The organism is Mesorhizobium sp. 43Arga (assembly GCF_053714255.1).
In genome coordinates this window covers 284,660-327,439 of sequence record NZ_JBSKBO010000009.1, presented here as the reverse complement: position 1 = coordinate 327,439, position 42,780 = coordinate 284,660, and the positions used below count along the sequence as shown (strand labels likewise).

The following is a 42,780-nucleotide window of genomic DNA, read 5'->3' as shown; positions in this document are numbered from 1 at the left end:
TTATTTCGGCCTCTCCGGCTCGGACGCCAACGAAACCAACATCAAGCTGATCTGGTATTACAACAATGTGCTGGGCCGGCCGGAGAAGAAGAAGATCATCTCGCGCTGGCGTGGCTATCACGGTTCGGGCGTGATGACTGGATCGCTGACCGGGCTCGACCTGTTCCACAACGCCTTCGACCTGCCGCGCGCGCCGGTGCTGCACACCGAGGCGCCGTACCATTTCCGCCGCGCCGACCGCTCGATGAGCGAGGAACAGTTCTCGCGGCACTGCGCCGACAAGCTCGAGGAGATGATCCTGGCCGAAGGGCCCGAAACCGTCGCCGCCTTCATCGGCGAGCCGATCCTCGGCACAGGCGGCATCGTGCCGCCGCCGGCCGGTTACTGGGAGAAGATCCAGGCGGTGCTGAAGAAGTATGATGTGCTGCTGGTCGCCGACGAAGTGGTTACCGGCTTTGGCCGGCTAGGCACCATGTTCGGGTCCGACCATTACGGCATCAAACCGGATCTCATCACCATCGCCAAGGGTCTGACCTCGGCCTATGCGCCATTGTCGGGCGTCATCGTCGCCGACAGAGTGTGGAAGGTGCTGGTCGACGGGTCCGACAAGCTCGGTTCGCTTGGCCATGGCTGGACCTATTCGGCGCATCCGATCTGCGTTGCCGCCGGTGTGGCCAATCTCGAACTGATCGACGAGATGGATCTGGTGACGAATGCCGGCGAGACCGGCGGCTATTTCCGTGCCGAGCTCACCAAGGCCGTCGGCGGCCACAAAAATGTCGGCGAGGTACGCGGCGACGGCATGCTGGCGGCAGTCGAGTTCGTCGCTGACAAGGACGACCGGGTGTTCTTCGACGCCTCACAGAAGATCGGGCCGCAAGTGGCGACAGCGCTGGCCGCAAGCGGCGTCATCGGCCGCGCTATGCCGCAGGGCGATATTCTCGGCTTCGCGCCGCCGCTCTGCCTGACCCGCAGGGAAGCCGACATCGTCGTCTCGAAGACGGCGGATGCGGTGAAGAGCGTGTTTGCCAATCTCTGAGATCGACGATGAATGCCATGACCACAACCGTCCCCGCCACCATGGCCGCCGTCCTGCTCACCGGGCACGGTGGACCGGAAAAGCTCGTCTACCGCACCGATGTGAAGGTGCCCTCGCCCGCACCGGGTGAGGTGCTGGTGAAGGTCAGCGCCTGCGGGATGAACAACACCGACGTCTGGGTGCGCCAGGGCGCCTATGGCACGGAAGAGGACGCGGCCGCCGTGTCGACCTGGCGGCGCCAGGGCAACACGCTTGTTTTCCCGCGCATCCAGGGCACCGACACGGTTGGCACCATCGTTGCCGTTGGCGGTGGCGTTTCGCCGGATCGGATCGGCGAAAGGGTCATGGTCGATTTCTCCATCTACAACCGCGATGACGATTCACTCGCCGACATCGACTATATGGGCCATGGCCGCGACGGCGGGTACGCCGAGTACCAGGCAGTGTCGGCGCAGAATGCGCATGTCGTCGACACGGAGATGAGCGATGTTGAGCTCGCCACCTTCTGCTGCGCCTACCTCACCGGCGAACAGATGCTGGAACGCGCTGGCTTGAAGGCTGGTGAGCGTGTTCTGGTCACCGGCGCTTCGGGCGGCGTTGGCTCTGGCATCGTGCAACTGGCGCGGGCACGGGGCGCCATTCCCTATGCCGTCGTCGGCAAGGGCAAGGAACAGGCGGTGCTCGACATCGGCGCCGAAGCGGTGATCACCCGTGGCGCCGCCGACCTGCCGCGAGCCGTCAACGAAGCGACCGGCGGCCAGCCTGTCGACGTGGTCGCCGATCTCGTCGGCGGCGCGATCTTCAACGACCTGCTGCGCATCCTGCGGCCCGAAGGCCGCTACACCACCGCGGGTGCGATCGCCGGGCCGGTGGTGCAACTCGATCTCAGGACCATGTATCTCAAGCAGCTGCAACTGCATGGCTCGAGCCAGGGCACGCGGGCGGATTTCCGCCGCATCGTCGGCTACATCGAGGCGAAAAAGATCCGGCCGCTCGTCGGCGGCGTCTACAGGCTCTCCGATTTCCACCGCGCACAAGCGGATTTCGTCGCCAAGGATTTTGTCGGCAAGCTGGTGGTCGTGCCCGACGCCGTCGCGGAGGGGCCGGCATAGTTTCCTGATCCTCGCTCTGGTCACCTTCGCGCCGCTGTCCCAATGGGAATGGCTTGCAGTCGCGTCTGCGAGCCGTCACAAACGGCGACGCCCGTTGTAATGCTGGTCCGGGCATCTGGTCACAGGATACAGGCGAGACATGACAGCCCGGATAGTACTGCTCGATGCCAAGCCGCTCGGCGTGGCTGACGTCGCCGAGATCGCGCGCCGCAATGCCCGGCTTATGCTGGGCGAAGAGGCGATGCGCCGCATCCGGGCAAGCCGCGCCCTGATCGAGCATCTGACCGGGCTTGGCAAACCGATGTATGGCGTCACCACGGGCCTCGGCGCCTGCGTCGACACGCCGCTCGCGCAGGCCGACCTGATCGCCTTCCAGCACAGCGTGCCGCTCAGCCACAGCATGGGCATAGGACCGGCGCTGCCGACGGAGGCGGTGCGGGCGCTGATGACCGCGCGCATCTCAGGCATGGCCGCCGGCGGCACCGGCACCTCCGAACGCGTGGTCATGGGCCTTGTCGCCGCGCTCAATGCCGGCGTGCATCCGGTGATCCCGACCTGGGGCTCGATCGGCGCTGCCGACCTTGCCCATCTCGGCCATATGGCAAGGTCATTGTGCGGCGACGGCGAGGCGGAGTTCCAGGGCAGGATCATGCCGTCCGCCGAGGCACTTGCCTTGGCCGGACTCGAGCCGCTCGACCTGCGCGAAAAGGACGGTCACGCCATCATCGTCGCCAACAGCCTGTCGACCGGAACGGCGTGCCTGTGCCTCGAAGACGTCGCCCATCTCATCGACTGGGCGCTGGCAGCGGTCGCGCTCAACTATGAGGCGTTTCGCTCTTCCCTCACGGCGATCGATGAGCAAGCGCTGGCCGCGCGGCCGGCTTTCGGCCAGCGCGAGATCGGCGCCCGGCTGCGCGCGGAGCTGGCGGGAAGCGGCCTGTGGCAGGACAAGGCAGCGCGGCGCCTCCAGGATCCGCTCAGCTATCGCTGTGTGCCGCAGGTCTGGGGCGGCCTGCTCAATGCGTTCGAACAGGCGCGGCTCGCTACCGAGATCGAACTCACCCATTCCGGCGACAATCCCGTGATCCTGGCCGAGGGTGAGCGGGTGATCTCCAATGGCAATTTCGACCTCACGGCAATGACGCTCGCCTGGGAACAGCTCGGCCAGGCGCTGGCGCATTGCGCCGTCGGCACCGCCAACCGCTGCATGAAGCTGATGTCGCCGACAACAGCCGAACTGCCGCGCTTCCTGTCGGCGAGAGGCGGCAGCCGCCAGGGCTATGCGGAACTGCAAAAACCCTTGTCGGCGCTGGAAGCCGAAATCCGGCATCTGGCCAACCCGATGTCGCTCAGCCCGCTGGCCGTTTCGGATGGCATTGAGGACCAGTCGTCGATGGCGCCGCGAGTGGTGGCCAAGACAGCCGAGATCATCGAGCGCATGCGCTACCTCGTGGCGATGGAGCTGATCTTCGCGGCGACCGGCGTGGAGCTGCGCGGTGTTGTCGACAGCATGGGCGAAGGGCCGCAGCGCACCTTCGCCGCCGTGCGCGCGCTGGTCAGCCCGCTCGACGACGACCGCGAGATGAGCACCGACATGACGCGGGTGGCGCGAATGGTGGCCGGTCCCCGGTACTGAGCCGACGGCTGATCCGCCACCATCGGTATCTGGATCTTCCGGCGCGAAGCCAGGCGTCAAGCAACAACGCGTGCGGTCCCTACCAGGGCCATCGGTGTGATCGGTCGCTGCAAAAACTCACGTTCGGCGCCATGCGTGGCGCATGCAATGCATCAAGACATGAAAGAAGAGATGCCGCAAAATTGCTTGCCGATGCGGCGTGGGCATATTAGAAACAACAAATACGTTCTTTCATGGGTAAGATAACGGAACCTACGCTTTAGCCATCGCAAGCACTGCGAAAGTATCCGAGGAGAGCCAAGGCCCGGGTATGCGGTTCGCAGACAAGAATGTGCCGCCCTGGAGTGAATTGCCGAACGTTTGCCTGACCTGACACCCCTGTCCGGAGGAACCCGTGGCCAACACCTACAAGGTCCATTTCGTCAGCAATCGAAACCCTATCGTGAACAGTCAGGGGCGGATCACCGGTTTCGGCCCCAATCTCAGCCAGGCCCAAGGCGTCGATCTTCGATATAGAGAGGTCCAGGTGACGGTCACCGGAGCTCCCAAGCAGGGCAAGATCGTGCCCGGCACCCTGCTTGTGTATGACGAGAAGATACTTGTCGAAAAGGGCAAGGCTCAAATTCGCGGAAGCGACCAGATGTTTGCTGCGCTTCACCCGGCATTCAGTGCGGCAAAGACGATCATTCTGTTCGCGCATGGCTTCTTCAACACCTTTTCCGACAGCGTCGAACGTGCGGCGACAATCCTCAGCTTCTACGGAATAGATGCCGAGATCATCGTCTTCAGTTGGCCCTCTGCCGGCACATTGATCGGCTACCAGCATGACCGGGCAGCGTCACGACAGAGTGGTCCCGCGTTTGCCCGAGTGATCCGCAGGTTGGCGACGGAGCTTGCCGGCCTTGCCCCGACGGCGCCGCGTCCGACCGTTCACCTGCTCTGTCACAGTATGGGAAACTATGTGCTGCGTTTTGGCGTTCAGGCATTGCTGGCGCAACCGCAAGATACAAAACCTGGCGAGACCCAACCGGCCGTACCGGCGACGCATCTTCCGACCATCTTCAATCAAATCATTCTCGCCGCCGCCGACGAGGACTCCGACGCGTTCGACCGGCAGGACAAACTGAAGGCGCTGCCCGACCTCGGGCGCGGGGTTACCGTCTACTACACCCATGAGGATTGGGTGCTGACCTTCTTGAGTGCTGGAATTGAATTCAACGGCCCCCGGCTTGGCGCCGGAGGCCCTGACAACATGGCAACCATCAGCGACAAGGTGAGTGCGGTGGACGTGAGCGACGTTGTTCCAGCCGAACTCAACATGAATAGCCATCAATATTATCGGCTCTACACGCCGGTGCGCGACGATGAAGTCGCGGTGCTGGCAGGTCAAGCGCCCGATAAAATCCGCAACCGGGCAGCGACAGGCGTTCCACACCGATATCGGATCGAGCCTGCGGTGGGTTGAATGATCGAGCCTGCGGTAGGTTAAATATTGAAGATTGCGCCGGAGTGTCTCGTTCGGACCTGCTGCGGTGATAGCCCGCGGCGGCAGCGCGACGTTATTGATAAGGGCCTCTGAGGTTGAGTTTCTCAGCCAGAAGGCAGAAGCGGTCGATCAGCCGGACAAGTTCCTCGCCCTGCTCAGCGACCATCTTGCCGCGCTCTGCGGGCGGCGTGTCCGACAGGGCCTTCCACAGCCGGTTTTGCCGATCACAAACATCCGCCAGTTCGGAGCAGTCGCTGGCAGTCAATTTCAAAAAATGATCCGCCGTCACCGGTCCGATGCCTGGCGGCGTCGTCGCCCCGAGGGAAAGATAACCCGGAGGTACGGTGCCTTTGGCATTGGTCACGGATTTGCGGCAGATGACATCGAACAGCTGGTCGATGGCCTGTTTGGCACCGGCGACGCGCGAGGGATGATCCGTATCGGCAGCCGCATGCGGCAGAAGTTCAAGTTTTTCGCCGTGCCTCTCGACGAGGTCGAGATAAGGCAGCATCGGACCGGAAAGACGCCCGGTCGAGGCATCCCTGAACAGGTCGGCATCGATGGCGGCGTGGCGCACCCGCCCTGCATCCAGCGCGTCGCCAAGCGCTGCCACGTCGACAAGCTCGCCGCGATCGTAGTTGACCAGCACCGCACCCTTGCTCATGCGCGACAGGACGTCCTTGCCGATGATACCGGCATTGGCGTAGCGGCCGGTCTGCGCGTCCTGCTTGCCCAGGCCGACATGGACGCTGAGCACATCGGCCCCTTCAGCCGCGTCGGCGAGGTCCGCCGCGAAGGCAAAGCCCTCAGCTTCTACCCAGTCGCGATGCCGTGACCTTGCATGGATCACCACGCGCATGCCGAAGGCACGGGCGAGCTTGGCGACCTCGCGGCCGATATTGCCGTAGCCGATGATCGCGATCGTCTTGCCTTCGAGCTTTTCGGTCGGGAAATCACGCAGCTCCCTGCCGGTGTCGAAGGCGCCGCGCGCCACCCGGTCGTGAAGCAAGCCGACCGGGAGATCCGGCAGCACTTTCAGGATAGCCTTCATCACCATCTGTGCGGTGGCGCGGCTATTGATGCCGGGCGTGTTCATCAGCACTGCGCTGCCGCCCTCACCGCTGCCGCCGCCCCAGGAGCGCGAGCCCATATTGCCGGTGCCGGCACCGATCCGCACGCCGGCGAGCCCAAAGACGGTGTCGGCGGGCAGGAAGGTCGCAGCGGCGATGACGGCGTCATAGCGGCCGTCGCCGGCAGCTTCGATCAGTTCCTCGCGGGTGCTGAGATCCGGCTGGTAGAAGAAATGCACCCGGCCCCGCTCGAGGCCCGCTTTGTCGCCAAGCGCGGACAGGTGGAAGCGGCCGCCCTTGGCTTCGATATAGGCGCGCACTTCGCTGGGATCAGGCTTGCCGTCAGGCCCGAAGCGCAGGCCGACCAGATCGCAGATCAGCACGGCGTAGGCGCTTTGCGTATCGATTGGCTCCACGGCCTGGGAATTGGTGTTTGCGGTCACGTCGTTTCCCCATGCAAGAACGGAAAGGCCTGCCGGTACGGCAGCGCGCTCTGAGTAATCAGAACCTATCCGCCCGAAAGGGCGTCAGATCGATCGCCGGCGGCAAACCAGCGGCGAGTTGCGACACGATCTTGCCGGTGACGGCGCCGCCGATGAGGCCTTGGTGGCCATGGCCGAAGGCATAGATGACGTTCTTGGCCCGCAACGACCGGCGGCCCGATCTAAAGACTGGGTCCCAGCTTGATCGGGCTGCCGTCGCTGAAGCGGGATTGACGGAACCTGTGAAGATCATGTCCGATTTCGTTTCCCTGGACGAGGTCGGATACGATGCGTCCCATCCCAGGTCCGATGCCGAAGCCGTGACCACTCATGCCGGTGGCGATGACGAGACCCGGAATTTCGGCGGCGCGATCAACGACCGGCACCACATCCGGCATCGCATCGATCATGCCCGCCCAGCTTGCCTTGATCGGCACAGTTTTGAACTGCGGGAAAAGTGCCATGAATTCGCGCTCGATATCGCGCAGCGCCGAGGCTTTGGGGGTGGGATTGAGGATGCGCATCCGTTCGAACGGACTTTCCTCGTCCGCGTTCCACCTGCGCGGGGTTGACCAGCCATCCGGATAGCCGCGCGGCGCCGCCGGCAGGTAGGAGGTGCCAAAAGGATTCGCCATCAGGGCGGGAACGTATTTGGTCGCATGACGAAAGGCATCAGGCCCGACATACAGCTGACTGGTGCCTCCCGATGCCAGCGTGTAGCCGCCATCCTGCCGGCGCCGGAATGCGATATGTTCGTCGGCCACGGCGCCCGAATGGATTTCGGGCATGGGTCCGGTCGCGGCGACGGTTGCCCTGACGCTGAGCTGCGGGATGGAGACGCCGTGGGCGCGCAGGAAGAGCGACGTCCACGCACCACTCGCGACGACCGCGTTCGAGGTGGCGATACGGCCCTGCTCGGTCCAGACCCCGCCAACGCGTCCAGCCGAGATGTCGAGCATGCGCGCAGCACAATTCTCGATGATGGTGACGCCTTGCCGGACGGCCAGGCGGGCAAGCGCGGGAACCGCGACCCAGGGCTCGGCGCGCATGTCGGACGGGGTGGTCATGGCACCCTTGAAAGAGCGCGACATGGCCGGGATCAGCCTGGCCGTCTCACCCTGGTCGAGGAGACGGGTGTCGACGCCGTGTGTCTCTGCGATCTTCAGGAACTTCGCGAAGCCGGCCATCTCCTTGTCGGTTCGCGCAAGATAGGTGACGCCCGTCTGCTTCAACCCGATGTCTTCGCCGCATTCCTCGGCCAGTTGGCGCCAGAGGCGCTGCGCTTCGATGACAACAGGCAGTTCGTCGGCATCGCGGCCCTGCTGCCGGATCCAGCCCCAGTTGCGCGACGATTGCTCGCCGGCGATGTGGCCTTTTTCCAGCAATGTGACCGAAATGTTGCGTCGCGCCAGGAACAAAGCCGTGGTCACGCCGATGACGCCACCGCCGATGACGACAACCTCCGAAGCCTTCGGCAACGGCGCTTGAAACTGGATCGGCATGACTTCGGTGAAGGGAAAACTTGTCAAGGAAGATTGCCCTCTTGCTATTCACGGCTGCGTCGACCTTGGCTGCTGGACCTGGCTGCTTCCGTGTCGGCGACGCGTTACAGAACTGATAGTCCGTCAAAGCTGGATCGAGCTGGAGAATCTGCGCGTCAATGCGGTGAATTGTTTATGCCAGCTAATGTCGCCTCGACACCCCCACAGGAACTTTGGCGACAAGGCCGCAAGCGCCCGTCGACGACCGATAGCGGCACCGCCTGTCAGGCACAGTGCGATGCCGCCATTGGCCCCTTGAAGGGTCAAGTCGGACACGCGTAACATCACACCATCAGAACTGAGTCTGCTTCATGCGTCCGGGCTAATGTCCGGATTGGACTGGATATTTTCCTTGCCTACGGATGCAACCAGCGGCGCGGCGAAGCGCGGCAAATCGTTTGCCCATGTGGCGGAAGCTTCCTGGGGCAAGGGCCTCAGCACCTTGCTGCGCATCGTGCGCATGACGCTGCGCCACCCCTGGCAGGTCGCCATCACCCTCGTCTCGACCTTCATCGCCGCGACGTTGCAGCTTTTCATCCCACGCCTGCTGGGACGCGCCATCGACCAGGCGCAAGGCGTAATGGCTGCGAGTGGAGGCACTGTGGCGGAACAGGCGTTGTGGCATACGGCGCTGACACTGCTCGTCGTCAGCATCCTGCGCGGTCTCTTCACCATGGCGCAGAACTATTATGGCGAGGCTGTCGGCCACCAGACCGGCTATGAATTGCGCCTCGCCTTCTACGAGAAGATCCAGCGGCTGAGCTTCTCCTTCCACGACAAAGTCCATACCGGCGATCTCATCACGCTCGGGCTGCTCGATCTCGACGGCGTGCGCATGTTCTTTTCCACCGGCGTACTGCGCGTGGTGCTGCTCGGCGTGCTGATCGGCGTCGGCGCCTATCTCCTCATCAGCACCGACCTCATGCTCGGGCTGCTCAGCCTCAGCTTTGTGCCTTTCGTCGCCTGGCGCTCCTCGGTGACACAGCTCAGATTGCGCAGCACCTGGCTGACGCTGCAGGAGCGGCTGTCGGTGCTGAGCCGGGTGATGGATGAGAACCTTGGCGGCATCCGCGTCGTGCGCGCCTTCGCGGCGCAGCGACATGAGCTCGCAAAATTCGACCGCGCCAAGCAGGACGCGCTGGAGCTGGCCAATGAGCGCGTCGACATCCGCGTCTCCAACACCAGCGCCATGAACTTTTCCTTCCTGGCGGCGATGGGGCTGGTGCTGTGGTTCGGCGGCCAGAGGGTGATCGCGGGCCAGATCAGCGTCGGCACGCTGGCGCAGTTCCTCACCTTCATGACCATCCTGCAGATGCCGGTGCGCCAGCTCGGCCTGATGGTGAATTCCTTCGCCCGCGCCTCGACCTGCGGCACGCGGCTGTTCGAGCTGCTCGACACCGAACTCGACATCAAGGATGTGCCCGACGCCAGGGCGCTCGTCATCACCGAGGGGGTGCTGCGCTTCGATGATGTCGGCTTCCGCTATGAGGGCGCGGGCGGCCGGCCGACATTGTCCGGCATCTCCTTCGAGGCGAGATCCGGCGAGACGATCGGGATTGTCGGCCCGCCCGGCAGCGGCAAGTCGACGATCGCGCATCTGATCCCGCGCTTCTACGATGTGACCTCGGGCGCGATCACCATCGACGGCCAGGACATAAGCAAGGTCACGCTGCAATCGCTGCGCAAGGCGGTCGGTGTGGTGCAGCAGGACGCGTTCCTGTTCACGACCTCGATCGAGAACAACATCGCCTATGGCAACCCCTGGGCGCTGGAAACCCGCATCGGACAGGCCGCCGAATATGCGCAGTTGCATAACTACATCATCGCACTTCCGGCCGGTTACACCACGGTCGTCGGCGAGCGCGGCGCCTCGCTTTCCGGCGGCCAGCGCCAACGCCTGACCATTGCGCGCAGCCTGATGCTGCGGCCATCGGTTCTGGTCTTCGACGATTCCACCGCGGCCATCGACGCCGGTACCGAGCAGCGTATCCGCGCGGCGATGAAGCGCTTCGCCAAGGATCGCGTGACGCTGATCATCTCGCACCGGCTGAGTTCGCTGATGCATGCCGACCAGATCCTGTTCGTCGAGGGCGGCCGCATCGTCGAGCGCGGCACGCATGAGGAACTGCTGGCGCTGGGCGGACGCTACCGCGCGCTTTACGACCTGCAGCTGCGGCCGGACGACGATCGGCTCGAGGGAGCCGCATGATGTCGGCGCAGGACGACGACGAGAAGGACGACAAAAGCGGGCGGCCGACCAAGGCCGTCGTCGGCTCGCATCGCGACGAGGAAGAGGTCTTCGGCAAGGCCTACGATCCGCGCATCATCAGGCGCATCTGGAGCTTCGTCAGACCCTATCAGGGCCGGATCTTCATCTCGGTGGCCGCGGTGCTGGTGTTCACGCTGACGCAGCTGGCGATCCCGCTGGTCATCCGCTACGCCATCGACAACGGCATGGCTCCGGGCAGGCTCGACCGCTCGGTGATGATCTCCGCGATTATCACTTTCACCGTGATCATCCTGATCAACTATGCAGCCAGTTATGTGCAGGAAAGCGTCGTCGGCAAGGTGGCGGAGAACGTGCTGTCCGACCTGCGCCGCGCCATGTTCAGCCATCTGCAGCGTGTGTCGCTCAGCTTCATGGACAAGACCGAGGTCGGCCGGCTGATGTCGCGCCTGCAGGGCGACGTCAATTCGATGCAGGAATTCCTCGAAACATCCGTCATGTCGGTGGGCGACATCGTGCTGCTGTTCGGCATCGTCACCGTTCTGCTCTGGCTCGACTTCCGGCTCGGACTGCTGACGCTGTCGACCATGCCGATGCTGTTCATCGTGCGGCTGTTCTGGCTGCCGCGCGCCAAGGTAGCCTTCATGGCCGCGCATGAAACCAATTCCATCGCCAACGGGGCGCTCGCCGAAGGCATCCATGGCGTGCGCACCGTGCAGAGCCTGGAACGCCAGCATGTCAATTTCGACCTCTATGACGAGAAAGTGCTGGCCAACCTCAACGCCCATCTGCGGTCGGCCAGATATGCGCAGGTGATGGTGCCGATCGTCGACACGCTGACCGGCATGGCCATGGCGACGGTCATCGTCGTCGGCGGCTCGATGGTGCTGTCGCACAGCCTCGATGTCGGCGTCATGGTGGCGTTCCTGTTCTACATCCAGCGCTTCTTCGACCCGATCCGCTCGCTTACAATGCAGTACAGCGTCATGCAGCGCGCCATGGCCTCCGGCCAGCGCATCTCCGAAGTACTCGACGTGCCGGTGGATGTCAGCGACAAGGACAATGCGGTGGCGCTGTCGCGCGATACGGACGGCTCGGTCGAGTTCAGGAACGTGACCTTCGGCTACCGGCCGAACCAGCCGGTGTTGAAGAACATCTCCTTCCGCGTCAATCCGGGCGAGACCGTCGCGCTTGTCGGCCCGACCGGGTCGGGCAAGTCGAGTTCGATGGCACTGGTGCACCGCTTCTACGATGTCTGGTCGGGTCAGGTCCTGGTCGGCGGCCATGACGTGCGCGATCTGACGCAGGATTCACTCGGCGACCAGGTGGCCATGGTGCTGCAGGAGCCGTTCCTGTTCTCCGGCACGGTGCAGGAGAACATCCGCTACCACAAGACATCAGCCAGCCGCGAGGAGGTGGTGCGCGCGGCACAGGCCGTCGGCGCGCACGACTTCATCGAACAACTGCCCGACGGCTACGACACCGAGCTCGAACAGCGCGGCGGCAACCTCTCGCTCGGCCAGCGCCAGCTCATCAGTTTCGCGCGCGCCCTGGTGGCCGACGCCAAGATCCTGGTGCTGGACGAGGCCACGGCCAGCATCGATTCCTACACCGAGATGCTGATCCAGATGGCGCTGATCAAACTGCTGGAGGGCCGCACCGGGCTGGTCATCGCCCATCGGCTGGCCACCATACGCGGCGCCGACCGCATCATCGTGTTGCAGAATGGCGAGATCGTCGAAAGCGGCAACCACGAACAGCTGATGCAGAGGAAAGGCCTCTACGCCCGGCTGTACAACATGAACTACGCTTCGTTCGACGACATTTCCGAGGAAGAGTTGGGAATGGACGCGGCAATCGGCAAAGCGACGTGAACGGTTCGAACCGACCCGATCGCCCCGCCCCTGCTGACGAGACCTGTTTGCGAGGCCCCCCTAATGTGAGCAGGACAGCCGGTCCGGATATTTCGGGACGGTTGCCTCGTCATTCCGCGCAATGCAGAAGAGGCTCGCCCGGACCTACGCCATTTCGGGGCGTCTTGATGCTTCGCGGATCGCCTTGTGCACGCCGCGCTGCATATCCATGAAGGCTGGGGTTTCCATCACCTCTTCCCGGCGCGGCCGCTCGATGTCGACATTGAAGGTCTGCATGATGCGTCCCGGGCCGATCCCCATGACGACGATGCGGTCCGACAGATAGACCGCCTCCTCCACATCATGCGTGACGAACAGCACGGTCAGCTTGTGTTCTTCCCAGATCTGGGTCAGCAGTTCCTGCATCTGGTGCCGGGTCAAGGCATCGAGCGCGCCGAACGGTTCGTCCATCAGCAGCATCTTGGGTCGATAGGACAGCGCGCGCGCAATGGCGACACGTTGCTTCATGCCGCCAGACAGTTCGGACGGAAAGCGGTCGGCGCTTTGCGACAGCTTGACGAGGTCGAGATGCTCGAGCGCGATCTCGCGGCAGGCCGTGCGATCGTAGCCGGCGGCCTTGAGGGCGAACTCGATGTTCTGCCGCGCCGTCAGCCAGGGCAGCAGCGTGTAGGACTGGAAGACGACGCCGCGGTCGAGACCCGGCTCCAGGATCGGCGCGCCATCGATGCTGAGTTCGCCGGCGTCGAAATCCTGCAGTCCGGCGACAATCGACAGCAGCGTGCTCTTGCCGCAGCCCGACGTGCCGACGAGCGAGACGAACTCATTGTCGGCAAGATCGAGGTTGATGTCGCGCAGCACTTGCGTGCGCCGCTCACCCGTGCCGAAGCTCTTGTTGAGGCCAGCGATGCGCAATTTGGGAACAGTCATCGGCGGTTCCTCATTGCGAATGGCCATCCTGCCGGAACAGCACCTTCTCCAAAGCCTTCATGACCTGGTCGGTGATGAGACCGAGCACGCCCAGCAGCAGGATGTAGCCGATGATAGTGTTGGTCTGGAAATAGCGCTGCGACACGGTGATGCGATAGCCCAAGCCCGATGTCGCTGCGACAAGTTCGGCCAGCACCAGCCAGGTCCATGCCCAGCCGAGGCTGATGCGCAGCGTATCCCAGATGCCCGGCAGGGCGCTGGGCACGACGATGCGCGTCAGGATCTTGCGGTCCGGCAGGCCGAGCGTTCGGCCAAGGCCGATGAAATCGGCGGGAACCCGTTTCACATTGTCCATGACCATCAGCACCTGCTGGAAGAAAGTGCCGATGAAGATGATCAGGAATTTCTGCGTGTCGCCGGTACCCGCCCACAGAATGGAGAGCGGCACGAAAGCGACGACCGGCATGTAGCGGATGAAATCCACCAGCGGCTCGATAGCCGCCTCCCAGGAGCGGAAGCTGCCGATCAGCACGCCGATCGGGATCGACAGTGCCGAGGCGATGAGGAAGCCGATGGAAATGCGATACGCCGAGGCCGTGAGGTCAACCCACAGCGTGCCGTCAGTCGCGAGCTTGGCGATCTGGGCCACGACGCTGCCGGGCGACGGCAGGAAGATGGGTTTTACCCATTCCAGCCCGGTCGCCGCCCACCAGGCAAGGCCAAGCCCGACAAAGACGGCCACCGCGATCATCAGGAAACGTGACCTCGCGATCGGCACGCCGATCCCGGAGGATCGGCGGCGCTGTTTCGTGGCCGCCTTTGGCACGGAGCGCGCCGGGCCGATTTTCGCCGGGGGATCCGCGGACATCTGCGCTACCACCGCGATCCGGCCTGTATCATTGCGCCGCCTTGACGAACGACGGATCGATCATCTGTTCCGGCGTCACATCGGCCTGGAGCAGCTTGGCGTTCTTGGCGGCTGCTTCGACGTCGGCGAAAGTCTTGGTGGTGAAATCGCCGGTGAGCGCCGTCTTGTTTTCGGCCAGCGAGTAATAGCGCACGCCGTCGAAAGCGGTGTTCAGGTCCTTCACGTCGGAGCCGACCGCCTTGGCGATGATGGCGCGGCCGCCACGTGTGTCTGCCTTATAATCCTTGAGTGCGGCGTCCCAGCTCTTGATCATGGCCAGCACCTGGCCGGGCCGCGACTTGATCACCTCGTCGCGCACCACCAGCACGTCGCTGATCAGGCCGGGATCCTCACCGGCGGAAAACAGCAGCTTGACGTCCTTGTTCTGCGCCATGGCGACGGTGAGGTAGGGCTCATAGGTGACTGCGACCGGCACGCGGCCGGCGATCAACGCGCCGCCGGCGTCGGAGGCAGGCATCGGAACCGGCTGAACATCGGCGATCGACATGCCATTCTTGGCGAGCGCGTATTTGAGCAGGATGTCGCTGGTCGTGCCTTCCTCGAAAGCAACCTGCTTGCCCTTGAGGTCGGCGATGGAGGTGATGTCCTTGCCGGCGATGATGGCGTCGGCCGTCATCGAGACATCGAGCAGCAGCACGATCTTCACCGGCAGGCCGGCGGCCACCATGCCCATCGCCGTATGGGTCGCGATGTTGGCGGCGTCGAGCTGGCCGCTGGCCAAAGCGGCGTTGATGTCCTTGTCCTCGGCGAAATTGACGATCTGGACGTCCGACAGGCCATTCGTCTTGAACAGCCCCTTGGCGTCGGCGACATGCCACTGGCCGTAGCCGAGCCAGGGTTCGATGCCGATCTTGAACGGTCCTGCCTCGGGCGTGGTGGGAATGGCCGCGTCGGCCGCATGGGCCACTGGCGCGGCGGCGAGCCCGATTGCGGCGGCCATCACGAGCGCGCGAAATTGTCCTGCTAGATTACGCATCATCTCTCGTTCCCCTTGATGATCAGACCGCTTTTTTACCCAGGCATCCGGTCTGGTGAGACTGCGGGTTTCCGCTCTTGCGGCACTGTGCCTCGGCGTTTTGCCCACCACTTCGTGGTGAAGTGCAGCGATATTTCAGCGTCAGCGGGAGCGGATGTCAAGGCTAAAATACATACATGCATATACAAGTTGGCATGGCTCAAATTTCCCCCATGGATCGGGCGCATCCGCCCGCGCTTTCAGGATCGATCAAGTCGAGGAAAACCGTCACCCGATCGGCCCGAAGGCTCCATGATCTGCATCCGCTTTCGGCGTCAGTTGGTCTTCGAGGGGGAATAGCGGCTGCCGAGCGAGTAGCGGCTGCCGGCATAAGTCAGCTTGCTGATGGTGGCGACGATCGCGCCCGTCCATGTGCGGCGGTGCAGAAACAGGCAGCAGCCGCCGGCATCGATATTGAGATGCCGCGCCGTCTCGGCGTCGGCCGGGATCGCGGAGATGATATGCTCGACCTCGGTCACCGGGGTTTTCTGCATGAGGTAGTCGTAGGTCGCGGTCTTTGAAAAATCCTGCTTGTCGTAGTCGGGGATCAGGCTCGGATTGACGAAGCGCTCTTCCAGCTGCACCGGCAAATCGTTCTCGAAATTGACGACGACGGAGTGATAGATCGCGACGCGCTTTGGGAACTCGAAGGACAAAGCGAGCTCCTTGGTCGGCATGATGGTTTCCAGCACGAGGACTTCGGAGCGATGCCTGTTGCCGCGCTCGACGATCTCGGCCGCGATGTTGTTGATCTCGATCAGCGTCGATTGTGGCCGGGGCGGCGCGATGAAGGTGCCGACACCTTGCAGCCGGATCAGGAACCCCGCTGCGGTCAGTTCCCGGAGGGCCCGATGGACCGTCATGCGCGAGACACCCAGCGAAACCACCAGTTCATTCTCGGACGGCAGCTTGCGGTCCTTGCCCCATCGGCCCGTTCCGATGTTGGTCAGGATGTAGTCCTTCACCTTCTCGTAAAGAGGGCTCGCCGTATCGGGCAAATCGATCATCTCAAAATCCTTTCCGGCAATTTATCGGAAGTCACGCCGGCTCAACAGGTTGCCGCATGCGGATGATTGTTTTCAAGCCGTCGCTTTGCCCCGCCAAAAGCCGCTCATAGGCGGCAGGAACATCGTCGAGACCGATCTCGCGATCGATCAGGGCGAGCAGCGGTTCGCTCAATTCACCCAGCATCCGCACGGCGTCGGGCAACTCGTCGGCGAAGGCATGGCAGCCCAGCAGCGCGATCTCGCGTTCGACCAGAAGGTTGGGGTCGATGTCGAGACGGCCATGGAAGATGCCGACCATTGCCACCGCGCTGCCGGAATCGAGAACGCCGAGCAACTGGTTGAATGCGGCGATGCTGCCGGTCGCCTCGACGGCCGCCAGCAAAGGGGCGTTGCCAGTCGCTGCAGCAATCGCATCGCGGTCGAGCTCGACGATTGTTGCACCGGTCACCCGCGCGACGCGGGCGCAGCGCGCCTGGTTGCGGTCGGCAATAAGCACCGTGCCGGCGAAGCGTCGAGACAGCAGCAGCGCGGCGAGACCGCCGATCGGCCCGCAGCCGACGACAAGCACCGAGCATGCCGTGTTGGGCAGACGCCGTACCGCGTGCAGCGCCACCGCGAGCGGCTCGGCCATCGCGGCGACCCGTTCGTCGAGTGCTGCATCGACGACATGCAGCAGGCGTGCGGGCAGAACAGCCTGTTCGGCGAAGCCGCCGTCGCAGACTTCGCCGACGAAGCCCAGCGAAGTGCAGAGATGGCGCCTGCCGGCACGGCATTGCGCGCATTCCCCGCACCAGAAGCGGGAATCGGCGACCACCCTGTCGCCAAGAGCGACGGTTCCGACGCCCTCGCCCAAGGCGATCACCGTGCCGGTCAGCTCATGGCCGGCGGTCGACGGCGACCGGCTTATCCATTGGCCGGTGCGGAAATTGTGCAGGTCCGAACCGCAGATGCCGGCGGCATCGACCTTGAGCTTCACCCAGCCGGCATCCGGGAAGCCGGGTTCGGCGATGTCCTCGACCCGCAGATCGCCGGGTCCATAAAGCCTTGCCGCCTTCATCGCGATCGTCTCCGTTCAGCCGGCGAGGTAGCGATCGCGGATTTCCGAGACCGCGTTTTCGTGCGAGCTGAAGCCCTCATAGCGGGCGAGCCTGCGGGCATGCTGCGCGAGTTCCGGATAGGCTGCCGAGGTGACATAGCCGACCGACGAGCGCTTGACGAAATCGGTCACCGAAAGCGGCCCATAGGTCCGCGCCCAGCGGCTGGTCGGCAGCACGGCATTCGGCCCTAGGACGAAGTTGGCAAGCGTCACCGGCGTATGCGGACCCATGAGGATCTCGGCCGCCTCGGTGATGTGCCCGAGATGCGCGAAGGGCTCCTTCGACAGGATTTCCAGATGTTCGGGCGCATAGTCGTTGATGAAGCGATAGCTGTCTTCCAGCGACGCGGTCAGCACGATGCCGCCGCGCTGGCCTGTCAGCACAGCGCGCGAGAACTCCACCCGCTGCTCGGTCATCCGCGACCAGTGTTGCGGGAGTGCGGCGAGCGCTGCCTCGGCGACCTTGCGGCTGTGCGTCACCAGATAGGCCGAGGAATCCGGACCGTGCTCGGCCTCGATCAAAAGATCGAGCGCGGCGAGGCCGCCGTCGACACTGTCATCAGCAAAGATGATGGCTTCGGACGGACCGGCGGGCAGGCCGGTGTTGATGATCGACGACAGCACACTCTTCGCCGCCACCACCCATGGGCTGCCCGGGCCGACGATCTTAAGCGCGGGCTTCACCGTCTTTGTGCCGTGGGCGACGGCGGCGACGGCATGGGCGCCGCCGCATTTGTAAACGGTGTGCACGCCGGCGAGGCGCGCGGCGACAAGGGTTGCCGCATCCACCGAACCGTCCGATGTCGCTGGCGTCACGATGGCGATCTGCGGCACGCCGGCGATGACGGCCGGAACCGACGTCATCATTGTCACCGACGGAAAGGCGCCCTTGCCGCGCGGCACATAAAGCGCGACCGAGGCGATCGGCGTATAACGGTCGCCGGCATAGGCGCCCGGCCGGACCTCCTTGAGCCACATCGTTTCCGGCTTCTGCTCCTCATGGAAACGCCTGATGTTGTCGATGCCGAAGCCGATGCTTTCCACGACATCATTCTCGACCTTGTCGAAGGCCGCGTCGAATTCGGCTTCCGAGACCTGCAGTCCGCCTTCGGCGACATTGGCCTTGTCAAGTTCCCGGGCAAAGCGGATCAGCGCGGCGTCGCCCTCATCCTTGACGGCCTGGATGATCGGGCGGACCTTTTCGACGAAGACCGACAGATCGGCCTCGGCGCGCTTCAGCAGGCCTGCCCGCTGGGTGGCGTCGAGCGATGACAGATCGTGGAAGCTGATGTCGGACATGGATATTCCTCTTTGTTGGAACGCAACGTGGCGGCCGGTTACGTTGCGCAAGACGCTGATTTCGAACCTGTGGCGAGCTCCCTCAAATCGATGCCAGGAAGCCGCCATCCACCGGAATGGACTGGCCGGTGATGTAGGCCGCCGCATCCGAGGCAAGGAAGACGGCAACGCCGTGCAGGTCGCCGAGATCGCCGAAACGATGCTGCGGGATCTTGGCGAGCATGGACTGCTGCCATGCCTCGTTGCTGTAGAACACATCGGTCATCGCCGTCCGGAAATAACCCGGGGCGACGGCGTTGACCCTGATGCCGAGACCCGCCCACTCCGCCGCCAGCGCCCTGGTCATGCCGAGCAGGCCCGACTTCGACGAGCCATAGGGCACTGCGGTCGGAATGCCGACTTCGGAAGTCAGCGAACAGAGATTGATGATGGCGCCGCCATGCCCAGCGTCCCGCATCTGCCGTGCGGCCGCCTGGGCGCAGAAGAACGCCCCCTTGAGATTGGTGTCGACGATCCGGTCCCACAGCGCCTCGTCCACGTCGAGCGAGGGCCTGACCTCCTCCATTCCGGCATTGTTGACGAGGATATCGAGACCGCCAAGCAGGGTCGCGGCCTCGGCGGTGGCTGTCCGGCAGCGGCCGACATCGGTGACGTCGAGAGCGACGGCATGCGCAACCCCGCCCGCCGCGCGGATCACCGCCGTGGTCTCATCGAGGGACGCCAGGCTGCGCGCGGTGACCGCGACATCGGCGCCGGCAGCGCTCAACGCCTCGGCGATGCTGCGGCCGATGCCGCGGCTGGCGCCGGTGACAAGCGCTTTCCTGCCGGCGAGATCGAACAAAGAAGCATTGCGCATGTGATCCTCCTTGCCGGTGTCGAGCTTCCGCCTCCGTAGCGAGACTACCAGATCAAGTTACATATACAAGCATATACAAACCGTTTCTGCTACGCTAATCCTGACAAAATTCGCTGCGCCAGCGCGCCCGTCGGTGACCTGGCTCGCCGAGGGACGATGCAGCGAAAACCAGTGTTTGAGAACAGGTCGATGACGGGAGTCCGTCGGCCGACCGCAGAGGAGCCCGCTCATGTCGAAAGCATCAGACATGGTCCGAACCGAAGTCACGCGCCTGTCGCCTTACAATTCCGGGCTGACCATCGCCGAGGTCGTGCAGCGATATGCTCCAGCCAGGGTCGCCAAGCTGGGGTCGAATGAAAACCCGCTTGGCCCGAGCCCGACCCTGGCCACGATGATGCAGGCCAGCGACGAGATGTTCCGGCTCTATCCGGATCCGGCCGGGCGCGAACTGCGCCAGGCCATCGCCGCCAGATATGAATTCGGCGAGGACCAAATCATCCTCGGCAATGGGTCGGAGGACCTTCTGTCTGTCATCAGCCGTGCGGTGTTGCGGCCCGACGATACCGTCGTCACGCTCTATCCCTCGTTCCCGCTGCACGAGGATTACGCGACGCTGATGGGCGCGAGCGTCAAACGAATGACCGTCAACGACGACCTCACCATCAATGTCGATGCCCTGATCGAGGCGGTGCGCGAGCGGCCGCGCATGCTGCTGTTCTCCAACCCTATGAACCCGGTCGGCAGTTGGCTGTCCGCCGGCGATCTGTCGAAAGTTCTGGATGCGCTCAGCGACGAGACGCTGATCGTCGTCGACGAAGCCTATGCCGAATATGCGGAAGGCGACGACTATGCCTCGTCGCTACCTGACCTCTGCAAACGCGACCGGCCCTGGATCGTGCTGCGGACATTTTCCAAGGCGTTCGGGCTCGCCGGTTTGCGGATCGGCTTCGGCATTGTCGGCGACCCGGAATTGCGCGCCATGCTCGACAGGGTGCGCACACCATTCAACGCCAATGGCATGGCGCAGGCAGCCGCGCTGGCGGCACTAACGGACGAGGAACACCTCGCCAACGTCGTCGCTCTGGCCAAGGCGGAAAGAACACGTGTCGCGAGCTTCCTCAGGAACATGGGCCTCGACGTCGCGCCTTCCCGCGGCAATTTCCTGTTCTTCAACTGCCGGCAAAATGCCTCCGCCTTCGCCGAGGGCCTGCTGCGCGAAGGCGTCATCGTCAAACCGTGGAAGCAGGAAGATTTCGACAGCTATGTGCGTGTCAGCATCGGCTCGCCAGCGGAGAACGACCACTTCATGGTCGCGCTGTCGCAGCTGTTGTGATTTCCCGAAAGCCATGCTGAATTGCCTGGCGCGCACCGGGCACGATATTGGACGGTCTGCCGTTCCCAATATGGAGTTTTCGCAGGTGGCGCATCCCCTTTCGCCCAACGGCTTCCGTCAAGCCTCTCGGGCCTGTGTGTTCCTCCCCGGTCACCTTGACGATGCCAAGTATGCTTGAGAGCAAGCCACCGAAGAGCCTCTACCGCGAAACGGCTGGCGGCACCGGGGATTACCGCGCCCTTGCCGGCGCGCAGCGGGCAAGGGTCGCCATTGTCGGCGGCGGCTTCACCGGCCTTTCGACCGCCTTGCATCTGGCGGAAGCCGGCGACGACGTCGCCGTGCTCGAGGCCCATCAGCCGGGCTGGGGCGCTTCGGGCAGGAATGGCGGCCAGGTCAATCCCGGCCTCAAATACGATCCCGACACGATCGAGGCGATGTTCGGCCCTGAGCTTGGGCCGCGGATGATCGATTTCTCCTATGGCGCGCCGGATTTCACCTTCGGCCTCATCAAGCGCCTGTCGATCGCCTGCGATGCCCGGCAGTACGGCACGATACGCGCAGCCATCCGGCCGAAGCCGGAAGCCGCTGTGCGGGCCACGGCCACGCAATGCGAGCGGCGCGGCATGCCGGTCAGCATGCTGGACGCACAGGCGATGGCGGCGCGAACCGGAACCGACAGATACATAGCCGGCATGTTCGACGCCCGCGGCGGCGACCTACACCCCTTGAAATACGCGATCGGCCTGGCAGCCGCCGCGCGGGACGCCGGCGTGCGGATATTCGGCGGCAGTGAAGTGCTCTCGCTGAAGAGGGAGGCGGGACGATGGGTCCTCAAAACCGCCAACGGCGCTGTCAGTGCTGAGAAGGTGCTTATCGCGACCAACGGCTATACCGGAGCCTTGTGGCCGGGCCTGGAGCAATCCCTGGTTCCGGTGTTCAGCGCGATCGCGGCGACCGAACCGCTTGCGCCGGCGGCCGCGGCCGCAATACTCCCTCAAAGGCCTGTCCTCTACGAAGCCGGCAACATCACCGTATACTACCGCATCGACGCCCAGAACCGTCTGCTCATGGGCGGCCGGGGACCGATGAAACCCATCGGCGAAGCTGCCGCCATCCGCTACCTCACCGACTATGCGCTACGGCTGTGGCCTGCGCTTGCCGGAGCACGCTGGACACATGGCTGGAACGGCCGGGTCGCGATCACCAAGGATCACCTTCTGCACATCCACGAGCCGGAAGACGGCGTGCTGATCTGCCTAGGCTACAATGGCCGTGGCGTCGCCATGGCCTCGGCGATGGGCGCTGCCCTGGCACGGCGGCTGCAAGGCGGCGAGACGTCGCCGCTTCCCATGCCAATATCGGCGCTGAAGCCAATCCGGTTTCACCGCTTCTGGCCGCTCGGGGTGAAGGCCGCGATCCTGTCGGGGCGGCTGAAGGACCGGTTCGGCCTCTGACACGAAGGGCGCGCACGGCCTCTCCTCTACCGAAATTTCGGAAACGCGTTGCCGGCCGGCGCATTGGCCCAGCTCTGCAAGGTCTGGCCGCCGTCGATCAGCCAGTCGACGCCGGTGACATGCCTTGCCTCCTCCGAGGCGAGGAACGCCACGGCGGCCGCGACATCGTCCGGCTGGCCTATGCGGCGCAACGGGATGCGGTCGGCGAAATGCTGGACGCTGCTCTCTCGCGGTTCAGCGCGGCCCGGCGCCGGGGACCGGGTCAGACAGTCTTTCGGCATGCCACCTCAGATGGTCGTCCATGAATGTCGAAATGAAGAAATACGAGTGGTCGTAGCCGTCCTGCATGCGCAGGGTCAACGCAATGCCAGCCTTGTCACAGGCCGCTTCCAGAAGCCAGGGTCGCAGGCCGTCGTTGAGAAAGCCGTCCGACGTTCCCTGATCGACGAGAAGCTCGGGGAAGCGGCGGCCATCCTCGATGAGCAAGGTGGCATCATAGCCCCGCCACGATGCCTCGTCCGCGCCGAGATATTTTTCGAAGGCCGGCCGCGACCACCCGGCGGTGCTCGGCTGCACGATCGGCGCGAAGGTCGAGCAGCTTTTGAAGCGCTCGGGATTTTTGAGCGCGATCGTCAGCGCGCCATGCCCGCCCATCGAGTGGCCGAAGATCGCCTGACGCGTCATATCGGCCGGAAATTCCCGGGCGATCAACGCCGGCAGTTCCTCGGTGACATAGGAATACATGCGGTAGTTCGTGGCGTAGGGCGCTTGCGTCGCATCGACGTAGAAGCCGGCGCCGCTGCCGAACTGCCAGTTGTCTTTCTCGTCGGGAAGATCGGCGCCGCGCGGGCTGGTATCGGGGCAGACGACGATCAGGCCAAGCTCGGCGGCCATGCGCCTGTACTCACCCTTGTCCATGACATTGGCATGGGTGCACGTAAGGCCGGAGAGGTACCAGACGACCGGGCAAGGTTTCTCACGGGCCTGCGGCGGCACGAACACCGCGAAAATCATGTCGCAGGCGCAGACATCCGAAGCGTGGGAATAGACGCCCTGCACGCCGCCATGCGACCTGGCGGTGGAGATGGTCTTCATCCGGTCCGACATCTTGTTCTGCTCCGCCAAACGCCCTTCACGGCCGCCTGTCTACGGCATGGGCCGGGACCGCGGCAACCCTGATGGATTGGACCATGATCCCAAGCGCAACGCCGGCCTATTCCGCCCCCAATGCCCGTCACTTCCGCCGGAACGGCAGCGCATCGCTGATATCGTCTTCGTCCAGCTCACGCGCGAAGCGGTGGCCGATATAGGTCGTGGCGACTTTGGCATCCGAGAACAACGCCTATCGCCACACCACTATTGGCGCGGATCCAGCAGGATCATCTCCGCCGCCTTCTCGGCGATCATGACGACCGGAGAGTTGGTGTTGCCCGAGACGACTGTCGGTATGATCGAGGTATCGACCACGCGCAGTCCGGCAAGCCCGTGAACGCGTAGCGGCCGTCGACCACCGCCATCGAGTCCGAACCCATCTTGCAGGTGCCGACGGGGTGGAAGATCGTCGTGCCGATATCGCCGGCCTTGCGGATGAGGTCCTCGTCGCTGTCATATTGCGTGCCGGGCAGCAACTCCTCGGGCGCAAAACGTGCCGCCGCCCGTGCCTTCATCAGGCTGCGGACATGGCGCAGCGATGCGACCGCGACGTTGCGGTCTCCCGTGGTGGAAAGATAGTTCGGCCGGATCTTCGTCGCCTCGCGCGGATCGGACGATGCCATATGCACGGTGCCCCGGCTCTCCGGGCGCAGATTGCAGACCGACACCGTGACCGCTGGAAAGCGATGCAGAGGGTCGCCCAGACGGTCTGTGCTGAGCTGTTGCACATGATATTCCAGATCAGGCGCCCTGGCGTCCATCCCCTGGTCTAGATATCCATGCGCTGCTCGCTGCCAGGGTCGAACAGGTTGACGCTAGCCGGATCGACGGCAAGGAATATCGGTTCGTTTCGCCGGCCTGCAAACCTCGGCGGCAGGCGGGCGATGATCGACTGTTCGCCAACCTGGACCGTCACCATGGTTTCAGGCCCTGTAGGCTCCACGACGTCGATCACCCCGGCGACCGAAGCTTCATCGCGCCCGACCGCCTTCAATTCTTCGGGCCTTATGCCGAGGATCACCGGGCGCTCGGAATCAACCGACCGCTTGCCGGCCTGCAATGCGACCGACACGCCGCTTGCCGCGAAACGCACGCCATTCGCGTCCGAGACCAGGCGCCCGGGCAGGAAATTCATCGCCGGCGATCCGATGAAACTTGCCACGAACACGTTGGCGGGCCGTTCATAGATGGTGCGAGGATCGGCAAACTGCTGGATATGGCCGCCCTTCATCACCGCCACCTTGGTGGCCAGCGTCATCGCCTCGATCTGATCATGTGTCACATAGACGATGCTCGTGCCGAGACGCTCGTGCAAGCGCTTGATCTCCGTGCGCATTTCCACACGAAGCTTTGCATCGAGATTGGAAAGCGGTTCGTCGAAGAGGAACAGCTCCGGGTCGCGCACGATCGCGCGCCCCATCGCAACGCGCTGCCGCTGTCCTCCCGAGAGATTGGCGGGGCGTCGGTCGAGCAGATGCGAAATCTGCAGCAGCCGCGCGGCATCGTCGACGGCACGCTTGCGCTGGTCGGCGTCCACGCCACGCATCTCCAATCCGAAGCCGATATTTCTCTCCACCGACATGGTGGGGTAAAGTGCGTAGGACTGGAATACCATCGCGATATTGCGGTCCTTGGGCGCTAGATCCACCACCGAGCGTCCGCCTATCAGGATGTCGCCGCCCGACGTGTCGTCCAGGCCCGCAATCATATTGAGCAGGGTCGACTTGCCGCATCCCGACGGCCCGAGCAGAACCAGAAAGCCTCCGTCCTCGAGCTCGATATCGACCCCGTGAAGGACCTCCACGGAGCCATAGGACTTGCGCACATCCTTGATGGAAAGTGTCGCCATGCGAATACTCCTAACCTTTGATGGCGCCCGCGGTCAGCCCCTGAACCATGGTCCGCTGGACGATGGCGAAGAGGACGATGACAGGCAGGATGCTGAGAATGCCGCCTGCCGCCAGGACACCCCATGGAAGCTGGAATTCGCCGACCATCAACTGCAGGCCCACGGGCCAGGTGCGGGATCCCTGCCCCGTCGTCAGCATCAGGGCGAACAGGAACTCGTTCCAGGCAGCGATGGCAATGAACACCGAACTTGCTACCAGGCCGTTGCGCGCGAGCGGCACGACGATACGGACCATGGCGCCAAGCCTTGTCGAGCCGTCGATGCGCGCCGCGCTCTCGAGTTCCTTGGGTGCGGAATCGAAGAAACCTTTGAGCATCCACACGAACAGCGGCAAAAGGAAACTCGTATAGGCAAGCGCAAGTCCGAAACGGCTGTCGACGAGACCGACGCCGCGCATGACGACATAAAGGGGAATGATCATCATGACCGCGGGGAACATGCGCACGACGAGATAACCGAGCATGAGCTGCGTTCGGCCGCGAAATGCGAAGCGTGAAAATGCATAGGCGGCAAGCGTGCCCGTGGCGACGCAGATCGTCACCGTCAGGAAGGTGACGACCAGGCTATTGGCTATCAGCCGCGGAAAGCCGGACTGCGTCCAGATCGCCACATAATTGTCGAAGGTGACGCGCCTCGGTATGTATTGCATCGTCTGGGTGACGATGTCGGCCTCATATTTGAGCGATGTCAGAAACATCCAGATCATCGGACCGATGCAGAACATCGACAGGGTCGCGAGCACGAAGTAGGTGGCGATGTTGGCGATCACCCGCCGGCGGCACTTGCTTTCAATCATCGCCGTCTCCCTTGGCGATCCTGGACAGGCGGATATATGCCGTCGCGAAGATCATCAGGATCACGAACATCACCACCGACAGCGCGGATGCGTAGCCGAAATTGAATTCCTTGTAGGCGGTCTGGAAGGCGTATAGCGACAGGACCTGCGTGGCATCTCCTGGTCCACCACCGGTGAGAATGAGGAGCAGATCGGGCGAATTGACCAGACCGATGACGCGCAGGATCACCGCCGCCGCTATGACGGTCTTGAGCATCGGCAAGGTTATCAGCCTGAGCTGCGCCGAGACGCCCGCGCCGTCCACCGCCGCCGCCTTGTAGAGGTCTTCGGGAATACTCTTCAGGCCCGCGAGCAACAGCAGCGCGAAGAATGGAAATCCGTGCCACGCCTCGACGAGGACGGTCGCCGCAAGCGCAGTATTGGGGTCCGCGAACCATGCCTTGTAGGTCTGCAGGACGCCCAAGCGAACAAGAAGATCGTTGATGACCCCAAGCCGCGGATCGAGCAGCAAGGCCCACATATGACCCGCCACGACCTCCATGACATCGATAACATATTTGAAACCGCCGGCGCCGGCGCGCATGCCGAAGGCATATCTACCCTTCGACGGATCGGCGAGCTTGCGGCAAGCGCTCAGGAATTCGTCGAAATTCCGGGGCGGCCCCGCCAGTCCGGCTTCCTCGAAATAGTCGGCGCGGTAGTACATCCAATCGACGAAGGCGAAGGCGGGCACCGCATAGATGGCGCCGTTGCGGGAAAGCCCTGTCCAGCGATTTTCAGGGAAATGGGCCTTGCCCTTCCAGCCGTTCACCCGCTCGGTAAGATCGATCAACCCCTCCATCGCCGTAAGATCGGCGAAACGTTCGGCGATCACCATGGCGGTATCCGGACGACCACCGGCCAGCACGGCCGAAGAGACCTTCGCCATATATTCGGAGTTCGGGATGTTCTCCTGCGTCACCGCCACATCCGCATTCGCCGCCTGAAACAATTCGATGATCTTCAACAGGCTGGCCATTTCCGACTGGCTGGTGAAATGGTGCCAGTAACTGATGGCACTAGCGGCACGGGCGCCGCCGATATGCCCGGCCATCGCCAGGGCCGCCGAACCCATGAGAAACTGCCTCTTGCTCAACTGCATGCGACCTCCTCCAAGATATCAGATCATCGATCTGATCGATCAGCTGAAGTTTGGGTAGCATCCTTTCCCACGCCATGCAACCGCCCGGCGCGCAGCTGGACTAAGCCACGGATCACCGTTGACCTGTCAGACAAGACCCAGGCTTCGCTGCATCGCTGCCTGGAAATGCGCCTGCAGTTTTGCTTCGGCGGCGTCGGCATTCCTTGTGCCGCAAGCCTCGAGGATGTCGAGGTGCTCCTTGAGCGTCCGGACCATGATGGGTGTCGTGATCTTCCTGTCGAGCCGCAGCAGACGCAGATAATTGTGCATGCGCCGGTAGGTGCTGTCGATCAGGGGATTGCGCAGCGCGGCGATGACCGCGCCGTGCAACTCTCCTTCCAGCGCGTCCATCTCCTCCAGTTGCTCCTTTCCGAGACCATCGCGCTCGATGCGCCGAAGCAGCCTGGAATGCCGGATTTCCAAGGCATTCATGACGGCTTCATCGCCTTGTTCGGCAAAGACACGGATCGCGGCGCGCTCAATGATGGAGCGGAATTGGTAGGTGGCACGCGTAAGCTCCAGGCCGGGCCTGATGAACTGGATGCCGGAGCGCGGGTGGATGGTCAGAATCCCTTCCGCTTCAAGAACACGCAGGGCGTCGCGAAGCGGGGCAACAGGCACGTCGACGATCGCGGACAACTCGTTTTGCGAGATGAATGCCCCGGCCGGAACGCGCCGGTCGAACAAGCCCTCCAGGATTCGTTCATAGGCGATATCGCTCATGCGGGCGGCCGCCACGAGGGGAGAGGAGTCAGTTTTTGCCTTGCCCGCCACTTGCGGCCCCTCCATTGGTCCGGTAGTAAGATATCATCTGATAGATCAGTTTGGTACCGTAACCGATCAGAAGCCCTTGTGATGAGCCTTTCGCATTTTCGTATAACCCGATTTCAGTTCGCCCGCGACCGGGTAATCGGGGACAGCCAGGTTCAGGCCGACGATGTCAACGTCGCCGCACTGGAGCTCGTTTCCGAAAGTGGCGAGGTGGGGCTGGGATTCATCCAGACGCTCTTCAATCCACTGCCTGATCAGCAGGAGATCGAGAGCGTTTTCGAACATGAAGTTTGGCCGATCCTGAAGGGAAACAGAGCGATCGCCCTGGTTCACCGTGTGAACCGCCCGCGCGGCGGCAATCAGCGGGCTTATTCCCTGCCCTTTCACGAGGCGGTTCAGGTGGCGCTTTGGGATCTTGCGGCCAAAGAAGCTGGCCTGCCCCTTCATGTCTTGCTTGGCAGTCGCCGCAACCGGGTGAGAGCCTATGCGAGCGGCCTCGATTTTCACCTCGACGACGATGCCTTCGTCTCGTTGTTCTCCCACGCGGTGTCTATTGGCTACTCGGCTTTCAAGATCAAGGTCGGCCACCGGGATTTCGACCGCGACCTGCGGCGCCTGGAACTGTTGAAGGCCTGTGTGCCGGCTGGGTCCAAAGTCATGATCGATCCGAACGAGGCCTGGACCTCGAAGGAGGCGCTCATGAAATTGGTGGCGATCCGCGAGGCCGGCCACGATCTTCTCTGGGTCGAGGATCCGATCCTGCGTCACGACCATGAAGGGCTGAGAACACTCAGGCATGCCGTCACATGGACGCAGATCAACAGCGGGGAGTACCTGGATCTCCAGGGCAAACGGCTGCTTCTGGAAGCCCATGCGGCCGATATCCTGAATGTCCACGGCCAGGTGACGGATGTCATGCGCATCGGCTGGCTGGCTGCCGAACTCGGGATACCGGTCAGCATCGGCAACACGTTCCTGGAGGTTGGCGTGCACATGGCGGTCGCGCTTCCCGAGGTCGAATGGCTGGAATATTCATTTCAGAACTTCGATCATCTGGTCGAACAGCCTATCGAAATCCGGGACGGCTACGCCTATGCGCCCGATCGTCCAGGCCATGGATTGGTCCTGTCGGAAAGAGCACGCGGCGAATGGAGCAGGCCAAGGCGCCTGGCACGGTCGGCGCTCGGCGCCGCGCCAGAAAATCCACGCCTTCCCGCGAAGTAGTTGAGAGGCTTTAGCCGACGACTACCGTCAGCAGCGCGAGGGATTGAACGCGACGCCGCTTCAGGCGATCGCAGTTCGGCTTCCGACCGGATTACGGCAAGCGTCGCCGGCGACCTTCCGCGCGTCAGTCGAGCGATAAGGAGAGCCCCGGCCATCCATGCGCTCGGAGCGGGGAGCGCAGCGGGGCGGCCCCGACAGGGCGCCTTTTCCTGCCATGGAATGGCGTTGATGGCGGGCGAACACCTCGACCAGCAGGAGGGCAAGTACAAATGCCCCATGCGCGAGCGGGGCTAGACGACAACTCGGCCCAAGGGGCGGCTTAGCGTCACAAGCGGGCGTCTGGCCTGTTTCCGAATACGCATATTCCTGAGACTTGCGATCGCGACGGAACCGCCATGAGCGCGTTGCACTTCAGGTGACGGCGCGTTGGCATGCCGCTCTGGAGTCTTTAGACTTGTCATTTCGGCCAAGTTCAGTAATTGCGCCATATTACATATTAGTTGACCGGCCAGCATGGCATCCGGAAGCATACCACGAAGGATTGAGGAACTTGGTCGAACTCAACACCCACATTGCGCGTGCTGCGCGCGATCGGAACTTCCCGCGTGTCGTGGCGGTCCTTACAACACGGAACGAAGAACGGTTCGTCGCCGGGTGCCTCGAGAACCTCTTTCGTCAAGGCGTACAGGTCTACATTTGCGACAATCAGTCGACGGACGGAACGCTTGAGATTGCCCAGCGCTACCGCGGGGCCGGATTGATAGGAATCGAAAGCATCCCGCACAATGGCTGGTATTGCTGGGAGCAGCTTCTTCGTCGCAAAGAGGAACTATTTCAGTCGCTGGAAGCTGACTGGTTCATGCACCTTGACGCTGACGAGATCCACCTTCCGCCGACTTCGCACTCATCGTTGGTCTCCGCCATTGCGGCAGCCGACGCACTCGGCTTCAATGCGATCGAGTCTTCCGAGTTCACGTTCATTCCCACCAGGGAAGCCCCCGATCACGACAATCCCAATTATCAACACACGCTACGCACCTACTACCCGTTCCGGCCGTTCTCCCCGCACTGCGTCCGCGCGTACAAGAAACAGGACGGCCCCATGGAGATTGCGTGGTCAGGGGGCCATCGCGTACGCTTCGAGGGGCCGGTGAGGCTCTCCCCCGAGCGTTTTCGCATGAAGCATTATCTGTTCCTGAGCGCAGAGCACGCCGCGCGCAAGTATGGTGGCCGCCGGTTCCTGAGCGAGGAGGTTGATGGTCGTGGTTGGTACGGATGGCGCCCCCGCTTGCGAGCAGGGGATATCCAGCTGCCAGACACTACCCAGGTGCGCACCACTACAACGGACAATGATCTGGACGAGGCCAATCCATGGTTGGCGCACTGGCTTGCGCGGTACGCCTCATGAGCGATGTACACCTCCCCCGCATCCTGGCGATCGCGGACCGACCGGGCTGGGCGATCGATAGAAAGACCCAAAATCTTCGGCGCGTGCTGGAAAGAAGGTTCGAGATCGTCCAACGATTTCAGCATGATGTGACGGAGTCCGACGTGAACGCCGCGGATATCGTGCTCATCTTCTATTGGTTCCAGATCGCGAAGCTGCCCATGCCGGAATCGGTCCTCGCCCGGCGGTCTGACAGGCTGCTCATCGGGATCTGCAGCCACAGAGAGCTGGAGGGCGAATTCCGCGAGCCCGGGCTCGCTACCCTGCAGCGGCTGGCGCGCGCCGTCTTTGTCAACAATCGGAGGCTCGAGCACGAATACGGTCCTCTACTGCATATTCCGGTCCACTACACGCCCAATGGGGTCGACACGACATTCTTTTGCCCCCCACCAGAGCCACAACCCCATTCCGGCGAGCTCCGCGTCGGATGGGCGGGAAGTCTCGGCAACCATGGTCCGGCACATCGCGGCTTCCACGACGTCATCGAGCCCGCGGTCGCTGCCGTGCCGGGCGCGCGGCTGCTGACTGCGATTCGGGAGCAACACTGGCGCAACCATGACGAAATGCTCGACTTCTACCGGGATCTGGACGTTTATGTCTGCGCCAGTCGCAGCGAAGGCACTCCCAATCCTTGCCTGGAGGCGGCGGCGTGCGGTGTCCCCTTGGTGACGACCCGTGTGGGGAACATGCCCGAGCTGGTTCGGGATGGCGACAACGGGCTGTTCTTCGATGGAACCGCGGAAGGGCTTGCGGACAAGCTCGCCCTGTTGCGGAACACGCCATCGCTCAGGTCGCGGATGGCCGCCCGCATGATCGAGACGATCCGAGAGTGGGATTGGGGCGTGCAGGCGCAGAACTACGCGCACATGTTTACCTCGTTGCTCACTGCAGGCGGAACGGTCTAGCCTGTGAGACGTGCGGCTTCAGATGTGCCTGGCCAAACCTGACCTCTAGCGGAAGCCGCATCGCGGATGACGCAGACTTGCGGCCTACAGTCAGCCTGACTTTGGATCTGGCGGACACGACACCGATGCGCTCAGGATAACCGCCCTCACGGCATTGCTCGCGGTGAACTTCTCGAGATCTTTATGGGGTTTCGTAGAGTTCCAGCGGCAATCCGTCTGGGTCGCGGAAAAAGGTAAACCGTTGGTCTGTATATGGGTCGATCCGGATTGGCTCGACCGCAACGCCGGCGGCTTCCAGGCGCATGATTACGGGATCCAGATTCGCCACGGCAAACGCCAGATGCCTCAGGCCTGTCGCCTCTGGATGGGACGGCCGCATCGCTGGAGCGGGGAAGGAGAACAGTTCCAGTTGGACGGACCCGATCCGCAGATCCGCCTTCCATGACTGCCGCTCCTGCCGATACACCTCCCGGATCAGATCGAGGCCGAGGAGTTCGACGTAGAACCGTCGCGACCGGTCGTAGTCCGTGCAGATGAGCGCGACGTGGTGAATGGCGTCCAGCATGCCACGAACTCTAGCCAAGCTCAGATTTGAGGCAAGGTCACCATCGGGGTACGCGGTACTTTGTTGATGTCGCCTCTCGTGAGGGCCGCCTCGTCCTTACTGATCTCATCTGCGCCCAGTCGGCATCATCTTGCCGGCATAACGCAGCCAAATCCGCATTTCGGCCGTCCTCGCTTTGGCCAGTTGTCAAACGCCGGTCGACGCGAAGCCGGGCAGCCCTATGCCGCGCTTGACTTGCTCATATTATTCGTAATAGATCATACATAATAGCTGTAAAAAAAGACGGCGCATCCGGGAGCACCTATGAAAATTACGGCCATCAAGGCGCTCATCTGCAATGCGGAAATGCGCAACTGGGTTTTCGTTCGGGTCGAAACCGATGAGCCTGGTCTGTTTGGCTGGGGCGAGGCAACGCTGGAATGGAAGACGCGTGCCGTCGTTGGCGCGCTTCAGGATCTTGAGGCACTGCTCATCGGGCAGGATCCGCGCAATGTGGAGCAGTGCTACCAGATCCTGACGCGCCACGGTTTCTGGCGTCTCGGCGTCGAGGGAATGTCGGCCGTGAGCGGCATCGAGATCGCGCTCTGGGACATTCTGGGCAAGTCGCTGGGCGTCCCGGTCTGGCGGCTTCTCGGCGGGCAGGTCCGCGACTATCTGCGCACCTATACGCATCTCGGCCTCGGCGACATGAAGGCGGTCTATGAGAGCGGGTCGGCGGACACAATCGTCGAGCGCGGACGCATCGTCACGCAGGCCGGCTACGACGCGGTCAAGGTCGTCTGCATTCCCTACACCCACTATGTCTCGCCGGCGAAGGCGGTCGACTCCGTTGCCAACATGGTTGGCGCGCTGCGCGAGGCCGTTGGTCCCGACATCGACATCATGGTCGACTTTCACGGACGCCCGGCCTCAGTCAATGCGGCGATGGACTATCTCAAGGCGATCGAACCGGCCCGCATCATGTTCGCCGAAGAGCCGGTGCCGCCCGAAGATGTCGCGGGCCTGGCGCATATCACCGCGCGATCGGCGATCCCCATCGCGTCCGGCGAGCGGCTGATCGGGCGCCGCGAGTTTACGCAATCGATCGCGGCGCGTGCGTTCAACATTGCCCAGCCCGATATCTGCCATACTGGCGGTCTGCTCGAGACCAAGAAAATCGCGGCTCTGGCGGAAACCGCTGGCATCGGCCTTGCGCCGCACAACCCGCTCGGCCCGATCGCCGGCGTCGCAGCGCTTCACTTCGGCATATCGACGCCGAACGTCATCATCCAGGAGGAGATGTCGGGCGCGGTCGCCTGGTACGACGACGTCGTCACCTGGCCGATCGATCGCAAACCCGGCCGCTGGGACGCGCCCGATCTGCCGGGCCTCGGCGTCACCGTGAATGAAGATGTCATCGCACGCCACCCCTTCAAGCAGGAAGTGCTGCATGCCCGCAACGCCGTCATGCCCGACGGCACCGTGGTCGATTGGTAAGCGCCATGACAGGCAGGCTTCAAGGAAAGATCGCAATCGTCACCGGCGCCGGCCAGGGCATTGGTGCCGCCACCGCCCGGGCCTTTGCGATGCAGGGGGCAAAGACCGTGATTGCCGAGCTCAATGCGGCAACCGGCAAGGCGGTCGCCGACGAATTGCGTGCCAACGGCGCCGACGCCCATTTCGTCGAAACCGATGTCACCGACACAACGGCAGTGGCCGACATGGTGGCGAAGACGATCGCGGCCTATGGCAGCGTCAACGTGCTCGTCAACAATGCAGGCGCCAACGTCTTTTACGAACCCTTGTCGATGCCGGAAGAGGAATGGGACCGTTGCCTCAGGCTCGACCTCCAGGCCGCGTGGTTCTGCGCCAAGGCGGTGTTGCCGACGATGCTGGCGAACGGTTCGGGGTCGATCGTCAACATAGCCAGTTGCCACGCCTTCAAGATCATTCCTCACACATTTCCCTATCCGGTCGCCAAGCATGCGCTTGTCGGTCTGACCCGCTCGCTCGCCATCGAATATGCGGCGCGCGGCATCCGCGTCAATGCGATCGCCCCCGGCTACGTCGAGACGCCGATCGCGGAAGCCTATTGGAACACCTTTCCAGACCCTGCCGAGGAGAAGCGGCGGGCCTACGACCTTCATCCGCCCAAGCGCATTGGCCGGCCGGACGAAGTTGCACTGACGGCGGTTTTCCTCGCTTCGGACGAAGCGCCGTTCATCAATGCCGAGACGATCACCATCGATGGTGGACGCTCGGTTCTCTACCACGACTGACAACCAAGCAGGGAGGATCCACATGAAAACGACGACAAAGGCTCTGGCAACATTGGCGATACTGGCTGCCGGACTGATGGCTGGCGCGGCAAGCGCCGACGACATCAAGATCGGCTACATCAACAAGATGGGCGAGCATCCATGGTTCGTCGCCGAGGTCGGCGGCGCCAAGAAAGCGGCTGAGGCTGCCGGCGCCACCTTCGTGTCGCAAGACGTCCAGTTCGACTCCAATCTGACGATCACCACCTTCGACACGATGGTCGGCGACGGCGTCAAGGGCATCGCCATCGTCGTTCCCGACAAGGCGCTGGGGCCGGTCATCGCCGAGAAGGCCAAGGCGGCGAAAATCCCCCTGGTGGCGGTCGATGACGACATCTACTATCAGGATGGCACCCAGGTCCCCTATGTCGGCATGAATGCCCACAATATCGGTGCGCGGGTGGGCGAAGAACTGGCCAAGCTCTACAAGGCCGGCGGCTGGGCCGGCAAGGAGGTGCGTATCGCCTCGATCGAGGACCGCAAGGCCGACACTTGCATGCAGCGCAACAAGGGTGCCGAGGAAGCGTTCCTGAAGGCGGTGCCCGATTTCAAGCCGACAAACATCCTTCGCGTCCCCTATGACAACACGATGGTCAACGCCATCGACGTCATGACCACCACTTTGACGGCCAATCCCGGCGTCACCAACTGGATCTTCTATTCCTGCAACGACGACGGCGTGCTGGGTGCGGCGCGCGCGCTGGAAAACGCCGGCTATGCCCCGGACCAGGGCATGGGCATCGGCATTGACGGCAGCCGCGCCTGCGAAGCCTTCGGATCAGGAAAGGCTTCGGCATTCCGTGGTACGATGTGGCTCAATTCGGCAAACCATGGCGCGCTGGCGGTGAAGATCCTGCTGGCTTCGATCAAGGACGGAACGAAGCTGCCCGTTCAGTCCTTCACCGACCCGGAATACATCACCGCCGGAAATTTTGCATCGGACTACAAGGCCAAGCTCTGCCACTGAGCCGGACCTGCGTCATGCGCCCCCAGGGGCGCATGACGCTTTCCGGTCGGCAGGTTCGCTGGCTGCCATGCCACCGAACACGGATCGATCCTTGGGAGTGAGCCTTGACGCAATCGGACTTCTTCTCGCTCGACGGAATATCGAAACGCTTCGGCGTCGTGCAGGCGCTCGACAACGTTTCGATCGCCTTCCGGCCAGGCGAGGTGCTTGCTTTGGTCGGCGAGAATGGGGCCGGCAAATCGACGATGATGCGCATTCTCGAGGGCGTGTTCGGCCCGGACACAGGCACCGTGCGGCATGGTTCCACACCGATCGTCTTCGGCGAACCGCGCGATAGCCACCGGGCCGGAATACGCGTCATCCATCAGGAGCCGGAGATCGTTCCGAACCTGACGGTGGCCGAGAACATTTTCGTCGGCGAGTTGCCGCGCCTGGCAGGCGTCCTGCTCGACTGGCGCAAGCTGGAGGAGCAGACCGACCGGGTGCTTGCGACCTTCGGCATGCAGCAGGACATGCGGCCACGACAACTCTGCGGCACGCTCGGCCCGGCGCAACGCCAGATGATCGAGATCATGCGCGCCATCCGTGCCGGCGGCCGGCTGATCGCCTTCGATGAGCCGACCTCGTCACTGACCGATGATGAAGCGCGTCGCCTGTTTTCCGTCATTCGCCGGCTGCGCGAGAAAGGCACGTCGATCATCTACATCTCGCACCGGCTGAACGAGATCATCGACCTTGCCGACCGCATTGTCGTTTTGCGCGACGGCAGGCTGGTCGACGATTCGCAGGCGGCCGGCGCCAGCGAGCAGACCATCGCCAAGCTCATGGTCGGCCGCAACATCGACGATCTTTTCACCCGCGAGACCTGGCGGTCCGGGGAACAATTGCTAGACGTGGCGGGATTGACCACCGACCGCGTTAGCGATGTCAGCCTCAGGGTTCGTCGCGGCGAAGTGCTCGGCATCGCCGGCCTCATGGGTGCGGGCCGCTCCGAACTGGCAAAGGCGATTGTCGGCTATGACCGGCGCATCGCTGGCACTATAGCCATGAACGGTGTGCCCGTTCTCCCCAACAATCCGCATGCGGCAATCGTCGCGGGCATCGGTTTTGCTCCCGAAGACCGCAAGCACGAGGCGTTGCTCCTGTTCCGAAGCATTCTCGACAATGCAGCACTTTGCGTGCCCGACAAGACGTCGAGCTTCGGCTTCTTCAACCGGCGCAAGGCGCTGGAGATTGTCTCGCCGCTGGCAGCCAAGATGTCGATCAAGGCACCCAACCTCGACGAGCAGGTTTCGAAACTGTCGGGCGGCAATCAGCAGAAGGTCGTTCTGGCGCGCTGGCTTGCCCGGCAGCCGATGCTGCTCATTCTCGACGAACCGACGCGCGGCATCGATATCGGCGCCAAGGCGGAAATCTATCGGCTGATCGATGAACTCGCGGCAAGCGGCATTGGCATCATCCTGATTTCCTCGGAAATGCCGGAACTGATCGGTCTCGCCGACAGGGTTCTTGTGATGGCGGGAGGCCGCATCACGGCAGAACTTGCCCGCCCCGACATTGACGAAGCGACGATCCTGAAACACGCCATGCCGCAATCAGCACCATCGCCGGGAGACCACATTCAATGAACAGCCTCGAGCTTCGCGCATCGAAAACGCAGACCGACCCCAGGGGCGCTTCCACGCTCCTTGTCGAGCGCCTTGGCGTTCACAACATCAGCCTTCTGGTGGCGCTCGCCATTCTCGTTGTCATCTTCGGTTCGCTACGCGGCGATGTGTTTTTCTCCAGCCGAAACCTGCTCAACATCGGTCTCGGCATCACCATCCTCGGCGTGCTGGCGATGAGCCAGACCGTGGTCATCGTCGGCGGCGGTCTCGATATCGCCGTCGGCGCCACCGTCGGTCTGACCACAGTCTCGACTGCAATGGCCATCCAGGCGACCGGATCGCCGGCGGCCGGCATCGTTGCCGGCCTGGTGCTCGGTGGTCTTGCCGGTCTCGTCAACGGCATCATCATCACCTACGGGCGAGTCAACGCGGTCATTGCCACGCTCGGCACCATGGCGATCTTTCGCGGCATCGCCTTCATCATGTCCGATGGCCAGTCGATCGCCATTTTTAGCGACACGTTCCGGTTCATCGGCATTGGACGCATCCTCGGCCTGCCGTTGCTGGTCTGGATACTGGTGCTGACCGCGATCGTATTCCACCTGTTCCTCGCGCGTTCGATTGTCGGCCGCAACATCTATGCGCTCGGCGGCAATCCCGTGGTCGCCCGCTTCTCCGGCATCAACATCAACCGCTACCGCGTCGGCATCTACATCATGAGTGGTGTTGCCGCCGGATTGGCCGGGATCCTGCTGGCTGCCCGTACCGGTTCGGGTCAGCCCGTATCCGGGTCCCAAGGCCTGGAACTCGAGGCTATCACGGCGGCCGTGCTGGGTGGCTGTGCCTTGCAGGGCGGGAAGGGCACGATTGTCGGCGCGCTGCTCGGTGTCGCCATCATTGGCGTGCTCAACAACGGAATGATACTGACGTCCGTGCCAACCTTCTATCAATTGCTGGCAAAGGGCTCACTGCTGATCCTTGCTGTGGTCATTGCCGAGTACCACTTGAACAGGACATGACGATGGACGCAGCGACCGCTGCAAGCGATCAAGGCAAGCAGGACCTTCCTGCCGGGGATGGCGCGTCGTTGTCCCTGAAGGATCGCATCGCACGCGATCTTGGACAGCGCGTTCTCGCCGGCACCTACGCGCAGCACGCGGTCCTGCCGACTGAGGCTGAACTGTGCGTCATCTACGGCGCCAGCCGCACGGCGCTGCGCGATGCGCTGCTGACGCTTTCGGCCAAGGGACTGATCGAGGCGCGCAAGCGGGCTGGCACACGTGTGCGCGTGTCGAGCGAATGGAACAGGCTGGATGCGCAGGTTCTCGAATGGATGCGCGATATCGAGCCTGATCTCGATTTCGTCCGCGGCTTGATCGAGGCGCGGCTGGTCATTGAGCCGGCTGCCGCCCAGCTTGCCGCCAGGATGGCGACCGCGGGCGATCTCGCGGTGATCGAAGCCGCCTATGAGGCCATGCGCATTGCGCCGGAGGACGACCTCGCGGCCTGTCTCGATGCCGATGTCCGCTTTCATACCGCCATCCTGCGCGCCAGCCGCAACCCGGTTTTCGCCAATCTCGGCAATATGCTGGCAGCCGCACTCAGCTTCTCTTTTCGACTGACCACATCGGCCACCGTCAACTATCAGCAGACGCTCAGCGCCCATGGCGATGTGCTGGAAGCAATCCGCATGCGCAGGGTCGACGACGCTCACGACCTGATGAAAGCGCTGATCGGCATCGCCTCGAACGACCTTCTCGCCGTCGCTCGCAAGGACCGCCATCACCAGCCGGTCTCCTCCGCCAATGCCGATCCCATCTGAGTTTGATGACCCGGACCATTGAAATTCGAAATGGCGATCTGTCCGCCGAAATCGTTCCGTCGCTTGGCGCCGGTCTGGCGCGGTTCGACCATGGCCGCGCGCCGCTGTTCAGGCCATGGCCTGACGGCGGCAGCACGAACCCATTCGATCTTGCCTGCAACCTGCTTGTGCCATGGTCAAATCGCATCTCGGGCGGCGGCTTCACCTTCGACAACAAATTCCACGATTTGCTCCCCAACGTAGCCGGCGAGCCCTTTCCCATTCACGGCAATGGATTTTCAAGCGAATGGGACGTCGACAGCTTGATGCCGGACAAAGCCAGGCTGTCGCTCGTCAGCGAAGGGCCTGGTCCATATCGGTATCGCGCCGAGGTGGCTTACGCCCTGACCGAACGGGCGCTCGATCTGCGGCTTCAGGTCTTCAACAGGGCGCCGATCAGGCTGCCGTTCGGGCTTGGCATTCATCCGTGGTTGCCAAGAACGGCCCTGACAACGCTTCACGCCCCAGCGTCGCAGGTTTGCCTCGAACTGCCCAGCCATCTCCCCGACAGGTTCGAGGATGTCGGAGCCTGTCCCGATTGGGATTTTGCCACGCCGGCCGCCTTGCCCAGCGGTTGGATCAACAATGCCTTTGCCGGCTGGGCCGGCGTCGCTTCCATCTGTTGGCCAGAGCAAAATCGCGGCCTCAGGATCGAAGCATCCCCTGCCCTGAGCTTCTATCTGGTCTATTCGCCATCACAGGTGAGCGACTTCGTCTGTTTCGAGCCGGTCAGTCATGTCGTGGATGCCCACAACCGCGGTTCGATCGACAAGTGGAACGGATTGTCGGTGCTTGGGCCTGGCGAGAGCTTGGTGGCCGGTTGCAGCTTCGCTGTCATGTAGAGCGCTCACACCGACCAGCAAATCCAAAGCAGGCGCGCCTCGGAATGCGGGGCTGCGATTGCCGGCACAACCGGCACTGCGCCCGCTCGCGCGTGCGGGCATACGGCCAGCAAAATTCCCGGCTTGGCCGGCTTGAACGGTGTCCCGACGAGCATCCCATCAGCACGGATGCCTGCTGCATTACCGCTATTACTTCCCATTGCTGGGAAGCATCACCCAAGCGCAATTGAGAACAAGAATCCTCTAAATTAGCCGCGGCAACTCTGCTATAGTCGGCTGCCATCATTTGGGGGAATTCACATGACGACGGTCGCAGAGCCGCCCCGGAAACGGGAGGAGGACGAACCCAACAGAATACCGACCAATAGGCCGCCGGGCACAATATGGCGGGCTGTGATCGGAGTGGCTGCCTTGGCCTGGGCTCTCATAACAGCCGTTCAAATCACCACATAGTGCATTGAGTGACCAGGCTGCCGGCCTTGACAACCGAGGCAATGAATCGCGCTATCGGTTTCTGGGTCGGATTGGGGGACCAGCGGCGGCGTCGCATCTCTCTGACAGCCCGGGACGATGACAGTAGCGAGGCTTCCTCGCGCGCCACGAAATTGGCAGCATTTCACGCTGGTTTCACGAACCATATGGGATAGGGACGAAGGGACGGGGAGAACCGGCATGAACGCTCATCGCGGGACCAGTGCGACTGGGCCGGCTCTGAAAGACGGAGCTCAAAGCACTGCCGCCGCTGTCGATCCGCGTCAGGTCCAGTTCCGCAATTTTGGCTACGAGGGCGGCGCGGACGAAGCCAAGCTCTATCATGGCCTGGAGACGCCTTGGGCCACCCAGTGCCTGTTTGCCAAGCTGCTGCGCAGGATGAGTGTGGCATCCGCCGGAGGTGGCAGTAAAACCAATGAGCGGATTCCGGCTGGATACACCTATCTTGCTCAGTTCGCCGCACACGACATTATCCGCAATTCCTCGCTCAGTCCCTTGTTGGCGGCCCACGAGGCAGAGCGCCGCAACGAACGCGAGGAGGCGCTCCTGCTCAACGTGCTTTACGGCGGAGGACCGTTCTCGAACCCTGGTTTGTATGTTGTGGCCAAGCCTGGTGAAGTTGTCAGGTCGCTCATGCGCACCGGGCCGATGGCACCGCCGTCACTGAACGCCATGGCGATGCCCGCGGGCGCTTGTCCCTTTGCCAAGCGCGACTTGCCACGCTTCCAACAGGCCGATCTGAGCGATGGGTTCGAAGCTGGTCGGACGGACGTCCTGGCCGCAGACCAGCGTAGCGACGACAACGCCAATATTGCGCAAATGACGGCGCTTTTCCTGCACCTGCACAATGCCGTGGCCAACGCACTTGGCAAAAACGGAATACCCAAAAAGGATGCGGAACTGCCGGCAGGTGCGTATCTTTTCGACCGGACACGCCGCGTTACGACAGCGATTTACCGGAATGTGCTGCAAAATGACTTGCTGCCGCGCCTCATCGCCAAGCCGGTATGGGACCTCTACCAGGCGAACGGGTTCCGACCCCTGGTCGACATGCCGCCGCAAGGCGTTCCGATGGAGTTTTCCCACGCGGCATATCGCCTGGGCCATTCCATGGTCAGGCTTTCCTATGTCTTCAATGACCAGCATCCGGAAGGCGAAGGGCTGGAGAACGTGTTGCTTAACCGCTCCTCGTCACGCCCGCATAGATTCCCGGTCTCCGAACGCTGGATCGCCGATTGGTCGCATTTCTTCCAGATCGCCGGCTCGACGCCGCAGTTCAGTCGGCGTATCGGACCAACGGTCAACGACGTGCTGCTGAGTGCCTACAGCATGCCGATCCTTTGCGTCGGCCCCGATTCAAAACCACTCGAGCCCGCCGCGACGGGTCTGTTGAGCGAAGCAGACAAGGCTGCACTCCCCGATCCGAACGCGTCAGGACTTTTGTTCAGCGATCTGGTCCGAGGAACCATTGGCGGCCTGCTCAGGCTCGATGCCTTGATCGAACAACTGCCGCAGGCCGCTCTCGCGGCCGCGCCGTTGCTCGGCGATGCCGAGAAGCGTCACCAGGCTATTCGATCCTGGCTTGAAGGTTCGACCGTTGCCTTCACCGCGGCCGAGACGGCTGAGTTGGCAGAAAATCCGCCATTGTTGTTCTGGCTGTTGTTGGAGGCCGCGATCGAGCAGGACGGACTGTGTTTTGGTACCATCGGATCGGTGATTGTAGGGGACGTTTTCATGGCAAGATTCGCGGCCTCGCGCGCAATGATCGAAGACGACCCAACTACGCAGAACCTCGTCGCCAGTTTGTTTCCCACTGGCATGCCGCGAACGATGGCCGATCTTATCCTTTTCGTCGCCAGCGCGCTCAATCTGGGCGACGCCTGGCCCCGGTTTATCACCCCGCCTACAACTTCTGGAGCTTGAACATGGCTGACCCCGTCGACAATTTGGACGCCTTTCCCGAACCGATCCAAACCCTTAACTTCGAGGCGACCGGCCGCAAGGTGGTGCAATGGGCACAGGATCCCAGCACCCGTCCGCGCGACTTGGCCGAGTTCAAGGCCCAACTCGATGGACTCGTCGTCGTGCCCGAGCGCTATAAGGAAATCCAGATCGTTCAGGGATACGACCACGTCTTTTTCCTGCGATTGCCGCCCAACAACCAGGTGACGCAATCGCAGAAGAAGCTCCAAACCGAACAGGGCGGCATGGGCGACTACGGCATTCCGGAATTCTATTTCGATGCTATTCTCGAAAAGGTGCCGTTCAACCGCGACAGCTTCTTTTATTCACGCATCGCCGATTACACCATTCGGGGCTGCCGATAGGCCCGGCAACGGCTCGTGGCTGACGACTATCCCTGCCCCGGCCAACCCTCGGCGCA

37 protein-coding genes and 2 pseudogenes (1 of these 39 running past the window's edge) are annotated in these 42,780 nt (G+C 62.8%); 20 read left to right on the top strand and 19 right to left on the bottom strand.

Annotated features, from left to right (window positions below; genetic code table 11):
• The 4 genes from ACWGS8_RS27755 to ACWGS8_RS27740 all read left to right on the top strand — a co-directional run.
• A partial coding sequence (locus tag ACWGS8_RS27755; RefSeq protein WP_454583908.1) for an aminotransferase class III-fold pyridoxal phosphate-dependent enzyme occupies positions 1 to 1,039 on the top strand: 1,039 nt, incomplete at its 5' end.
• Between the two features lie 8 nt (positions 1,040 to 1,047).
• Positions 1,048 to 2,151 carry an alcohol dehydrogenase family protein gene (locus ACWGS8_RS27750; RefSeq protein ID WP_454583907.1) on the top strand — a complete coding sequence of 368 codons (1,104 nt, stop codon included), beginning with the start codon at positions 1,048 to 1,050 and terminating at the stop codon, positions 2,149 to 2,151.
• Positions 2,152 to 2,290: 139 nt separating this feature from the next.
• Complete coding sequence (locus ACWGS8_RS27745) at positions 2,291 to 3,787, top strand: HAL/PAL/TAL family ammonia-lyase (RefSeq protein WP_454583906.1); 1,497 nt, start codon at positions 2,291 to 2,293, stop codon at positions 3,785 to 3,787.
• 394 nt (positions 3,788 to 4,181) lie between these two features.
• Positions 4,182 to 5,252: an alpha/beta hydrolase gene (locus ACWGS8_RS27740; RefSeq protein WP_454583905.1), complete on the top strand. Its 1,071-nt coding sequence runs from the start codon at positions 4,182 to 4,184 to the stop codon at positions 5,250 to 5,252.
• Positions 5,253 to 5,346: 94 nt separating this feature from the next.
• Here the strand turns inward: ACWGS8_RS27740 and ACWGS8_RS27735 are convergent, their stop codons facing one another.
• From ACWGS8_RS27735 to ACWGS8_RS27725, 3 genes are read right to left on the bottom strand one after another with little or no spacing between them, the layout of a single operon-like run.
• Positions 5,347 to 6,786, bottom strand: coding sequence for an NAD(P)-dependent oxidoreductase (locus ACWGS8_RS27735; RefSeq protein WP_454583904.1), 1,440 nt, complete (start codon positions 6,784 to 6,786; stop codon positions 5,347 to 5,349).
• A gap of 58 nt (positions 6,787 to 6,844) precedes the next feature.
• A complete protein-coding gene (locus ACWGS8_RS27730; RefSeq protein ID WP_454583903.1) occupies positions 6,845 to 6,991 on the bottom strand; it encodes a hypothetical protein in 147 nt (48 codons plus the stop codon).
• Positions 6,992 to 7,007: 16 nt separating this feature from the next.
• Positions 7,008 to 8,354, bottom strand: coding sequence for an NAD(P)/FAD-dependent oxidoreductase (locus tag ACWGS8_RS27725; RefSeq protein ID WP_454583902.1), 1,347 nt, complete (start codon positions 8,352 to 8,354; stop codon positions 7,008 to 7,010).
• A 337-nt stretch (positions 8,355 to 8,691) separates the two neighbouring features.
• Here ACWGS8_RS27725 and ACWGS8_RS27720 point away from each other — a divergent pair, with 337 nt between their 5' ends.
• Together ACWGS8_RS27720 and ACWGS8_RS27715 are read left to right on the top strand one after the other, a co-directional pair.
• Positions 8,692 to 10,575: an ABC transporter ATP-binding protein gene (locus ACWGS8_RS27720; protein ID WP_454583901.1), complete on the top strand. Its 1,884-nt coding sequence runs from the start codon at positions 8,692 to 8,694 to the stop codon at positions 10,573 to 10,575.
• Positions 10,575 to 12,467: an ABC transporter ATP-binding protein gene (locus tag ACWGS8_RS27715; protein ID WP_454583900.1), complete on the top strand. Its 1,893-nt coding sequence runs from the start codon at positions 10,575 to 10,577 to the stop codon at positions 12,465 to 12,467. Before ACWGS8_RS27720 ends, ACWGS8_RS27715 begins: the two co-directional genes overlap by 1 nt.
• A 144-nt stretch (positions 12,468 to 12,611) precedes the next feature.
• Here ACWGS8_RS27715 and ACWGS8_RS27710 read toward each other — a convergent pair whose 3' ends face one another.
• The 7 genes from ACWGS8_RS27710 to ACWGS8_RS27680 form a co-directional block, all read right to left on the bottom strand.
• Entirely contained in the window at positions 12,612 to 13,394 is a 783-nt protein-coding gene (locus ACWGS8_RS27710) for an ABC transporter ATP-binding protein (RefSeq protein ID WP_454583899.1), read from the bottom strand.
• A gap of 10 nt (positions 13,395 to 13,404) precedes the next feature.
• A complete protein-coding gene (locus tag ACWGS8_RS27705) occupies positions 13,405 to 14,262 on the bottom strand; it encodes an ABC transporter permease (protein WP_454583898.1) in 858 nt (285 codons plus the stop codon).
• Between the two features lie 28 nt (positions 14,263 to 14,290).
• Positions 14,291 to 15,298, bottom strand: coding sequence for an ABC transporter substrate-binding protein (locus ACWGS8_RS27700; protein ID WP_454583920.1), 1,008 nt, complete (start codon positions 15,296 to 15,298; stop codon positions 14,291 to 14,293).
• Positions 15,299 to 15,612: 314 nt separating this feature from the next.
• Complete coding sequence (hutC, locus tag ACWGS8_RS27695) at positions 15,613 to 16,344, bottom strand: histidine utilization repressor (RefSeq protein ID WP_454583897.1); 732 nt, start codon at positions 16,342 to 16,344, stop codon at positions 15,613 to 15,615.
• A gap of 31 nt (positions 16,345 to 16,375) precedes the next feature.
• Positions 16,376 to 17,401 (bottom strand): zinc-dependent alcohol dehydrogenase, encoded by a 1,026-nt coding sequence (locus ACWGS8_RS27690; protein ID WP_454583896.1) that lies wholly within the window; start codon positions 17,399 to 17,401, stop codon positions 16,376 to 16,378.
• A gap of 15 nt (positions 17,402 to 17,416) precedes the next feature.
• The gene (hisD, locus tag ACWGS8_RS27685) at positions 17,417 to 18,739 is read right to left on the bottom strand and encodes a histidinol dehydrogenase (protein ID WP_454583895.1); all 1,323 of its coding nucleotides are present in this window, start codon (positions 18,737 to 18,739) and stop codon (positions 17,417 to 17,419) included.
• Positions 18,740 to 18,821: 82 nt separating this feature from the next.
• Positions 18,822 to 19,595 carry an SDR family NAD(P)-dependent oxidoreductase gene (locus tag ACWGS8_RS27680; RefSeq protein ID WP_454583894.1) on the bottom strand — a complete coding sequence of 258 codons (774 nt, stop codon included), beginning with the start codon at positions 19,593 to 19,595 and terminating at the stop codon, positions 18,822 to 18,824.
• A gap of 229 nt (positions 19,596 to 19,824) precedes the next feature.
• Between ACWGS8_RS27680 and ACWGS8_RS27675 the strand changes: the two genes are divergently transcribed.
• A complete protein-coding gene (locus ACWGS8_RS27675; RefSeq protein ID WP_454583893.1) occupies positions 19,825 to 20,928 on the top strand; it encodes a histidinol-phosphate transaminase in 1,104 nt (367 codons plus the stop codon).
• A gap of 170 nt (positions 20,929 to 21,098) precedes the next feature.
• The gene (locus ACWGS8_RS27670) at positions 21,099 to 22,382 is read left to right on the top strand and encodes an NAD(P)/FAD-dependent oxidoreductase (RefSeq protein WP_454583892.1); all 1,284 of its coding nucleotides are present in this window, start codon (positions 21,099 to 21,101) and stop codon (positions 22,380 to 22,382) included.
• A gap of 26 nt (positions 22,383 to 22,408) precedes the next feature.
• Here the strand turns inward: ACWGS8_RS27670 and ACWGS8_RS27665 are convergent.
• From ACWGS8_RS27665 to ACWGS8_RS27635, 7 genes and pseudogenes are all read right to left on the bottom strand, one after another.
• Positions 22,409 to 22,612 (bottom strand): annotated as a pseudogene (locus ACWGS8_RS27665) (SDR family oxidoreductase); the annotation flags it as partial.
• Positions 22,613 to 22,616: 4 nt separating this feature from the next.
• Positions 22,617 to 23,489 carry an S-formylglutathione hydrolase gene (gene fghA, locus ACWGS8_RS27660; protein ID WP_454583891.1) on the bottom strand — a complete coding sequence of 291 codons (873 nt, stop codon included), beginning with the start codon at positions 23,487 to 23,489 and terminating at the stop codon, positions 22,617 to 22,619.
• 249 nt (positions 23,490 to 23,738) lie between these two features.
• Positions 23,739 to 24,280: pseudogene (locus ACWGS8_RS27655) on the bottom strand (GMC family oxidoreductase); the annotation flags it as partial.
• 23 nt (positions 24,281 to 24,303) lie between these two features.
• Positions 24,304 to 25,383: an ABC transporter ATP-binding protein gene (locus ACWGS8_RS27650; protein ID WP_454583890.1), complete on the bottom strand. Its 1,080-nt coding sequence runs from the start codon at positions 25,381 to 25,383 to the stop codon at positions 24,304 to 24,306.
• A 10-nt stretch (positions 25,384 to 25,393) separates the two neighbouring features.
• Positions 25,394 to 26,239 (bottom strand): carbohydrate ABC transporter permease, encoded by an 846-nt coding sequence (locus ACWGS8_RS27645; protein WP_454583889.1) that lies wholly within the window; start codon positions 26,237 to 26,239, stop codon positions 25,394 to 25,396.
• Complete coding sequence (locus tag ACWGS8_RS27640; RefSeq protein WP_454583888.1) at positions 26,232 to 27,380, bottom strand: extracellular solute-binding protein; 1,149 nt, start codon at positions 27,378 to 27,380, stop codon at positions 26,232 to 26,234. Before ACWGS8_RS27640 ends, ACWGS8_RS27645 begins: the two co-directional genes overlap by 8 nt.
• A gap of 126 nt (positions 27,381 to 27,506) precedes the next feature.
• Positions 27,507 to 28,142, bottom strand: coding sequence for a GntR family transcriptional regulator (locus tag ACWGS8_RS27635; RefSeq protein WP_454583919.1), 636 nt, complete (start codon positions 28,140 to 28,142; stop codon positions 27,507 to 27,509).
• A gap of 132 nt (positions 28,143 to 28,274) precedes the next feature.
• Here ACWGS8_RS27635 and ACWGS8_RS27630 point away from each other — a divergent pair, with 132 nt between their 5' ends.
• From ACWGS8_RS27630 to ACWGS8_RS27620, 3 genes are all read left to right on the top strand, one after another.
• On the top strand, positions 28,275 to 29,414 hold the full coding sequence (locus tag ACWGS8_RS27630; RefSeq protein ID WP_454583918.1) for a mandelate racemase/muconate lactonizing enzyme family protein: 1,140 nt from the start codon (positions 28,275 to 28,277) through the stop codon (positions 29,412 to 29,414).
• 550 nt (positions 29,415 to 29,964) lie between these two features.
• Complete coding sequence (locus tag ACWGS8_RS27625) at positions 29,965 to 30,822, top strand: glycosyltransferase family 2 protein (protein ID WP_454583887.1); 858 nt, start codon at positions 29,965 to 29,967, stop codon at positions 30,820 to 30,822.
• Positions 30,819 to 31,766 (top strand): glycosyltransferase family 4 protein, encoded by a 948-nt coding sequence (locus ACWGS8_RS27620; protein WP_454583886.1) that lies wholly within the window; start codon positions 30,819 to 30,821, stop codon positions 31,764 to 31,766. Before ACWGS8_RS27625 ends, ACWGS8_RS27620 begins: the two co-directional genes overlap by 4 nt.
• Positions 31,767 to 31,947: 181 nt before the next feature.
• Here ACWGS8_RS27620 and gloA2 read toward each other — a convergent pair whose 3' ends face one another.
• On the bottom strand, positions 31,948 to 32,331 hold the full coding sequence (gene gloA2 / locus ACWGS8_RS27615) for an SMU1112c/YaeR family gloxylase I-like metalloprotein (RefSeq protein ID WP_454583885.1): 384 nt from the start codon (positions 32,329 to 32,331) through the stop codon (positions 31,948 to 31,950).
• 303 nt (positions 32,332 to 32,634) lie between these two features.
• Between gloA2 and dgoD the strand changes: the two genes are divergently transcribed.
• The 9 genes from dgoD (at position 32,635) to ACWGS8_RS27570 (ending at position 42,724) form a co-directional block, all read left to right on the top strand.
• Positions 32,635 to 33,807 carry a galactonate dehydratase gene (gene dgoD / locus ACWGS8_RS27610; RefSeq protein ID WP_454583884.1) on the top strand — a complete coding sequence of 391 codons (1,173 nt, stop codon included), beginning with the start codon at positions 32,635 to 32,637 and terminating at the stop codon, positions 33,805 to 33,807.
• Between the two features lie 5 nt (positions 33,808 to 33,812).
• Positions 33,813 to 34,589: an SDR family oxidoreductase gene (locus tag ACWGS8_RS27605; protein ID WP_454583883.1), complete on the top strand. Its 777-nt coding sequence runs from the start codon at positions 33,813 to 33,815 to the stop codon at positions 34,587 to 34,589.
• A 22-nt stretch (positions 34,590 to 34,611) separates the two neighbouring features.
• Entirely contained in the window at positions 34,612 to 35,595 is a 984-nt protein-coding gene (locus tag ACWGS8_RS27600) for a substrate-binding domain-containing protein (protein WP_454583882.1), read from the top strand.
• Between the two features lie 104 nt (positions 35,596 to 35,699).
• Positions 35,700 to 37,223, top strand: a complete 1,524-nt coding sequence (locus ACWGS8_RS27595; protein WP_454583881.1) for a sugar ABC transporter ATP-binding protein — start codon at positions 35,700 to 35,702, stop codon at positions 37,221 to 37,223.
• Complete coding sequence (locus ACWGS8_RS27590) at positions 37,220 to 38,221, top strand: ABC transporter permease (RefSeq protein ID WP_454583880.1); 1,002 nt, start codon at positions 37,220 to 37,222, stop codon at positions 38,219 to 38,221. The genes ACWGS8_RS27595 and ACWGS8_RS27590 overlap by 4 nt, the downstream gene beginning before the upstream one ends.
• 2 nt (positions 38,222 to 38,223) lie before the next feature.
• Positions 38,224 to 39,024: a FadR/GntR family transcriptional regulator gene (locus ACWGS8_RS27585; RefSeq protein WP_454583879.1), complete on the top strand. Its 801-nt coding sequence runs from the start codon at positions 38,224 to 38,226 to the stop codon at positions 39,022 to 39,024.
• A gap of 5 nt (positions 39,025 to 39,029) precedes the next feature.
• Positions 39,030 to 39,905, top strand: a complete 876-nt coding sequence (locus ACWGS8_RS27580) for an aldose 1-epimerase (protein ID WP_454583878.1) — start codon at positions 39,030 to 39,032, stop codon at positions 39,903 to 39,905.
• A gap of 672 nt (positions 39,906 to 40,577) precedes the next feature.
• Positions 40,578 to 42,320, top strand: a complete 1,743-nt coding sequence (locus ACWGS8_RS27575) for a peroxidase family protein (RefSeq protein ID WP_454583877.1) — start codon at positions 40,578 to 40,580, stop codon at positions 42,318 to 42,320.
• 2 nt (positions 42,321 to 42,322) lie between these two features.
• Positions 42,323 to 42,724 carry a hypothetical protein gene (locus ACWGS8_RS27570; RefSeq protein WP_027168325.1) on the top strand — a complete coding sequence of 134 codons (402 nt, stop codon included), beginning with the start codon at positions 42,323 to 42,325 and terminating at the stop codon, positions 42,722 to 42,724.
• Here the strand turns inward: ACWGS8_RS27570 and ACWGS8_RS27565 are convergent.
• A protein-coding gene (locus tag ACWGS8_RS27565; protein ID WP_454583876.1) for a BTAD domain-containing putative transcriptional regulator crosses the window boundary here: on the bottom strand, positions 42,686 to 42,780 show its 3' portion. 1,870 nt of this gene lie beyond the right edge of the window; 95 of the gene's 1,965 nt are visible here — the last part of the coding sequence; the start codon falls outside the window, past its right edge — the gene reads right to left on this strand; the stop codon is at positions 42,686 to 42,688. The two genes, ACWGS8_RS27570 and ACWGS8_RS27565, sit on opposite strands and share 39 nt — an antisense overlap.

What these genes read in the sequence shown, in the direction of transcription:
- ACWGS8_RS27750 (WP_454583907.1), top strand. Translation starts at nt 1,048, where the DNA reads ATGAATGCCATGACCACAACCGTCCCCGCCACCATGGCCGCCGTCCTG.
- ACWGS8_RS27745 (WP_454583906.1), top strand. Translation starts at nt 2,291, where the DNA reads ATGACAGCCCGGATAGTACTGCTCGATGCCAAGCCGCTCGGCGTGGCT.
- ACWGS8_RS27720 (WP_454583901.1), top strand. Translation starts at nt 8,692, where the DNA reads ATGTCCGGATTGGACTGGATATTTTCCTTGCCTACGGATGCAACCAGC.
- ACWGS8_RS27715 (WP_454583900.1), top strand. Translation starts at nt 10,575, where the DNA reads ATGTCGGCGCAGGACGACGACGAGAAGGACGACAAAAGCGGGCGGCCG.
- ACWGS8_RS27710 (WP_454583899.1), bottom strand. Translation starts at nt 13,394, where the DNA reads ATGACTGTTCCCAAATTGCGCATCGCTGGCCTCAACAAGAGCTTCGGC.
- ACWGS8_RS27705 (WP_454583898.1), bottom strand. Translation starts at nt 14,262, where the DNA reads ATGTCCGCGGATCCCCCGGCGAAAATCGGCCCGGCGCGCTCCGTGCCA.
- ACWGS8_RS27700 (WP_454583920.1), bottom strand. Translation starts at nt 15,298, where the DNA reads ATGCGTAATCTAGCAGGACAATTTCGCGCGCTCGTGATGGCCGCCGCA.
- hutC (WP_454583897.1), bottom strand. Translation starts at nt 16,344, where the DNA reads ATGATCGATTTGCCCGATACGGCGAGCCCTCTTTACGAGAAGGTGAAG.
- ACWGS8_RS27690 (WP_454583896.1), bottom strand. Translation starts at nt 17,401, where the DNA reads ATGAAGGCGGCAAGGCTTTATGGACCCGGCGATCTGCGGGTCGAGGAC.
- hisD (WP_454583895.1), bottom strand. Translation starts at nt 18,739, where the DNA reads ATGTCCGACATCAGCTTCCACGATCTGTCATCGCTCGACGCCACCCAG.
- ACWGS8_RS27680 (WP_454583894.1), bottom strand. Translation starts at nt 19,595, where the DNA reads ATGCGCAATGCTTCTTTGTTCGATCTCGCCGGCAGGAAAGCGCTTGTC.
- ACWGS8_RS27675 (WP_454583893.1), top strand. Translation starts at nt 19,825, where the DNA reads ATGTCGAAAGCATCAGACATGGTCCGAACCGAAGTCACGCGCCTGTCG.
- ACWGS8_RS27670 (WP_454583892.1), top strand. Translation starts at nt 21,099, where the DNA reads ATGCTTGAGAGCAAGCCACCGAAGAGCCTCTACCGCGAAACGGCTGGC.
- fghA (WP_454583891.1), bottom strand. Translation starts at nt 23,489, where the DNA reads ATGTCGGACCGGATGAAGACCATCTCCACCGCCAGGTCGCATGGCGGC.
- ACWGS8_RS27650 (WP_454583890.1), bottom strand. Translation starts at nt 25,383, where the DNA reads ATGGCGACACTTTCCATCAAGGATGTGCGCAAGTCCTATGGCTCCGTG.
- ACWGS8_RS27645 (WP_454583889.1), bottom strand. Translation starts at nt 26,239, where the DNA reads ATGATTGAAAGCAAGTGCCGCCGGCGGGTGATCGCCAACATCGCCACC.
- ACWGS8_RS27640 (WP_454583888.1), bottom strand. Translation starts at nt 27,380, where the DNA reads ATGCAGTTGAGCAAGAGGCAGTTTCTCATGGGTTCGGCGGCCCTGGCG.
- ACWGS8_RS27635 (WP_454583919.1), bottom strand. Translation starts at nt 28,142, where the DNA reads ATGAGCGATATCGCCTATGAACGAATCCTGGAGGGCTTGTTCGACCGG.
- ACWGS8_RS27630 (WP_454583918.1), top strand. Translation starts at nt 28,275, where the DNA reads ATGAGCCTTTCGCATTTTCGTATAACCCGATTTCAGTTCGCCCGCGAC.
- ACWGS8_RS27620 (WP_454583886.1), top strand. Translation starts at nt 30,819, where the DNA reads ATGAGCGATGTACACCTCCCCCGCATCCTGGCGATCGCGGACCGACCG.
- gloA2 (WP_454583885.1), bottom strand. Translation starts at nt 32,331, where the DNA reads ATGCTGGACGCCATTCACCACGTCGCGCTCATCTGCACGGACTACGAC.
- dgoD (WP_454583884.1), top strand. Translation starts at nt 32,635, where the DNA reads ATGAAAATTACGGCCATCAAGGCGCTCATCTGCAATGCGGAAATGCGC.
- ACWGS8_RS27605 (WP_454583883.1), top strand. Translation starts at nt 33,813, where the DNA reads ATGACAGGCAGGCTTCAAGGAAAGATCGCAATCGTCACCGGCGCCGGC.
- ACWGS8_RS27600 (WP_454583882.1), top strand. Translation starts at nt 34,612, where the DNA reads ATGAAAACGACGACAAAGGCTCTGGCAACATTGGCGATACTGGCTGCC.
- ACWGS8_RS27590 (WP_454583880.1), top strand. Translation starts at nt 37,220, where the DNA reads ATGAACAGCCTCGAGCTTCGCGCATCGAAAACGCAGACCGACCCCAGG.
- ACWGS8_RS27585 (WP_454583879.1), top strand. Translation starts at nt 38,224, where the DNA reads ATGGACGCAGCGACCGCTGCAAGCGATCAAGGCAAGCAGGACCTTCCT.
- ACWGS8_RS27580 (WP_454583878.1), top strand. Translation starts at nt 39,030, where the DNA reads ATGACCCGGACCATTGAAATTCGAAATGGCGATCTGTCCGCCGAAATC.
- ACWGS8_RS27575 (WP_454583877.1), top strand. Translation starts at nt 40,578, where the DNA reads ATGAACGCTCATCGCGGGACCAGTGCGACTGGGCCGGCTCTGAAAGAC.
- ACWGS8_RS27570 (WP_027168325.1), top strand. Translation starts at nt 42,323, where the DNA reads ATGGCTGACCCCGTCGACAATTTGGACGCCTTTCCCGAACCGATCCAA.